This window comes from Pseudomonas sp. NBRC 111133, from assembly GCF_001320605.1.
Lineage (GTDB): Bacteria > Pseudomonadota > Gammaproteobacteria > Pseudomonadales > Pseudomonadaceae > Aquipseudomonas > Aquipseudomonas monteilii.
On sequence record NZ_BCBJ01000062.1, the window covers coordinates 115343 to 170635 of the forward strand.

A 55293-nucleotide genomic window follows, 5' to 3' on the forward strand; every position below is an offset into this window, starting at 1 on the left:
CAACCCCGATGTGCAGCCGGGCGTTAACGTACCGGTCGGGCCAGGTACCGAAGTGATCGCGGCCGAGGGCAAGATCGTCACCGCCGGCGGCGTGGACTCGCATATCCATTTCATCTGCCCGCAGCAGGTGGACGAGGCGCTGAACAGTGGCGTCACCACCTTCATCGGCGGCGGCACCGGGCCGGCCACCGGCACCAATGCCACCACCTGCACGCCCGGCCCCTGGTACCTGGCGCGCATGCTGCAGGCCGCCGACAGCCTGCCGATCAACATCGGTTTGCTGGGCAAGGGCAATGCCTCGCGGCCTGAAGCGCTGCGTGAGCAGATTGCGGCTGGTGCGGTGGGCCTCAAGCTGCATGAGGACTGGGGCTCGACGCCGGCCGCCATCGACTGTTGCCTGGGCGTGGCCGAGGAAATGGACATCCAGGTGGCGATCCACACCGACACACTCAACGAATCCGGTTGCATCGAAGACACCTTGGCGGCCATCGGCGACCGCACCATCCATACCTTCCACACCGAAGGTGCCGGCGGTGGCCATGCGCCGGACATCATCCGCGCGGCGGGGCAGGCCAACGTGTTGCCTTCCTCGACCAACCCGACCCTACCGTACACGGTCAACACCGTCGACGAGCACCTGGACATGCTGATGGTCTGCCACCACCTTGACCCAAGCATTGCCGAGGACGTGGCCTTTGCCGAATCACGCATCCGCCGCGAAACCATCGCAGCCGAGGACATTCTCCACGACATGGGCGCCTTTGCCATGACGTCGTCCGACTCCCAGGCCATGGGCCGGGTCGGGGAAGTGGTATTGCGTACCTGGCAGGTCGCGCACCAGATGAAGCTTCGCCGTGGGCCTCTGGCGCCCGACACCGCCTACAGCGATAACTTCCGGGTCAAGCGCTACATCGCCAAGTACACCATCAACCCGGCACTCACCCATGGCATCGGCCACGAAGTGGGGTCGGTGGAGGCGGGCAAGCTGGCCGACCTGGTGCTGTGGTCGCCGGCGTTCTTCGCGGTCAAGCCGGCGCTGGTGATCAAGGGTGGAATGATCGTCACCGCACCCATGGGCGATATCAACGGCTCCATCCCCACGCCGCAGCCGGTGCACTACCGGCCCATGTTCGGCGCTCTGGGCGCGGCGCGGCATGCCACGCGCATGACCTTCCTGCCCCAGGCGGCCATGGACCGCGGCCTGGCAGAGGAGCTGAACCTGCGCAGCCTGATAGGCGTGGTCAACGGCTGCCGCCGCGTGCGCAAGCCGGACATGGTCCACAACACCTTGCAGCCGCTGATCGAGGTCGATGCGCAAACCTACCAGGTGCGTGCCGATGGCGAGCTGCTGGTCTGCGAGCCGGCCAGCGAGTTGCCGCTGGCCCAGCGTTATTTCCTGTTTTGAAGGAGTACCAATGATTGTCTTGACCCGCCGCATCACCGAGCCCGGCACGCTCACCGAAACCGGCACTGTCACCCTGGATGTGGACAGCCGTATCAAGAGCCGCCTGCGCGTGACCCTGGACGATGGCCGCGAAGCCGGCCTGATGCTCGAACGCGGCCACCTGCTACGCGGGGGAGAGTTGCTTGCCGATGCCGATGGCAGCCAGCTGATTCGCGTGCTGGCGGCACCCGAAACGGTGTCGACGGTGCGCTGTGCCGACCCGCACCTGTTGGCCCGTGCGGCCTATCACCTGGGGAACCGCCACGTGCCCCTGCAGATCGAGCCTGGCCTGCTGCGTTTTCAGCACGACCATGTGCTGGACGACATGCTGTGTGGTCTGGGCCTGACGGTGGAGGCTGAACAGGCGCCGTTCGAGCCCGAAGCGGGCGCCTACCAGAGCGCGCCGCATGGCCACAGCCATGCCCACGGCAACGATCACCCGTTCGTTCGCCTGCCTGCCCATTCCTGAACTGCCCTGGAGCAACCCATGAAAAAGACCTTCGCCCTGTTTCTACTGATGCTGGCGCTGCCGGCTTTCGCTCACCCTGGGCATGACAGCAATCCGTTGCACGATGGCCTGCTGCACCCGCTGACGGGCCTTGACCACCTGCTGATGCTGTTGGGCACTGGCGTACTCGCTGCACTGACCCGACGTAGCCTGATGCTGCCCTTGGCAACCCTGGCGGCGATGTTTGGCGGGGCAGTCTTTGGCCACTTGTTCGGTGACGTGCTGGGCATGGAAACCCTGATTGCCGTGTCGCTGCTGGTGGCCGCCGGGGCGGTGCTGCTACCGAGCCGGCAGTTGCTGCTGGCCATGGCCATGCCGGTGTTTGCCCTGTTCCACGGCTGGGCCCATGGCGTGGAAGCCACGCCAAGCGCGTTCTGGCAGTTCAGCGCCGGCTTTGTCACGGTCAGCGGCTTGCTGTTGGCGGTGGGCTTCGCCGTCGGGTGCCTGCTGCGCCGGCACAGTGGCCTGCAGAAAGCCTTCGGTGGTGGCCTGCTGGCCGGTGCCGCGCTGGTGCTGGCCGGTTGATGGACAGCGACCTGGCGTTGCTGCGCCTGTTGCAGCTGGCCAGCCCCGGCCTGCCGGTGGGCGGCTTTACGTATTCGCAAGGCCTGGAGTGGGCGGTCGAGGCGGGCTGGGTGAAAGGCGTGGACGGCTTCGCTGCCTGGCAGCGCGAGCAGGTCGAAGACACCTTGGCGTGCCTGGACTGGCCGGTGCTGGCGCGCCTGTATCACGCGTGTCAGGCCCAGGACGCCGAGGCCTTCAGCCACTGGAGCCGCTTCTTGCTGGCCAACCGCGAAACCGCCGAGCTGCGCCTGGAAGAGCAGCAGCGTGGTGCGGCCTTGGCGCGGCTGCTCGACGGCTGGCAACTGGGCCAGTCACCCGCATGGCGTGCCAGCCTTGAACTGACCCAGTTGGGCGGTATGGCCTGGTTGGCTGCGCACTGGGGCATTCCACTGCGTCAGCTGGCCCTGGGCCATGGCTTTGCCTGGCTCGAAGGCGCGGTCATGGCCGGGGTCAAGCTGGTGCCGTTCGGCCAGCAGGCGGCCCAGACCTTGCTGCGCGACCTGGGCACCGAATTGCCCGCTGCACTTGACCAGGCCCTGGCGCTGGCCGATGACCAGCTCGGTGGCGGCCTGCCATTGCTGGCCATTGCCTCATCGCGTCACGAAACCCAATACACCCGTTTGTTCCGTTCCTGAGGACTGCCTTCATGCAAAGCTATCAACAACCCCTGCGCGTCGGTGTCGGCGGCCCGGTCGGCTCTGGCAAGACCGCACTGCTGGAAGCGCTGTGCAAGGCCATGCGCGATCACTACCAGATCGCTGTGGTTACCAATGACATCTACACCAAGGAAGACCAGCGCATCCTCACCGAAGCCGGCGCCCTGGAGCCGGAGCGCATCGTGGGCGTGGAAACCGGCGGTTGCCCGCACACGGCCATCCGCGAAGACGCCTCGATGAACCTGGCCGCCGTTGAGGCGCTGGCGCGCAAGTTCGGTAACCTTGAGGTCATTTTCGTGGAAAGCGGCGGTGACAACCTCAGCGCCACGTTCAGCCCGGAGCTGGCCGACCTGACGATCTATGTGATCGACGTGGCTGAGGGCGAGAAGATTCCGCGCAAGGGCGGCCCGGGTATTACCAAGTCGGACTTCCTGGTGATCAACAAGACTGATCTGGCGCCCTATGTGGGGGCTTCGCTGGAAGTGATGGAGCGCGACACCCAGCGCATGCGCCCGCAGCGGCCGTGGACGTTCAGCAACCTGAAGAAGGGCGAGGGGTTGCAGGCGGTGATCGACTTTATCGTCGAACGCGGGATGCTGGGCGTGCGCGGCTGACTAAACGCGTCCCTTGTGGGAGCGGGCGTGCCCGCGAAGCAGGCGACTCGGTGCCTGGCACCGGCTTTGCCGGTGTTCGCGGGCACGCCCGCTTCCACAGGAGTGTGTGGTGCCTTGGAGCTTAGGTGTGGCAGCAGTGGGGCTTTTCTGGCTGCCCTTCATACCGGTCATGGTGCCGCACCCAGTCCATGGTCCCGCCTTCGTTGCGCCCCAGTGGCGCAATGTCCAGGAAGTTGTAGGTGTTGACCAGGATGTCCAGCCCACGGGCATAGGTCGAGTAGGTGTGGTAAACGCTGCCGTCCGCTTCACGGTAGAACGCGCTCAGGCCAGGCAACTCGCTTTCACTGCCGTCATACGGCTCATAGTTGTACTGCCGTTCTCCCTCGCTGCCCACACTGACGCCAAAGTCCTCGTTGAAACCACTGCCCTGTGACGAGTACCACGGGAACTGCCAGCCCATGCGGCGGCGAAACGCCTGAAATTCGGCATAGGGGGCCCGCGACACCGCCACCAGCGACACGTCGTGGTGCGCCAGGTGCAGGTTGGCGCCGTCAAAGTGGTCGGCCAGGAACGAACAGCCGGTGCAGCCTTCACTCCAGCCTTCGGCGAACATGAAGTGATAAAGCAGTAGCTGGCTGCGGCCTGCGAACAGGTCAGCCAGGCTCAGTTCGCCGTCCGGCCCCTGGAAGCGATAGCCTTGCTCGACCTTGACCCAGGGCAGGGCGCGCCGCGCTGCGGACAGCGCGTCGCGGTGGTGGGTAAAGGCCTTTTCGTGCAGCCAAAGTTGCCGGCGTGCTGCCAGCCACTGGCTACGGGAAACCACCGGGTGCCTGCTTTCGCTTGTGCTCATGGTGCTGTCTCCACACTGGGGATTCACACACTAGTCGAGCACGCGTTTGCCGATTCGACAGGCACTGGTAGCCGGGCGATGAGTGGTTATCCGCTTAGCCCGAATGGGCAATGTGGCCCTCGGTCAGTTCATCTGCGGCGTCAGCCTCTCCGGGCAGCGCGGTGATCACGCTGAAGTCGCTGACTTCCACCTTACCGCCGCCATACCCCAGCAAATGGAAGGAAAACGCTTTGCGTTCGGTCGGGTTGTCGAAGCTGAACTCCATCTCCAGCGGTTCGTCGGCGGTGACCTTCACCTCGGCAGGCAGGCCCAGTGGCACATCCTGCTCCAGTTGCTTGGCCTTGAGCTGGATGTAGGCGACACGCTTGGGGTCCAGCGAGCGCACCTTCACCCGCACGCGGGTGTGCGAGCCTTCCGGCATTTCAAGGTACTGGGCGCCGATCAGGTTATCGGCCCAGTCATCGTGAATGCGCTTGCGCAGCTTGATCGGCGAAGGGCCGCCGAACTGGTAACGCAGGTTAAGCGGGGTTTGCAGCAGGGACTGGTCGAGTACCCCGGCCAAAGCGCCGATCTGCTGGCCGAGCAGGCTGTCGCCCGGGCCCAGATAGCGGGCCTGGTCGGCAATGAAGCCCTCGCTGGCGTAACGCCGGCAGCGCTGCTGGAAGTCACATTCGGTGAAGACGCCCTGGCCGTTGTGATAGCGCAGCATGCCATTGGTGTAGGAAATCATTTCGCGGCCGGTATCGTAGTCGCGGTACAGCGAGCGACCACCAAGCGCTATTGGAATGGGCAGTGCAAAGTAGTCGAGCACGGAGGTGGCCAGGTCGATATGGCCGTACGTGCCGCGCTTGATGTGGGGCAGTTGCGCCTGCTCCGGCGCCAGGGTGAGGTTGAAGCCCCAGGACGAGGCCAGGCGCACACCGTCGATGCCGTGGGATTCGTCGGAGGTCACCACCACCAACGTGTCCTTCAGCACGCCCTGGCGTTCCAGGTTATCGAGAAACGCCCCCAGTGCATCGTCCAGGTAAGCCACGGCAGCCTGTTTGGGCGTGTCATAGCGTTCCAGGTAATCGGCGGGTGCCGAATACGGCTGGTGCGTGCCCACGGTAAGCAGGGTCAGCATCCAGGGTTTGTCCTGCTTTTGCAGCTGGCCGACGTAATCCAGGGCACCTTCGAAGAAGGCCCGGTCATCCTTGCCCCAAGGGAAATCCAGGTAGTTCTTGTTGCGGAACCACTCGAGGCCGTGCACCGAATCGAAGCCGATGTGCGGCATGATGCGGTCCTTGGCCATGAAGCGCAGGCCGGCCCCTTGCAGGTAATGGGTGGTAAAGCCGGCCTGGCGCAGTTGCGCCGGCAGGCAGGCCTGGTTGCGTTCGTTCTGGGTTAGCAGCTCGACGCCCTTGGGCGTGCCATTGGCCAGTTTGTCGTAGTCACCACACAGCATCGCGTACAGGCCGCGGATGGTCTGGTGGGTGTGCAGCACGTAGTCCGGGGTGTTCATGCCGCGCTCGGCCCACTGGCTGACCTTGGGCATCAGGTCTTCGTCGAAGCGGCTGTGCAGGGCCTGGCGATTGGGCCGCAGGTAGGCCCCGGGGATACCTTCCACCGTGATGACCAGCAGGTTGCGAGCACTGCCTGGCCCGGCCAGTAGGCGCTGGCCATGCAGGTCGGATTGCGTCAGGCCGCTGCTGGCCAGCGGCGTGAACGTTTGCGTGCGGCCCATCCAGCCCTCGGCCTTGCGCTCCAGGGTGCCCACCCCGGCAGACATCAGTTGGTGGGTGAGGTTGTATTGCCGCCATTGATCGGCGTCGCTGGGGACCAGCTGCTGGCTGCCCCAGTGGGTAGCGAACAGCAGCGCGGGAATGGCCCAGGCCTTGCGCGGCAGCGGCGGGCTGCGCCGGGTGCGGCCACGCCAAGCGGTGGCCAGCCAGGCCAGCAGGCCTGCGCCCATTACCCAGGGCAGCCAGGCATGGGCTAGGCCGCCGCCGGTAGAGTTCTCCATGAATTGCGGGTCGACGAGGTACGTCAGGTCGGCGCTGGTGGGCAACCGGCCCACCGCGCTCACGAGTTCGGCCGAGGCCACCCACAGGGCAGCCCAGGCCAGCAGCACGGGCAGGGCCAGCCACCATGGCCGACGGTGCAGCAGCAAGACCAGCAGGCTGCCGAGGGCGAGGTCGGACAGGTAACCGAGCGGGTTGGACCAACCCAGCATGGCGCGCGTACCCAGTGGGATCACCAGCACCAGGGCTGCCAAGGCGGCAAGCCGGGTACGTGGGTGGTCGGACAGGTTCTTCACAAAAACTTCCCTTTTGCCATTAAATCGTCATGCATCTGTGCTGGATGATAACAGGCCGGGGAAGGGAAAGCGGTTCGCTACAAGGCTGGTAACCAAAAGCCTGGCACGCTTGCGCGGGCCAGGCTGAGGGCAAGTATCAGAAGTAGTAGGGGAATTTCAGGCTGAAGGAAAAGTCAGGCGCATCATCGGTCAGACCAATGGACAGGTTAGGTACGATGGTGAGGTTGTTGGTGGCAGCGAAGGTCAGGCCGACGTTGAAGTTGGCCGCGTTGTAGTCACTGTTGGAGATGGACTGCCAGTCACCGCCATCGGGTTTGATCTTGCTTTTGCGGGCGAACTGGTCAGACACCGAGAACGACATACTCATCTTTTCGTTCAGGGCAAAGGCGATACCGCCACCAATCTGCCAGGAGTCGCCGAGTTTCACGTCACCGGGCACCTTGCTGTTGACCTGTGGGCTGATATCGCTGAACGAGTCCTGCATATTGTAGGTGTACGACAGGCTGCCGAACAGCACGGCTGGGTCGAAGGTCTTGACCAGGGAGATGCCAGGCGTGATCGACCACACACCGTTGCCGGTTGGCAGGCTGTCCGGTACCGACAGGTTGCTGTTGCCGTCGACCTCGCGCAGCTTGATGCCATACGGGTCCTTGCCGGTCGGTGCCTTGACCCGCAGGGTGGCGACGGCGTCTGGCCAGGTTTCGTCCTCGTCGATGAACTTATAGGCCACACCCACGTTGATATCGCCAATTTCAGGGTCGCGGGTAACGGTGGCATCCGAGGTACTGGCCCCGGCGCCACCGGCGCCGCCAGAAGAGTAGGTGGACTCGCGGTAGACCACGGGTACGTTGATGTCGAACTGCCAGCGCTGCGCCAGGTTGTAGCGCGCGGTCATGTCCAGGGTCCAGTTGTCGGCCTTGATGCGGTCGAGGTTGATACTGCCGAGGAAGATCGAGTCCAGCGCCAGAAAGCCATTGAGCGTGAGCGCCCGGGTATCGTAATGGGTGTAGGTAACACCTGTTTCGAAGCTGAACTTGCCGCCGCCAAAGAAGCCGCTGGCCTCGTCATACAGGTTGGACACGCTCTGCGCCGGTTCCGAATCGGCCGTCAGCGCCTGGCCGTAGGAGCTGCCTGTAGTGCCTGGTGCGCCAGACGCAACGGTCTGCGCCCCCTTGACCCCCTCGGCGGGGGACTTGACCAGGCGTTTGGGTGGCGCCGCCGCAGGGGCCTCCTCGACCTGGCGCACGCGCTGCTCAAGCACCATCAGCGCCTGTTGCTGCGCCTCGTAACGGCGCTTGAGTTCTATCAGTTCCTGTTTCAGCGCTTCGACCTGCGGGTCGGCGGCTGCGTAGAGTGCGGTGGGTGCCAGGGTAGTCAAGCAAACAAAAGCGCGAAGCGTAAAAGATCGGTACATGGAGTTGCCGTCCCTTCCAACTACTTTTGATGAGACAGAGCGTAGATCAGTATCCGAAGGTACGTAGACCTTTGAGCTGGTCAAGGCTGCCGTTCAGCGACGCAGCGGTCGGTACGCTCTCGCGCATGACAACGTTCAATGAGGTGACGTTGCTGACCAGGTTGCCGTTACCGAGCAGCGTCGAGTTCTGCATCAGGCCGCCTTGGGCCAGGCGCTGAACGCTGCTGCCCTGGTTGTTGCTGGCGTTGATGTTGAGCTGCACGCCCACGCCGCTGGATGACACGCTGAGCGAGCCGGCGCCATTTTCGCCGACCAGGGTCTGGCCGGCAGCGAGCACCTGGCCTTGCTGTTGCACGGCGGGGGCCTTGTTGGCCTTGGTGACGTTGATATCGACGTTGTTGTAGGCCGTGTTGTTGTCACCGGCAGCCCGCACCACCTGGGTGACGCCTTCGGTAGTGGAAAGGCCGTTGCCGCCGGTCACCACGCCGGTGCCCGCAGCAGAAGCGTTGCTCGACGCCGCACCTGTGCCTTTTTCATCAATCATCGAGACATAGAACTGGGGCTTGATGGTCGATTGCTGGACCTGCAGCGTGGAGGTCGCCCCGATCACGTCCCCTTTGGCATTTTGCCAGGTGCTGGACATGACAATGCCGAAACTCACGATGCGCCCCGGCATCACATAGCGGCCACGCAGGTTGGCCAGCTCCTGGTCCTTCAGTTCGATGGGTTTCAACGGCTCGGCGTGGCTTGGCAGGCTGGCGGCCAGGCAGGCCATGGCCAGCCACAATGAAGTCTTCATGAAATGCTCCCTGGAGCTTCATGCTCCTTGTCATTAGAACAGTCGTTAGAAGAAGTCGCTTTTGATGAAGCCGAAGTCCAGTAGCTCGGTGTCCTTCACTGGGGTGAAGTTGTTCACCCGGCCCTTGGCGGTCAGCGGCAGGGGTGGGTCGAGCAGGACGTTGTTCTTGTCGTAACCCTGGCCGATCACGGCGAAGATGATGCCGTTCCAACCTTTGAGGAAGTCGTCGACTTTGTAACGCCGATGGCCCAGTACCGGGTCGCCGACATACACCCAGCCTTTGTCGACCTTCTGCATGACCACGAAGTGCTTGTAGCCGCGCACATCCATCAGCACCACGACCGGGATGCGCACGCTGTGCAGAGTGTCGGGCGCTACCCGGTAGCCGCGGGCGCGCATGCCCAAGCTTTCCACGTAGCGCTTCATGTCTAGCATCGAAAAGCCTTGCGTGCGCACCAGGTCCTGGTCGGCGTGGGCCAGCATGCCTTCGATGATCTGGTGTTCGTCCACATCCAGCCAGTAGGCCTGGCGCAGGATGGTCGCCAGTGCGGCGGCGCCGCAGCTGAAATCGGTTTTCTGTTGTACCAGGTCAGCGAACTTGCGCTCACGCACACTCTGGATGGGCTTGAATACCACGGCACCGCCCGGCAGGACGGACAGCGGCATTTGTGCAGCTTCGCTCACGCTGGCCAGGCACAGCAAAAACGCCAAGGCGATAATGCGCATGATCGGATGCCTTCCGGTGGGTGTTGAAGAAAGGCCCCCCGAAGGGGGCCTCAAGCGCAGCGTTTAGAACGAGGTGTTGGAAATGGCCAGCGAGTTGCTCTGCTGGTTGCCCACACCGGCTGCCACGTTCACGCCCAGGTTGCCGCTGCCACCGTTGACCGAACCGCTAAGGGTTGCAGTATTGGTAACAGGGTTGGCCCAGCCGGTCGGGGTCAGCACTTGGAAGGACACGGTATTGCTCAAGTCGTAAGCGCTGCTTTCGCTGTAGCTCTTCGAAACGTCGTTCGAGGATTGTTTCGATTTCTCGCCAGACTTTTCAAACGCCGAAGCCGAAGCATTCTCGTACGAAGAGTCGTGAGACTTGGTGTACGAAGAGTCTTTGGACTTGTCGTAAGACGATTCGCGCGACTTGTCGTAGCTGGAGTCGAAGGCTTTCTCGAACGACTTGTCGTACGCACTTTCGCGCGACTTGTCGACCGATACGTCCAACGATGCATTGAGCGAACCATCGAAGGTGCTGGAGCGGGTGCGTTCGCGGCGGCCATCATCGGTGGTGAAGGTGCGCGTAGCATTGGCTGCGGCATCCAGCGAAGCGTTCAGGCTGGCGCTGCTCGACGAGCTGTTGCTGCCGCTGGCAGAGCCACTGGCATTCCAGCCGTTGGAGCCGCTTGCCGACATGCTGCTGGAGCCACTGGCGTTGCTGGATTTCGAGCCGCTGGAGTTCCAGCCGCTAGAGCCGCTGGAGCTGGCACTTTGCGAACCGGCCACGCTGAAGCTCGACGACGAGCTGCGGTCGTCGGTCGAGTTGAACGTACCATCACGCGAGCTCGAGCCACTGGCCGAGGTGGTGATGGTGATCGTGTCGACGCGGTAAGTGCGGTCAGCACTGTTGTTCACGACCAGGCCTGGCCCGTCCTGTTGGGCAGAAGCCGTGGCAGTGGCGTTACCCAGAGGCGCACCGGTGTTGGCGATGGCCATGGTGTTTTTCTGTTGGTTGAGGTCGCCACCGGCGATGTTAATGCCGATGTTGCCCTCAGCCCCGCTGGCCGAGCCGCTCATCACAGCAGACGACTGGGTCGAATAGTTGTCGACCCGGTTGTTGTCGCTGGATTGCACGACATCGGCAGTGGCACTGGCCATGCCGAACACGAAGCTGTTGTCCAGGCTCGACTCGGAACCGGCGTTGGCAATGGCTGCGGCGTTATCCTGCTGGTTGCCGTTACCGGCTGCCACGTTGATACCGACGTTGCCACTGGAGCCTTCGCCCGACTGGCTCATCTCGGCTTCGTTTATAGTGCCCTGGTTGCTGATACGGTTATTGGTGCTGGTTTGGGTATCCCAGGCATTGGCCGTTGCATACACAGGGATTTTGGTTGGAGGAGGCGTGTGCTGACCATTGTTATGGTGGCCGTTGTGGTGGTCATTGCGTCGATCGTTTTGCCCAGCTTGTACAGCAACAGCCATGACCGCAGCAATTGCGAACACCAGAGGCTTGATTGCCATCGAGGGTTTCATGGTGATTCTCCGTACTCTATGTTGGTTAAGTGTCGTTCTTAACTGAAAGGGTCAATCCGCGACCCGGATGCTCAAGGTGTTAGCCATTCGGTTTCCCACCCCGGCACTCTGGTTCAACTGGATCACCCCGCGGCTACCGGTGAAGGCCTGGTCACTGGTGGTGACCTGGCGATGGCCTGTCGGGGTGTCAGTTGGACCGGAGTTGTTGAGCAGCGCCACGTTCTGTTGCATGAGGACGCTGTCGTCGATGCTTTGCGGTTGAGCACTGAGGGTTATGCTCAGGGCATTGGCTTGCTGGGTATTGGCGCCGGCGCTCTGGTTGACGCCCAGCGCACCACTGCCGTTGCTGAACGCGTTGCCTTGAATGGTCGAGCGGGCGTCCATTGTCGGGTCGGCGGGTGTGTTCAGCCGTTGCCGGATCTGCGTGCTGGCATTCGCTTCGGGCCCGACGGCGATGGCCCGCGCATTGGCCTGTTGCTGTTTGTCGCCGGCAGCCTGGTTAACGGAGAGGTTGCCCTGATAGCGGCTGCCGGAGCTGTCGATGTTGGCATTGTCGATGACGGGAACCAGGGAATCGGCGAGGCCTGGGGTGCTGCACAGGGTGGCCAGAATCAGCAGCATGTGCTTCATGTCACTTGCCCCCGCCGGTCAGAATCTGCAATGGCGCGAGGCCGCGTTGCACACTTGAGTTGACCATGTTGGAGATGCCGTTACCCGCGCCCCCCGTGCCACGGCCGCCTGACAGGTTGGGCAATTGGTGCTGGTTACCGAGGTTGCCCCCTAGGTTATTGGTCTGCTGGGTAATCATGTTGCTGATGCCGGCGCCACTGCTGATGCTGGCGAAATCGCCATCGCTCAGCTCGTTGGTTTGCTTGAGCACGTGGGCAGAAGGGTTGGCGTTGACCGTGGTCGGGCTCGGGTCAGGGATCAAGGGCGGGATCGTCGCGTTGCGCACCTGCACGTCGCGCTTGATGATGATGATGCCTTTGTCTGCGTGGGCCGTGAGGCTCAATGCCCCCAGTACACAACCCGCCACCAACAGGTGATAGAGGCGTTTGTCACTCTTCCTCACGACGGCATCCCCTTCTCTGAGCGCTGGCCTTGTTCAGCGATGCGAAGGACAGAGCAGATGGTGTGCCGCTTTTGAGAACCGTATTCAGATCAGACAGTTAGGACAAGAGGCTGACAAACTGCGGCGTATTCTGTCTCAGCGGTGAAACAGCCAGCCGTGGGCGTTGCTGGCCAAGCCAGCTGTTGCCTTGATTGGAAGGGTTTTTGCAGGAGTGTTTCACGGGCTTGACACTGCCCCCGAGACGGGGGGAAGCCCCGCAAATTCGGGGGCTTCGCCCCACTGGAGTGTGTCAGTAGGTTAACACTCGGTCGGGCAGGATGGCGCATCGCTATCAAGCAGCGTAGCAACGGCTTGCAAGGCCAGAAACTGGCGTTGCGGCCAATTGCCCTCAAGTATCTGGTGCGCCTGATTATGCTGCTGCAGCCAGGCAAGGCTGTCGTCGAAAAAGCGCTGGCGGTCGTTGATGTCGGGTTGGCTGCGCTGGCCATCGGCAACCCATTCCACCCCTTGCGGGCTCAGCAGCAGGTGCAGGTCGTAGTGCCGTTCAAGCAAGGCTTGTTCCAGCCAGGCCGGGCAGTCATCGAACAAGGCGCGGCTCCAGAGCATGTTGCTGAGCAGGTGAGTGTCGAGGATCAGCAGCGGTGGCGCCTGTTCGCGCGCCCGGTCCTCCCAGGCCAGCTGGCCGTGGGCGATGGCAGGGATATCGGCATAGCAGGTATCGCGGCACTCCTGGTCGATGAAGTGGCGCACGTACTCGGCCACCACCACACCGCCGAAATGCGCCTGGATCACACCGCTGAGCCAGCTCTTGCCGCTGGATTCGGGGCCGCACAGCACCACGACCTTCATGGCGTGTTGCGTGCTCATGGTTGCGCCAACGCCGGGTCGCGGCGCCATTCCAGCCAGCCGCGCACGGCAATCAGGGTGAGTACGGCAAAGAAGCCCGCCGTGAAGTACAGCTGCTGGTGCAGGTAAAGGCCTACGTAGACGATGTCTACTGCCACCCACAGCGGCCAGCATTGCAGGCGCTTCTGGGCCATCCACAGTTGCGCCACCAGGCTGAAACCTGTCAGGGTGGCGTCGAGCCAGGGCAGGGCGGCATCGGTCCAGTTGGCCATGGCCGAACCCAGGGCTGCGCTCAGGAATACCCCGGCAGCCAGGCCGGCACACAACGCAGGGCCTTGCAGCCGCGATACCTGGCGGGCGTCTTCGGTGCGGCCGGGCCGTTTCCATTGCCACCAGCCGTACAGTTGCAGAATCGCGTAGGCCAGTTGCAGCAGCATGCCCGAGTACAGCTTTACCTCGTAGAACAGCCAGCCATAGATCAGCACCATGACCAGGCCGATCGGCCAGCACCAGGCGTTTTGTTTGACCGTGAGCCAGACAGCGGTGACGCCGAGGACGGCGGCGATGAGTTCAAGGCCGGACATCGGCGATCCTTGGGGAGACTATCGGGGAAGGGCGCGATTGTAGCGGGTCGGCCAGGGAAGGTGTAGGGCGCAGTAGGTGGGGATGCATAGGCTCTGTGTGGGAGCGGGCATGCCCACTCCCACAAAAGAGGCCGGCGCTACACTCGGAACTGCCGCAGCAACTGTTCCAGCTCTTTGCTCAACTGCCCCAATGCCACCCCGGCATCGCTGGACTGGCGCGCCGCATCGGCCGTCTGCTGGGACAGCCCGGCGGTATCCAGCACATTGCGGTTGATTTCCTCGACCACATGCGACTGCTGCAAGGTGGCGCTGGCAATGGAGGCATTCAGCGCGGTCAGGTTGGTCAGTGCTTGGTTGATGGCATCCAGGCTGGCGCCGGCTTCGCGGGCCTGCTCGACGGTTTGGCGCGAGGCTTCGCTGCTGGTGTCGATGGCTTTGACCGCTGCGTCCGACTGGCTTTGCAGGTGTTCGATCATGGTATGGATCTCGGCCGTCGATTGTGCCGTGCGCTGGGCCAGCAGGCGAACTTCGTCGGCGACCACGGCAAAGCCACGGCCTTGTTCCCCGGCCCGCGCCGCTTCGATGGCCGCATTCAACGCCAGCAGGTTGGTCTGCTCGGCGATGGAGCGGATGACATCGAGCACTCCGCCGATGCGCGTGCTGTGGCCGGCCAGGTCGCGAATCACCTGCACGGCCTGGTCGATGGTCAGCGACAACCGGTCGATCTGCGCCAGGCTGCCATGAATTGCTTGCTGGCCATGGGTTACCTGCTGCTGCGCGGTGCGCATTTCCCCGACGGCCTGTTCGGCGGTCTTGGCTACGTCCTGCACGGCATAGGTCACCTCATTCACAGCGGTGGCTACCTGGTCCATCTGTAGCGATTGTTGGGCGCTGTGCTGCTGTGCGGCGCCTGCATTGTCGCCGACGTGCCCGGCGGACTGGGCCAGCGCGTGGGCTGCCCCTTGCAGCTGGCCGACCACACCCTGCAGCTTGCCGTTGAAACGGTTGAAGTGCTCGCCCAGGTGGGTGATTTCGTCACGGCCGTGGGTGTCCAGGCGCCGGGTCAGGTCGCTTTCGCCGCTGGCGATATTGCCCATGGCCTGCACAGCCTCTTGCAAGGGGCGGGCAATGCTGCGCGCAATCAGCAGGACCACCAGTGCCATCAGCAGGGCAATGCCCACGCCCACCAGCGAGGCATCGCGCAACTGGCGGGCGAATTCGGCCTGCACGTCATCGACGTACACGCCCGAACCGATAATCCAGCCCCAGGGTTTGAACAGCTGTATATAGGAGGTCTTGGCGACCGGCTCGCTGGCACCAGGTTTGGGCCAGCGGTAGTTGACCGGCCCTGCATCCTGCTGGCGGGCCAGGGCGACCATTTCGTTGAACACGGCAAAGCCGTCGGGGTCGCGGATGGCAGAAAGGTCCTGGCCATCGAGCTTGGGGTTGGCCGGATGCATGATCATCTTTGGCCCCAGGTCGTTGATCCAGAAGTAGTCATCGTGGTCGTAGCGCAACGCACGTACCACCTGCAGTGCCTGTTGCTGGGCAGCTTCGCGGCTGAGCGTACCGGCCGCCTCCAGCCCTTGGTAATAGGCCAGCACGCCCGCGGCGGTCTGCACCACATGGCGGGTTTTTTCCGCTTTGGCCTGGTAAAGGTCACCGTGGATCTGGCGCAGCATGAGCAGGCCAAGCACCACCAGCATGGCCACCGCCACCACAAGGATCAGCCACAGGCGCCGGCTGATCGACATCGATCTCAACGTGTTCATCCAGGAGCTCCCGCATTGTTCTTTTTATTGAGGTGCATCCAAGCATGCTTTGCGACAGGTCCCCACCCGACTAATGGCTAAGTGCTATCTTTGAAACAGTCTGCAGCAGGTCGCGTAAAGCGATTGCAAAGGCGCTCTGCTAGGATTTCGGCCGCGTAAGATGAAACCTTTAGCGGGCGTGAACTTTTCTACTGGCGTTGCGCCCAACAGTCGCTGTAAAACAGCCGGGCCGCGTGCGGCAAATTCAAGCAAATCAAGAACAAGGGGCCCGCAGCAAGCGGCGCTCCATCCGGGGGAATGATGGATTTTTGGACTGCCTTTCAGGCAATCATCTTAGGCGTGGTCGAAGGGCTGACGGAGTTTCTGCCGATCTCCAGTACCGGGCACCAGATCATCGTCGCCGACCTGATAGGTTTTGGCGGTGAGCGGGCCATGGCATTCAACATCATCATTCAGCTGGCAGCGATCCTGGCGGTGGTGTGGGAGTTTCGTGGCAAAATTTTCGAAGTGGTGTTTGGCCTGGCCAGCCAGCCCAAGGCGCGGCGTTTCACCGGTAACCTGCTGTTGGCGTTCATGCCGGCGGTGGTGCTGGGCGTGCTGTTCGCCGACCTGATTCACGAATACCTGTTCAACCCGATCACCGTGGCGGCGGCATTGGTGGTGGGTGGCATCATCATGCTCTGGGCCGAGCGCCGCGAACACCGCGTGCAGGTGGACCATGTGGACGACATGCGCTGGAGCCATGCGCTGAAGATCGGCTTCATCCAGTGCCTGGCAATGATTCCGGGCACTTCCCGCTCGGGCTCGACCATCATTGGCGGCCTGCTGTTCGGGTTGTCGCGCAAGGCCGCGACCGAATTTTCGTTCTTTCTGGCGATGCCGACCATGGTCGGCGCGGCGGTGTATTCGGGTTACAAATACCGTGACCTGTTCCAGCCCGGTGACTTGCCGGTATTTGCCGTTGGTTTCGTGACGTCGTTCATTTTCGCCATGATCGCCGTGCGGGCGTTGCTCAAGTTCATTGCCAACCACAGCTACGCGGCGTTTGCCTGGTATCGCATTGTGTTCGGCCTGCTGATTCTGGCGACTTGGCAGTTCGGCTGGGTTGACTGGTCGACAGCGCATGGCTGAGGTGTTGCGCGGGCAACGGGCGGAGGGCGTACGCAATATGCGCCTCAAACTGCTGCTGTTGGGGGGGCTGTGCCTGTTGCCCGGGCTGGGCGCTGCGCGCATGGCCTGGAACGACCAGGCCTGGTGGCTGCTGGCGCTGTACCCGGCGATGAGCCTGATCAGCCTGTTGCTGTATTGGCAGGATAAGCAACAGGCGCGTACCCAGGCCTGGCGTACGCCCGAGAAAGTGCTGCATGCCAGTGAGCTGTTGGGTGGCTGGCCGGGGGCACTGGTGGCGCAGCAGGTATTTCGGCACAAGACACGCAAGCTGTCTTACCAGCTGGTGTTCTGGGGGATTGTGCTGGTACACCAGGTGTTCTGGGCGGACTGGCTGTTTTTTGAGGGGCGTTATCTGCCCTTAACTTGATTATTGCCTGTACCGGCCTCTTAGCGGGCACGCCCGCGAAGAGGCCGGTACAGGAAACTACATCACCAACCCCACCTGCAATCGCTTCGGCAAGCGCCGGACCACCAACTGGTGCGAGCGCTGCAGCAAATCTCTAAGCTCATCACGTCCCATGGGATAGGGCTGCGCCATGCTGATCCATTTTGCTCGCGCCAGATACGGCGCAGGTCGTACCCCTGGGCGGTCGCAGTAGCCGAGAAACAGTTCATCGGCCACTTTGAACGACAAACCCGCACCGGCCAGGTCGAGCACGGCGAACATCTTGTTGCCAGCCACTGAAAACACCCGAATGCCACCCCATTTGTAGTCTTCCCGCGCACCCGGCAGGCTCAGGCAAAACGCTGCCACTTCGGCTTCGCTCATTTTCCTTTCAGACATACCGTTCTCCACAGGCCTCGAATGATGCTGCCAGGTGATCGATCCATACCCGCACTGCAGGCAGTACACCCCGCCGGTGGGGGTATACCGCTTGCAGGTAGCCACCCGGTAGCGACCAGTCTGGCAGCAGGCGCACCAGTTCGCCGCGCTCCAGTTCTTCCTCGCAAAACATGCTGGGCAGGGCAGTGAAGCCGAGGCCGGCTCGTACAGCAGCATTACGTACTACGAAATCATCAATGGCCAAGCGCGGTTCCAGAGCGATTTCCTGCTGCTTGCCATGAGGGCCGAACAAGCGAAAGTGTACCAACCGGTCTGCTTCGGCGGCGCCCAGCACGGGAAGTGACGCCAGCTCGGCAGGTTCACGAATGTGATCGGCGAACCCGGGCGCAGCTACCAGTTGCATTTGCGCCTGGCGAAGGCGGCGGGTGACCAGCGCCGGGTCTTCATCGCCCAGGTCACGCACGCGCAGTGCCACGTCGATGCCTTCGGAAATCAGGTCGACCCGGCGGTTGAGCAGCACCATGTCCAGTTGCACCAGCGGGTACTGCTCAAGAAAACGGCTGATCACATCTGGCAGGAATGCGTGTGCCAGCGCCACCGGGCAAGACACCCGCAAGCGCCCGCGCGGTTCACTGCTCATGCTGGCGACGGCTTCATCGGCCGCTTCGGCTTCCAGCAGCATGGCCTGGCAATGATGCAGGTAGCGTTCACCTACTGCGGTGAGCTTGAGCTGCCGCGTGGTGCGTTGCAGCAGGCGCGTGCCAAGGCGCTCTTCCAGCTCGGCGATACGCCGCGACAGGCGCGACTTGGGGATACCCAGCTGGCGCCCGGCTGCGGCGAATCCACCGGCTTCGACGACGCGCGCGAAGTAAAAGAGGTCGTTAAGGTCTTGCATGGGCCTGTCTCACTGTTCCACCTGTGGGACAAACTAACGCATTTTTGCCTCCTTATCAGCCATTGCGCACCCCGGTAGGATTCTCCCCATCGTGATCGCCCACTGGCGCGGTCTTCAATCACAGGAGAGTCCCATGAAACTGTTGCACATCGATTCGAGCATCCTGGGCGACAATTCCGCTTCCCGCCAGCTAAGCCGTGAAGTGGTCGAGGCCTGGAAAGCCGCCGATCCAAGCGTGGAAGTGGTTTACCGTGACCTGGCCGCTGACGCCATCGCCCACTTTTCTGCTGCCACCTTGGTAGCAGCTGGCACCCCTGAAGACATGCGTGATGCTGCCCAGGCTTTTGAAGCCAGGCTCAGTGCTGAAACCCTGGAAGAATTCCTGGCTGCTGATGCTGTAGTCATTGGTGCGCCGATGTACAACTTCACGGTACCGACCCAACTCAAGGCCTGGATCGACCGCGTGGCCGTTGCCGGCAAAACGTTCCGCTACACCGAAGCCGGCCCGGAAGGCCTGTGCGGCAACAAGAAAGTGGTGCTGGTTTCCACTGCCGGTGGCCTGCACGCTGGCCAGCCGACAGGCGCCGGGCATGAGGACTTCCTGAAAGTGTTCCTGGGCTTCATCGGTGTCACCGACCTGGAGATCGTCCGCGCCCATGGCCTGGCCTATGGCCCGGAACACCGTAGCCAGGCGATTGACGCCGCCCAGGCTCAGATTGCCAACGAGCTGTTTGCAGCTGCCTGAACCTTTGTAGCAGGCCGTTTCAGGCAACCGGTATGGCGGGATCAGCCGCTTCCAAAGCCGCTGTACGATCTGCCGCTGGCGGGTAGATCCACACGGAGTTGATCTGCGATTTCAACACCTTGGCCTCGACCTTGGCGGTCGCGCTCGCCGGTAATCTGTTCGGTGAGCGGGTTGGCCTTGAAACCTACTGTCCAGACCACCGTACTGGCAAGGTAGGCCCTATCGAGGGTCAGCAGTGTTACCAAGGCCTGCGGGAGTGCTTCAAAATGTTGGCGGCGTGATCACCCAGATCACCACGGCATCCACTTCGCCGGGGTTGCCATAGCGATGGGGTTCCTGGCTGGAAAAGCTGAAACTGTCGCCTTCACCCAGCTGGAAATGCCGCTCGCCCACCCAAAGCTCGAAGCTGCCGCTGAGGAGGTAGCCGGCTTCTTCGCCCTCATGGCTGTAGCTTTGCTGGCTGTAGGTGCCCGGGGGGAAGCGTGAGTGCAGGATTTCCAGCTGGCGGTTGGGTTGGGGGGTGAGCAACTGATCGACAATGCCATCTTCGTAATGCACGCTCAGGCGGCTGTTGCGTCGTACCACGTAACCTTGGTCTTCGGGGGCGGTGCTGGCTTCGCTGGCAAAGAACCACTGGATGGTCACGCCCAGGCTGCGGGCGATGTTGAACAACGCGGGGATCGACGGATAGGAGAGGTTGCGCTCCAGCTGGCTGATGTAACCGGCAGTCAGTTCACTGTGTGCAGCCAACTCCGCCAGGGTCATGCCACGGCGCTTGCGCAGGCCGCGGATGCGGGTGCCCAGGAACTGCGGCGCGGCGCCCCCGGCTTCACTGGCGGGGGGCTGGGGAAGTTGGCTCATGTAGGTCGGTCCATCGTAAAAGCCGCAGTATGTACAGCCTCAGAGCGACCAGGCAACCGTCAGGCCGTCGTGAATCGCTTCTTCGGCGGTGCGTGGCGCCAGGCAGTCGCCAACACGCCGAACTTCCACCAGGCCGGCCAGCTCGCTGGCCAGCCTGTCTTCAGGCTGATGGCCCAGGCACAGCACCAGGGTGTCGATACCCTCGAAGATCATCGGCTCGCCACTGGCAGTGTGCTGCAAGTACACCGTGTTGTCGTCGCTGCCATACAGGCGCGCGTACGGGGTGATGGGGATGCCCAGGCGATGCAACTCGCCGGCCAGTTGATCGCGCACGTACAGCGGCAGGCTTTCGCCGCAATGGGTACCGTTAACCGCCAGCTGCACGTGATGCCCCTCGCGCACCAGGCGTTCGGCGATGCCCGGGCCGATCCAGTCGCTGCGCCAGTCGATGACCAGCACCGAGCGCCCCGGCTTCACTTCATTGCGCAGCACCTGCCAGGCGTCCACCACTTGCAAGTCGCCAGTGCGTTCGAACGCTGGCCAGTAAGGAGTGGCACCGGTGGCGGCAATGACCAGGTCGGGGCGCTCGCGCTCGACCAAGGCGCGGTCGACCCGGGTGTTGCGCACGACTTCCACGCCGGCCAGGGCCATTTCCCGCTGCAGGTTGGTGCTGGCCCCTCCGAACTCGGCGCGGCGCGGTAGCAACTGGGCCAGCAGCACCTGGCCGCCGAGTTGGGGGCCAGCCTCGTACAGTGTTACCTGGTGCCCTCGGGCAGCGGCCACGGCGGCGGCCTTCATGCCAGATGGCCCACCGCCGGCCACGAGGATGCGCTTGGGTGTGACCGTGGGCGTCAGTTGCCCGTACTGCAGTTCTCGACCGGTTTCGGGGCGCTGGATGCAGGAGATGGCCAGGCCACGGTGGAAGTGGCCGATGCACGCTTGGTTGCAGGCGATGCAGGCGCGTACATCTTCGACCTGGCCGCGTTCGGTTTTGTTCGGCATCAACGGGTCGCAGATCAAGGCACGGGTCATGCCGCAGACATCGGCCTGGCCGCGGGCCAGAATCAGTTCGGCATCCTGGGGCTGGTTGATGCGCCCGGTCACGAACAGCGGGATAGCCAGCTGTTGCTTGAAGGCAGCGGCCTCGCGTGCCAGGTAGGCGGGCTCAATGGCCATGGGCGGCACGATATGCACGGCGCCACCCAGTGACGCTGAGGTACCGGCGACGATGTGCAGGTAGTCGAGTTGGCCCTGCAAGGCAATTGCGGCGGCCAGTGACTCGTCCTCGCTCAGGCCTTGGCTGTCACGTTCGTCGGCGCTGATGCGCAGGCCGATGATGAACTGCTCATCGGTGGCGGCGCGCACGGCGGCCAGCACTTCACGCAGGAACCTCAGGCGTTGTTCCAGTTCGCCGTTGTAGCCGTCGCTGCGCAGGTTCACCCGTGGGTTGAGGAACTGCGCGGGCAGATAGCCATGGCTGGCCACCACCTCGACACCATCCAGCCCGGCCTGCTGCAGGCGGCGGGCGGCGCTGGCGTAGCCCTGGACGATTTCATCGATCATCGCCTGGTCCAGCGCGCGGGGCATGACGCGGAAGCGTTCGTTGGGCACCGAAGACGCCGAGTACGCCACCGCCAACAGGCCGTCTGCCGACTCCATGATCTCCCGCCCGGGGTGAAACAGCTGCGAGAGCACCACAGTACCGTGCGCATGGCAGGCTTCGGCCAGCTGGCGGTAGCCGTCGATGCAGGCATCGTCGGTGGCCATCAGCACATGCGAGGTGTAGCGGGCGCTGTCATGCACTCCGGCAACTTGCAGCACGATCAGGCCGACGCCCCCGGCGGCGCGGTCGCGCTGGTAGGCGATCAGTTTGTCATTCACCAGATTGTCGGTAGGCAGGCAGGTGTCATGTCCGGTGGACATGATGCGGTTCTTTAGGCGTTTGCCGCGGATCTGCAAGGGTTCGAACAGGTGAGGGAAGGCGGTCTGCATACAGGCGGCTCCAGTGCGGTGTTGTTCTTGTTTTGTTTATTAAAGTGTAGCCTTAGTAAAAAAATAACGTTTTTATTTACTGATACGCAACGGGGTTTTGTTCACCCTCACGGCGGGCGTGAGCTCACAAATGAGCGCCTTGACTGGAAACGCCTGGGCCATGCCGCCGAACTGATCCTGATGGAGCCGGGCAGGGGCTTGAGGCAGGGGGAGCTGGCGGACCCGGATGCACTGCAATTGGCATGGGCGGCGCTGTTGCGGATGCTGGAAAAGACGGCGCCTGGCTTTCGGGATTGAACGGATGCAGTAACAGTCACTGTTGCGCAACCCTTGGCCACAACTGTGCTGGTCGCAGCCAAAGGAATAGTCTTATGCTGTAACGAAATATGTCTAGACAAGCCTGAAGAAGGAACCCGCAATGCCGCTCAAGGACCTGCTCATCGCCCTGGTGGTGATTGTCGCCTGGGGAGTCAACTTCGTGGTCATCAAGGTTGGCCTCGATGGCTTGCCGCCGATGTTGCTGGGGGCATTGCGCTTCTTGTTGGTGGCGTTTCCGGCCATCTTGCTGGTCAGGCGGCCCAAACTGCCGTGGCGCTGGCTGATCGCCTACGGGGCCACCATTTCGCTGGGCCAGTTCGCCTTTCTGTTCCAGGCCATGTACAGCGGCATGCCGCCAGGGCTGGCCTCGTTGATTTTGCAGTCACAAGCGTTCTTCACCCTCGGTTTCGCGGCGTTGTTCCTGGGTGAGCGGCTGCGCCTGGCCAGCGTGCTGGGGCTGTTGGTGGCGGCCAGCGGCTTGGCATTGATCGGCAGCGAAGACGGCGGCCATGTGCCCATGCTGGCGCTGGTGCTGACCCTGTGCGGCGGTGCCATGTGGGGCCTGGGTAACATCATCACGCGACGGTTTGGTTCGGTTGACCTGGTGGCACTGGTGATCTGGGGCGGCCTGATCCCGCCGTTGCCGTTCCTGGCGTTGTCCTGGTGGCTGGAAGGGCCTGAGCGCATTGGCCATGCGCTGGCCAACATCAGCTGGAGCTCGGTGCTGGCGTTGGCGTACCTGGCCTTTGTCGCCACCATGCTTGGCTACAGTTTGTGGAGCAAGCTGTTGTCACGCCATCCGGCTGGCAAGGTGGCACCTTTTTCGCTGCTGGTGCCGGTGATCGGCCTGAGTTCGTCGGCATTGCTGCTGGGCGAACGGCTGACCGCAACCCAAGGCTGGGGGGCATTGCTGGTCATGGCCGGGTTGCTGGTGAACGTGTTTGGCGCGCGGCTTGGCCAGCGCTTGCGCGCGGCCAACGCGTAAAGCGGCCCTATCTGCCGGACTGCGCTCTGTTAGAATCGGCCTCTTTTGCCAGGCCAGCGGAGCGCACCCATGATCATTTCCACCACCAGCCAGCTCGAAGGCCGCCCGATTGCCGAATACCTGGGCGTGGTCAGCTCCGAATCGGTGCAGGGCATCAACTTCGTGCGCGATTTCTTTGCACGCTTTCGTGATGTTTTCGGCGGCCGTTCGCAAACCCTGGAGAGCGCGCTGCGCGAGGCGCGCGAGCAGGCCACCGAAGAACTCAAGGCTCGGGCACGCCAGTTGCAAGCCGATGCAGTAGTGGGTGTGGATTTCGAGATCAGTATGCCGTCGGTACAGGGCGGTATGGTCGTGGTATTTGCCACCGGTACGGCAGTGCGCTTGAAGTAGAGCGGGTTGCCACTGGTCGGCTGCCGGAATCTTGTCCGGTCGGTCCGCAAATGACCAGCTAGTCTCATTCTCACAGGCCGCGTTTCCTGGGCAGCTCTTCTGGTTGCCGACGCGACCGCCACTGGAGGGAGACAGGGCATGAGCGAATCCTTTTTCGAAGACCTGAATGACGCGTTCCCGATCAACAGCCAGGTGCGTTGCGGTCAGGCGGCCTTTCGCCTGGGCTTCGCCCACATGACGCTGGATGATTCCGAACAGCTCCAGCCTGCACACCTGCAGCGCAGCAAAAAAGGCCGCTTCATGCCGCGGGTTCCGCTGAAGAAGTGATCCCGCCCCCGTACATGATCCCGCTGAATGGCGGGGTTTTTATTGCGCTTTGTTGACCCGCCTCATGGCATTGCCGGGTAGCACTCGCCGGCTGGCCGAGGTTGTGGTTTTCTGGCGGGGCATTCCAGTAACGGAGGATTGAATGCTCATGCGAGTCAGGGAACAGACCTATTGGCAGTGGGCCGACGCCCAACTGCACAGCCGCAGCCACGATGAAGCCCTCAGTGACGGCACCACGCTGGATGTGCAGGTGCGCCTGTCGCGCCTGGGGGCCACTCAGCTGTTTTTGGGGTTGTACGCTGGAGATGGGCGCGCACTGTTGGAGGAGTACTACCCGACACGGCCGGGCGAGACCATGACCCGCGCCTTGGTATGGGGTGTCGACCGCGCCAGGGCGATGGCAACCGGTGCCTTGCCCTTGCCAGAAACCTGCAGCCAGCGGCGCCAGGCATGAAAAAGCCCGGCCAAAGAGGGCCGGGCTCAGGTAAAGGCGGGAACCCTCAATTGAGCGGTTCGATCACCTTGACTGCCTGCTGCTCACGGGCAGCGGGCCATTCTTGTTGCAGGGTCTGCAGCACGCGGCCAACGAACTCGGTGTCTGCGGCGGCCTTCTTGCCAACGTAGCCCTGGCCACGGCGGTAGACCTTGAAGCGTGCACGCATGCTGGGCAGGTGCTCTTCAAATTCATCTTCGACGGTGTTCGGTGGCAGGCGGTCGAGGCGCACTTCACCGGTTTGGCTGACCCACAGCAGGTGGTCGTCAAGGCTGTCTTTGCGCACGGCGAACAGCTGGGCCAATTGGTCGATAGTCGGATTGTTGTTCAAGTTCATCATAAAGCCCCCATTACCCATTCGTAGGTGATTTTCACAGTTGGCGCTACCACGGTGTAGCGCACTACCAAGGCTGCTACAGCAGCATCGCAACAGGGGCTTTCTCACGCTGCCTTTTGGACAGTTTCCCTCTCCACGGACGGCCTGCGTTACCGCGCAGGCCGTCTGGAACACCCTTGCCACCGCTCCCGATCGGGGAGACGGCTTCATCATGCACAAGGGCGATGAACGGCGTCAACCATTTTGTAGTGAATATTTTCTGGCACTACATTTCTGTCGTTTTGTTTGACAATCGCTGCTCGTACTAAAGGCTGGACAGTATCTCGAAGGCGGCGCGCACCCGCGCTTCGTTCGGGTAGTTTCGGTTGGCCAGTAACACGATCGCCAGCTGTTCGGAAGGCACGAACGCGGCGTAGGCACCAAAACCGTTGGTTGAACCGGTCTTGTTGTACCAGGCAGCCGGCTGGGCGGGCAGGGCCGGTTGCAAGCGTGTGGTTGCTTGGGGTTCACGGATCAGCCGCGGGCTGTTGCCATCGACCAGTGTGGCCAGGGTTGCCGGGTAGGCGTAGCGTTCCCACCCCAGGCCCTGCGTCATGGCGCCGACCTGGAAGTAGCCTTGCTGGGTGATGTCGATGGCTTTCACCAGTGCCGGTGGCAAGCCTTCAGGCTGCATCTGCAGGCGCACGTAACGCAGCAAGTCGCTGGCACTGGTCTTGATGCCGTAGGCTTCGTCGGCGTACGGGCCGGGGCCGACGCGCACCGGTTTTCCGGCGGCATCGTACCCTTGGGCATAAAGGCCCTGGGCGCTGGCCGGGATGTGCAGGTAGGTGTTCTCCAGGCCCATTTTCGGCAGCAGGCCTTCGGTCATCAGTGTGGCAAACGGCTGGTGCTGCGCGCGGGCGGCAAGGTCACCAAACAAGCCAAGGCTAGGATTGGAATAGCAGCGTTGCGTACCGGGCTTGGCGTGGGGCTGCCAGTGTCGGAAGAAATCGACGACCTGCTGCGACGTCTGCACCGCATCCGGGAACTGCAAGGGCAGGCAGTCGGCACTGTAGGCGCCCAGTTCCAGCACCGTGGCGTCGCCGATGGGCGTGCCGGCCAGCGCCGGGTGGTAGCGTTTGGCCGGCGCGGTGAGGTCCAGCTGGCCCTCGGCACTGGCCAGTGCCGCCAGGGTGGCGGTGTAGGTCTTGCTCAGCGAACCGATCTCGAACAGCGTGTCACGGCTCACCGGCACGTTGTCGGCCTTGCTGGCCACGCCGTAGCTGAAGTAGTGCGCGTGGTCGCGGGCGTAGATGGCCACGGCCATGCCGCTGATGCCTTGCGCCTGCATCAGTGGGCGGATGATACGGTCTACCTTGGCTTGCAGCTGGTCATCGGCCTGGGCGCCAGCATGGCCCAAGGTGAGGGTAATGGCGGCAGCAAGCGCGGCCAGGCGGGAGAGGGGCATGGTGGGGTCCTTTTGTGGCGCGTGTCCGTTGAGCGATACCGGTGGGGGTTCCGGCGTTAGCGGCGAAAAGCCGCAGACCTTATCGTTTGCCCTTGCACAATGACAAGATGGACACAGTGATGAAGTATTTGCGCATGTTATTCGACAATTTCACCCTGGCCTTGCTCGGGGTGGTGCTGATTGCCACCGTGCTGCCTTGCTCAGGGGATGGCGCAGTGTATTTCGGCTGGCTGACCAACCTGGCCATCGGCCTGCTGTTCTTCCTGCACGGCGCCAAGCTGTCGCGCGAGGCGATCATTGCCGGTGCCGGGCACTGGCGCCTGCACCTGCTGGTGTTCTCCTGCACGTTCGTGCTGTTCCCGCTGCTGGGCCTGGCCTTCAAGCCGCTGTTCGTGCCGCTGGTGGGCAATGAACTGTACCTGGGCGTGCTCTACCTGTGTGCCTTGCCGGCTACCGTGCAGTCGGCCATCGCGTTCACTTCGCTGGCCCGTGGCAATGTGCCGGCGGCCATTTGCAGTGCTGCCGCATCCAGCCTGCTGGGCATCTTCCTTACCCCGTTGCTGGTGATGCTGCTGCTGGGCGCCAGTGGCGACACCGGCTCCGGCCTGGATGCCGTGCTGAAGATCACCTTGCAACTGCTGGTGCCGTTCGTGGCGGGGCAGATTGCGCGACGCTGGATCGGCGCCTGGGTCAAGCGCAATGCTCGTTGGCTCAAGGTGGTGGATCAGGGCTCGATCCTGCTGGTGGTGTACACCGCCTTCAGCGAGGCAGTTGTCACCGGGCTGTGGCACATGGTATCGCCGCAGCACCTGGCCGGGTTGTTCGCCGTGTGCGGGATTTTGCTGGCGGTAGTGCTGTTTGGCACGCGTCTGCTTGGCAAGGTGCTGGGCTTTGGCCTGGAAGACCGTATCACCATCCTGTTCGCCGGCTCCAAGAAGAGCCTGGCGACCGGCGTGCCGATGGCCCAGGTGTTGTTCGTGGGCAGCGGCATTGGTGCGATGATCTTGCCGCTGATGCTGTTCCATCAGATCCAGCTGATGGTCTGCGCGGTGTTGGCGCAGCGTTATGCCAGCCGAGAGCAAGTGGCAGAAGAGGCATCGGTGGCGTCCTGAAAAACCAAGCGCAGCGGGCGTGCCCACAGCGTCGCGCACCGCTGCTGCTATCTGGCCTGGCCCGAGCCGCGTTCGCGCAGTGCCTTGCCCACCTCGGCCTCGATCTTGTAGGCCGGTCCCTCCAGGTCGTCGTAGTTGCGCGTATAGCGCCGGGCGAATTCCTCTACCCCCAATTCCTGATATTGCTGCACATGCTTGAGCTCATGCGCCCACAGGGCCACGTTGTTCTCGGCATCGTCGGCCCGCCGGAAGATGATCGTGTCGATCAGCGTCACAGCGTTCACATCAGGGTTCTGCAACACTGCATTGGCCGCGCTCATTTGCTGTTCGTCACCCACCCGGAAGCGCGCTGCGTCAAGCACGGCAAAGTTGTACCAGGGTTCGAGTTGCGCCCGGATATGCAGCGGGATCGGCTCGACGCCGTTGGCGGTGGCATCATCCCTGGCCTGGCGCAAGGCGAACGTCAGGCTGGAGGACGCCATGACCTCCACATCCTTGAGAATCTGGCCGGCCTGACCCGGGTCTATCGGCGCACAAAAACACCCCATCAGGCACACCTGGTATTGCCCGGGTGGGCACGCTTGTTCGGCAAGCGCGGGCAGCGCCAGTGTGAGGCCCAGCAGCAGGCTAATCCGCTTCATGCAGGGCCTTTTCGACAAACTGGCGGCTTGCGTCCAGCACCTGCGACTGCACACCCTCAGTGGCCAGCATGCGCCCGACCATCAACGCACCGACGCATTGGCTGATGAGCACCCAGGCCAGTTGATCATCCTCCAGTGTTGCACGCCAGGCCTGGTGAAGGCTGACCAGCCAGTGCTCGGCCTCTTCGCGCACGGGCGCGGCGGCCCGGGCGATTTCCACACCCAGCGGCGGCAGCGGGCAGCCACCCTCGGCATTGTGCAGGTGGGCCAGGCTCAGGTACTGCTGTAAGCAACGGCCCAGCCGCTCGCGGCTTGCGCCCGAACTGGTCAGGCGTGCCAGTGGGCTGTTGCACAGCTCCTGGCGTACCACTTCGGTGAACAGGTCATCTTTGGACGGGAAGTGGTTGTAGAAGGCGCCGCCGGTCAGGCCAATCGCTTTCATCAGCCCGGCCACGCCGGTGCTGGAAAAACCTCCCCGCTTGGCCAGCGCGCCGCTGCTGGCCAACAGCCGTTCGCGGGTTTGCTGTTTGTGTTCATTGGAGTAGCGCATTCACATGCCTCTGCCGGCGGGCTTGACGATGACCGCGATCTTAACATAGCGTTCGTTTACTAAACGATCATTCACCAATGGAAGCAGGCATGGCAGAACAACAAAAAGTAGTGCTGGTGATTGGTGCGGGCGACGCCACTGGGGGTGAGATTGCCAAGCGCTTTGCCCGCGAGGGTTATGTCGCTTGCGTGACCCGGCGCCAGGCCGAAAAACTGCAACCGCTGCTGGAGGAAATACGCGCTGCCGGTGGCCAGGCCCATGGGTTTGGTTCTGATGCGCGCAAGGAGGATGAAGTGGCCGCGCTGGTGGAGACTATCGAACGTGATATTGGCCCTATCGAGGCGTTTGTCTTCAATATCGGTGCCAATGTTCCCTGCAGCATCCTTGAAGAAAGCCCGCGCAAGTACTTCAAGATCTGGGAAATGGCCTGCTTTGCCGGTTTTCTCACGGCTCAAGCAGTTGCCCGGCGCATGGTCCAACGTGAGCGTGGCACCCTTCTGTTCACTGGCGCCACCGCTGGCACGCGTGGTGCAGCCGGGTTCGCCGCTTTTGCCGGGGCCAAGCATGGCTTGCGTGCCCTGGCCCAGAGCATGGCGCGCGAGCTGGGGCCACGGAATATTCATGTCGCGCATGTGGTGGTAGACGGGGCCATCGACACGGCCTTCATCCGTGACAGCTTCCCCGAGCGTTACGCCCTCAAGGACCAGGATGGCATTCTCGACCCCGCGCACATCGCCGACAGCTACTGGTTCTTGCACGCCCAGCCGCGAGACGCCTGGACATTCGAACTGGACCTGCGCCCCTGGATGGAACGTTGGTAAGCCCCTCTCACCCAGCAAGGACCGAAACCCATGCACAACACTGTCGATTTCTATTTTGACCTGGGCAGCCCGGCCAGCTACCTGGCCTGGACGCAACTGCCGGGCCTGTGCGCTCGCCAGGGGGCCACACTGCGCTACCGGCCAATGCTGCTGGGAGGGGTGTTTCAAGCGACTGGCAATGCTTCGCCGGCCATGATCCCGGCCAAGGGCCGCTATATGTTCACCGACCTGGCGCGCTTTGCCGCACGTTATGGCGTGCCGTTCGGCATGCCGCCGGGGTTCCCGGTCAATACGCTGAGCTTGATGCGCGGCGTTATGGGCACCCAGCTGCATTCACCGGAGCGGTTCGAGCCATTGCTGTCGGCGCTGTTCAATGGGCTGTGGGCGCAGCGGCGTAACCTGGGCGACAGCGCCGTTCTGGATGAAGCACTGACAGCGGCAGGCTTCGATCCACAGGCTTTTCACGCACTGACGGCTGACGGTGACGTGAAGGCGGCGCTCAAGCAGGCGACCGAGGCGGCTGTGGCGCGTGGGGTGTTTGGTGCGCCGACCTGTTTTGTGGGTGAGGCGATGTTCTTTGGGCAGGACCGCCTGGACTTTGTCGAGGAAGCGCTGTTGCACACAACGTGAAAGCTGCCGCTATCACTGTGGGGGCGGGCAAGCCCCCACACATCGAACAGTCAGAAGTTCGCCGGAGTGTTGGCGCTGATGATCTCGGCCTCGTCCGGGCCAATGTTCTTGAAACTGTGCGGCAGGGTAGTGGGAATGTAGTAGCCATCGCCCGAGTTGAGGACGCTGACCTGGCCATCGACCCACAGCTCCACGGTGCCGCGAGTGACCAGGCCACATTCTTCGCCCTCGGCATGCACGATCGGCTCGCCCGAGTCGGCGCCGGGGGCATACAGTTCACGCAGCATGCGCATCTGTCGGCCTTCGACACTGGCACCGACCAGCAACATGCGCAGACCGTTACGGCCCAGGTCGGGCTGTTCGCCACCCCGGAACACGTAGCGCTCTTCACGCACCGGCTCGTCGAAACTGAAAAACTCCGCCAGGCTCATGGGAATGCCTTCAAGCAGTTTTTTCAGGGAGCTGACCGAAGGGCTGACGCGATTCTGCTCGATCTGCGAGATCGTCGAATTGGTCAGCCCGCTGCGACGGGCCAGTTCCCGTTGGGAGAGGTTGTTGCGTTCACGCACCAGTTTGAGTCGCGTCCCCGTGTCCATAGCCGCCTTGTAATCAGAGGTGTCAATAATAATGAGCGATGCGCATTAAAACACACTCTGCGCGCTTGCGCGCTGTGCTTGTCAAAGCCGCTGTTCACGCGGTATTGGCCACAACCCGACCAGCAACAACAGCACGGCCACGGCCAGGAATGGCAAGCGCGGATCGAGGGCATACACCAAGGTACCTGCCAGTGGCCCGAACACGGCGCCCATGCCTTGTGCCGCGCCAATGGAGCCGGCTGTAGCGCCTTGTTCAGACGCCTGCATGGCATTGGCCGCCAGCGCTGAGAACGACGGGAAGACAAAGCCCATGCCGGCTGCCGCGACGAAGTAGCACGCCCATAGCCAAGGTGCGGTAGCCGCGAGCGAGCCGCAGGCAAAGCCGATGGCCGAAAGCGTGGCGCCTACCCGGATCATCTTCAGCGGTGGCCATTCCAGCTTGCGCAGCAGTATCTGCGACAGCATCAGTGCCACGCCCACGGTAGTCAGCGCGATGCCGGCGGCCTGGGCCGCTTCTGCCGGGCCCAGGTGCAGGCGGTCGAGGGCGAAGAAACCGACGACGATCTGCGACACGGTGACACTGAGCATGGCGCTGAACGCCACCAGCAAGGGCCGACGCAGGCGTGGGTCGCCCAGCCGCACCGGGCTGGGGGCGTGGCTGTGGGGCAGTGCCTGCGGCTTGAGGGTGAACAGCAGCACAAGGAAGGCGCTGGCCGGCAGCAGCGACATGATATGGAATGGCAGGCTCAGACTATGCCGCGCCAGTAGCGCAGCCAGCGCTGGCCCCACCACCAGGCCGACAGCGTTGGCCGCCCCTAGCGAGGCCATGGCGCGCGCGCGTCGCTGTGGCTCGACATGGTCGGCAATCAGTGCGTTGCAGCCCACCGGGATGGCGGCATAGAAAGCGCCGATACAGCCGCGCGCGACCATCAGGCCGAAGAAGGCCAGGGTCGCCCCCGGCATGAAGCGCAGTGCGCCTTCGACGAACAGGCACAACAGCCAGTACGCCAGGGTGAACCCGGCAGTGCCCAGCAACAGAATGCGCCGGCGGCCCAGGCGGTCTGAAGCCCGGCCCCAGGGCCGGGCCAGCAGCACCCAGACCACGCCGGCCACCGTTACGGCGGCGCCGGCCTGCCAGGTGGCCATGCCGAGTTGGCGGGCGATCGGGCCGATCAGGGCGACGAAGGCCATCATCGACATGGTACAGGCCATGTTGGCCAGCAGCAGTGGGCGTAAGTCCAGCGTGCTGGCAGGTAGAAGGGTTGCAGAGTCCTTTGCGACGTTCATGGGCAGTCCAGGTAGTGCGGCAAGTGAAAGCCGGCCATATTAAGGATAATTATCGTTTATCGAGCCCCTGGGCTGCTGCCGGTCAGTCGTTGCGACGCAGGGGGCCAGGCCACATGCTACGCAACACGCCGTCGCGGCGCACCCATGCGTGCATCAAAGCCGCCGCCACATGCACCAGCACCGTGGCGAACAGCAGGTAGCCGGCCCAGCCATGGGCCTGACGCAGCACGGCATACAACTGCAGGTTGTGCGGAGCGATGGCGGGCAAGCCCAGCGGGCGAGGGTATCCGCCGGCCGACAGCATGGCCCAGCCCAGCAACGGCATGGCCAGCATCAGGGCATAGAGCAACAGGTGCGAGGCCCCGGCGGCCCAGCGCTGCAGTGTCGGCAGCGCCGGCGGCAGCGGCGGGTGAGGCACGGCCAGGCGTACAGCGATGCGCAGCACGACCAGTACCAACAGGGCCAGGCCGGTGGCCTTGTGCAGGCTGACCAGCACGGGGTGGCGCGGCGACAGGTCGGCGACCATGCTTACGCCGATGAACAACATGGCCAGGATCAGCACGGCCATCAACCAGTGCAGCAAACGGGCGAACGGGTGGAAGGCTTCGGGTCTCATGGCTGGGCTCCGATGCTGAGCGATTCACGGCTGCGGCGATTGAACGATTCCGAATAGGCGGCGGAGCGGGCGGCGAGAATCGGGTCGCCTGACGCCTCGATGCCGTGCGGCAGAATCAGCGGGTCAAAGTTGAGGTCGCGGCAGGCCCCTTGTTCCGGAGCGTCGACCTGCTCCAGCACCAGGGTGCCGGCGTCTACGCTGCGCCGCTCGGTGGGCCAGGGGCGGGCAGGATCGTCCACTGCATCGCCCGGGTCGGCCAGCACCAGGCGCAGCGTCCAGCGCAGCGGGCCTTGGGCCAAGCGTTGCTGCAGGTCGTGTTGCAGGAACTGCTTGTCATCTACTTGGGCGGGCAACGCGGCAAACGCGGCTTGTGGCTCTAGCTGCCAGCGCACCGGGTGGGCCACCCCGGCTGCGTCGATCAGGCGGAAGGCATTGATGCTGTGGTATTGCGTGCTGGCGAAGCTGTCGCTGGGCTTGTAGCTGGCCGCCCATTGGCGAAATGCCGCGCTTTGCGGGTGGGCAGCGAAGAACGCCTGCAGCCTGGCGGGGTCTGGCTTGTGGGTGGTTGGGTCTGGTGCGCCCGCCAGTACTTGCTCGTAGAACTCTTGTGGGGTGCTGACCGCCAGCACTGGCGGGTTGTTCATGCCGGTGCGCCAGACCTGGCCGTCGTCGGTGCTCAGCTGGATCGCCAGGCTGCGTACCGGAATGCCGGTGTCCGGGGCAAACGGGTTGGCACCGCCGATGGCGAAACGGCCGATCACCGGTACCCGCGACTGGCTGAATGCTCGCGCCGTGGACAGCTTGGCGGCCTGCCCGCTGGCCTGGAAGTAGCCGCTGACGCACAGGCCTTTGGCGTGGTTCTTGCGATAGCCCGGGTAATGCCCGGCCTGGGCTTCGAAGGTGTCGATGATGCGCTGCGGCGTCAGCCGGCTTTCGCCGAGCCAGCCGGCGGCATAGGCAAAGCCGGCGCCTGCGGCCAGCATCACGGCGCCGATGGCAGCCAAGCGCAACGCTTTGGCCGGGCCGTGCAAGGGTGAGTTCATGGTCATCGTCCGGTTGGGGAATGTGCCGGTACGACGGCTCAGGGAAAAACTTATTCCCTCGGCGGGAATAGAATTTGCCGCCAGGCGTCTGCCTTTTACACTGACAACTCCAAAGGCCGGGACTTTGCCATGCACGATCTGGACGACCGCCAGTGGCGCGAGCTGCTGACCCGCCTGCGCCGCTTTGCCGTGTGGCTGACCCGCGAGCCGGGCAGCGCCGACGACCTGGTGCAGGCCACGGTCGAGCGGGCCCTGAGCCGGCGTGACCAGCAACGCGATGCTGATGCGCTGCGCGCCTGGCTGTTCACCATTCTTTATCGGCAGTTTCTCGACGGTAAACGCCGCGAGCGCCTGCATGCGCGCTGGTTGTCCTGGTTTGGCCGCGCCGAGCGCGACGACGAGCCGGTTGGCGACAACCTCGAAGCCATCGTCCTGGCCCAGGCCGACCTGCAGGCGTTCGCCCGGCTGTCGGCAGAGCAGCGCGCCCTGTTGCTGCTGGTCAGCATCGAAGGTTTGAGTTACAAGGAGGCTGCCCAGGCCTTGGGCATTCCCATCGGCACTGTGATGTCGCGCCTGTCGCGCGCGCGCAATGCCTTGCGCGAACTGACCGAGGGCAACCCGCAGCCCCCGGCCTTGCGGAGACTGAAATGACGCGCCTGATCCCCAGCGAAGACGAATTGCACGCTTACGTCGATGAGCGCCTTGGGCCTGTGCGCCGGGCCGAGGTGCAGGCCTGGCTGGTGGCCAACCCACAGGCTGCGGAGCGGGTAGAGGGCTGGCGTGCCGATGGCCGCCGGCTGCGTACCGCGTTGGCCGGGTTTGGCGAAATGCCCGGGGCCGCGCAGCTGGACCTTGGGCAGTTACGGCGGCAATTGCGTCAGCGTCGTCAGCGGCGCTGGGCGACGGCGGCGGTGGTTATGCTGGCGTTGGGAGTGGGAGGGCTGGGCGGCTGGCAAGTGCGCGATGCCACGCTGGCGCGGGTCGACCTGCCCATGGCCGATGCCGTCCAGGCGCACCGCTTGTTTGCCGACAGTCAGGCGCTGGATATCCAGGCCAGCGACCCGGGGCAGTTGCGCGACTGGCTGGGTCGACATTTCAATCGCGTGGGGCAATTGCCGGATTTGGCGGGCTATGGTTTCAAACCAGTAGGCGCTCGCTTGCTCAGCAACGAGCAGGGGCCGGCGGCCCTGCTGGTGTTTGAAGATGGCAAAGGCCAGCGCATCAGCCTGTTCCTGCGCTCACCGGGCGAGCTTTATCGGCGCATGCCGGACGGGCAGCGGGTCGATGGTCAGCTGGAGGCAAGGTATTGGTCGCATGGGGCTTACAACTTTGCCCTGGTCAGCGCGGCGGACGATGTGCGCGGGGCGAGGGTGGGGGAGGCGTTGCGGCTGGGTTTGTGAAGATCAGCTTCGCCGTCAAAATTGCCGGGGCCGCACAGCGGCCCCAGTGCAGCCTTTTAGGTCAGTTCAACTCCAGCCAGATCGGTGCATGGTCCGACGGCTTTTCCATCCCGCGCAGTTCATAGTCCACACCCGCCGCTTTGATCCGTGGCACCAGTTGCTGCGAGGCCATGATCAGGTCGATGCGCAGCCCACGCTTGGGATCGTCCTCGAAACCACGGCTGCGGTAGTCGAACCAGCTGAAGCGGTCGGAAACATCCGGGTAAAGGTGACGGAAGCTGTCGACCAGCCCCCAGCCTTTCAACCGCTCCATCCACTCACGCTCTTCCGGCAGGAAGCTGCACTTGCCGGTCTTCAGCCAGCGCTTGGCGTTGTCCGGGCCGATACCGATATCGCAGTCCTGCGGCGAAATGTTCATGTCGCCCATCACCAGCAGCGGCTGGTCGTTACGGAACTTGTTCTCCAGCAGTGCCTGCAGGTCGCTGTAGAAGCGCTGCTTGGCCGGGAACTTGGTGGGGTGGTCGCGGCTTTCGCCTTGGGGGAAATAGCCATTCATGATGGTGATCGGGTTGCCATCGGCATCGGCGAAGGTGCCCCAGATAAAGCGGCGCTGGGCGTCTTCTTCATCGGTTGCAAAGCCTTTGTGCACGCTAAGCGGTGCCTGGCGCGACAGCAGGGCCACGCCGTAGTGGCCTTTCTGGCCGTGGTAGTGCACGTGGTAACCCAATGCCTGCACGTCGGCCAGCGGGAACTGATCGTCGCTGACCTTGGTTTCCTGCAGGCCGATCACGTCCGGCTGGTGCTTTTCTATCAGCGCCGCCAGCTGGTGCGGGCGGGCCCGCAGGCCGTTGATGTTGAAACAGACGATCTTCATGGAAAGATAATCCCGGTAAAAGGCGCGATGCTAGCCGACATCGCTCGTCATCACCAGCGTGGCGGCCAGGCGAACCTGCTGCTAACGTGCTGTTGGGGGTGAACGAAGCGCGCTGGGGCACCTCCAAGGCACCGTACGCCCATTCCAGGAGGTCTGCCCGCAATGCCCGATACCAACGCCGCCCCGGCCCGTGTCTGCCTGCTTGATGATGGTTACAGCCGCGAGGCGCGTTCGCTGCTGTATAACGCCTACCGCCATGAACCCACCTTTGCCTATATTTTCGAGGCCCAGCGCCCAGGGTATGAGCGGCGCCTGCGGGTGATGGTGCGCGAATGGGTGCGCCAGCATTTCTACCTGCAGTTGCCTGCCATCGGCCTGCTGGTGGAGGACCGCCTGATCGCCCTAGCACTGATCGTGCCGCCGCTGCGCCGACTGGGCGTGGCCGACAGCTGGGCCTGGCGCCTGCGCATGATCCTGGGTACGGGCCCGCGCTGCACGCGGCGCTACATGGACTACCAGGCCGCACTGGCTACCTGCCTGCCCACCGACCAAGTGCATGTACTGCCGTTGCTGGGCGTACACCCGCAGTTTCAGGGTAAGCACTACGGTGAGCAATTGTTACAAGCGGTGCACGACTGGTGCGCGGACGACCCTGGTACCCAGGGTGTGGTGCTGGACACCGGAAACGAGCATTACCTGGCCTTTTACCAGCGTCAGGGTTATGAGGAAATTGGCGAAGTGGCTGTAGGCCCCATCCGGGAAAGGGTGTTCTTCCATCCGAATCCGGTCTCTTCAAATTCCGCTTTTGCCTGAACAGGCTGCCAGGCGCCTCCCTTGAGCGCCTGGCTCTGGTAGCATTCACCGCATGACGTATTCAGGAAGATTGACCTGGGGCCTGGTTTTCTGGGCCGCCAGTTTCGCAGCATGGGGCCAGAGCGAGTTGCTGGTGAAGGTAAAACCGGCCAACAAGGCGCTCAAGGCCAATGTCGAAGGCTATATAGGCACTTTGGGTGACCGCGATGAAGAAGCGCTTTTGCGCTTCAGTCGCGGGGCAGAGGAGCAGGCGCGCAAAGCCGCGCAGGCACTTGGCTACTATCAGGCGCAAATCGATACCGAGGTCAAGCCCGCCAGTGACGCTGACCACTCCCCGCAACTGATCATCCGCATTAACCCCGGCGAGCCGATTCGCTTGCGTAACGTGACCGTGCGCATCGACGGCCCGGCCAGCGAAATGAAGGCCTTCCGCGTTCCCGACAGCAAGGCATTGCGTGCTGGGGAACAACTTAACCATGGCCATTACGAGGATGCCAAACGCCTGATCCAGAACCAGGCATCACGCTACGGCTTCTTCAGCGGCCGCTTTACCCGCCAGCGCCTGGCGGTCGACCCGCAAGCCGGCGTGGCCGATATCGAACTGGTCTACCAAAGTGGCCCGCGTTATCGCCTGGGTGCCGTCACCTTCGGTGGCGACACGCCACTGGACGACGACCTGCTGCACCGCATGGTGTCGTTCAAACCGGGCACTCCCTACGATTCTGAACTGATCGCCGAACTGAACAATGACTTGCAGTCGAGCGGCTATTTTGAAGGTGTGCGCGTGGATGCAGCACCCACCGCCGCGGTGGGCGAAGAAGTCCCTGTGGATGTGCGCCTGGAAACCCGCAAACCTCGCACCATGGGCCTGGGCTTGGGCTTCTCGACCGACGTCGGGCCACGCGGCAAGGCCAACTGGACTCGCCACTGGGTTAACCCACAGGGCCACAGCTACGGCTGGGAAACCGAGCTGTCGGCGCCGCGGCAGAACGTTGGCCTGTGGTACGACATTCCCCTCGACCCGCCGCTGACCGACAAGCTGCGCTTCGCCGGTGGCTACCAGAACGAGGAACTTGCCGGTACCGACACCCTCAGCAAACTGTTGACGGTCGGCCCCGAGTGGCACAGCAAGCTGCCCAGTGGCTGGCAGCGGGTGATATCGCTCAAGTACCAGCGCGAGGAATATCGCCTGGGTGACGACTCTGGGTTGAGCAACTTGCTCATGCCGGGCGTCAGCTATTCCTTCCTGCGCAGTGACAACCGTATCGACCCGCATAACGGCTACCGCCTGCAGTTCGATGTACAGGGGGCCAAGGAAGGGCTGGTTTCCGACACCAACCTGTTGCATGGCAACGTGCTGCTCAAGGGCCTGACCACGCTCGGCCACAACCACCGCTTGCTCGGCCGCGTACAGTTCGGCGGCAGTGCAACCAATGGCTTCAAGAACAACATCCCGCCGTCGCTGCGCTTCTTCGCCGGTGGTGACCAGAGCGTGCGTGGCTACGACTACCAGACCCTGTCGCCCAAGAACAGCGACGGTGACCGTATCGGCGGGCGCTACCTGGTGGCCGGCAGTGTCGAGTACCAGTATTCGCTGACCGAGAAGTGGCGGCTTGCAACGTTCGTCGACCAAGGCAACTCGTTCAACAACCTGGAGCTGCCCAGCCTCAAGACCGGGGTGGGCTTTGGTGTGCGCTGGGTGTCGCCGGTCGGGCCGCTGCGCCTGGACCTGGCCAAGGCGCTGGATGACGAAGGGGGCATTCGCCTGCACTTTTCCATGGGGCCTGAGCTTTGAAACGTGTGACCAAATACATTCTGCTGGGTCTGTTCGGGGTCGTCGTGAGCCTGGGTCTGGCACTGGGCCTGCTGGTGGGCACCGAGGCAGGCAGCCGCTGGGCGCTGGGCAAGGTGCCCGGGCTTGAAGTAACTGATTTTCAGGGGCGCCTGGCGGGCAGTTGGCAGGCCAGCAGGCTGCGCTGGGCCGATGGTGGCAGCACAGTAGAGGTGCAGGCACCGCTGCTGGCCTGGTCGCCAGCGTGCCTGATGCGTTCCGCCCTGTGCATTGACCAGTTGCAGGCGCAGCGCATCGACATGGCCTTCGCACCCAGTGCCGAACCGGCCGACAGCGGCCCGCTGCAGCTGCCCGCGTTGCGCTTGCCGTTGGCCATCGAACTGGGTGAGGTCAAGGTCGGCCAACTGCGGCTGGACGGCAGTGAGCTGCTGGGCGACTTGCAACTGGCGGCACACTGGACCAGCACCGGCATGCGCATCGACAGCCTGCGCCTGCAGCGCGATGACCTGAAACTGACCCTGCAGGGTGACCTGCAGCCCGAGGGTGACTGGCCGCTGCAACTGCAGGCACAGCTGCAGTTACCGGCAGTAGAGGGCAAATCCTGGCAGCTGGCGCTGACCGCCACGGGTGATTTGCAGAAGACCCTTAAGCTGGCAGGCACCAGCAGCGGTTACCTCGACGCCACGTTGAACGGGCAGTTGCAGGCGTTGGCCGAGCACCTGCCCGCAACCTTGCAGATCCGTTCCGAGGCATTCAAACCGGCGGGCGCGTTGCCTGACACTTTGCAGTTGAACCAGCTCAAGCTCGATGCCAAAGGCGACTTGCTCAAGGGTTATCAGCTGTCGGGTACGGCCAGCCTGCCGGCTGAACAGTCGCCGATCGCCTTGGCCTTGTCCGGCCTGGTCGACAGTAAAGGCGCCAGGCTCGATGCGCTTGACCTGACCGCCAGCGACACCCAACGGCTCAAGCTGCAAGCCACGGCCGACTGGCAGCAAGGCCTGAGCGCCGATGCGCAACTGGACTGGCAGGACTTCCCGTGGTTGCGCCTGTATCCATTGGAGACGCCGCCCCAGGTTACCCTCAAGGCCTTCAATACCCAGGTGCATTATCGCGATGGCAACTATCAGGGTACCTTCAAGGGCGACCTTGACGGCCCAGCGGGTGCATTCAGTTTGGCCAGCCCGTTCGAAGGCGACCTAAGCCAGGTGAAGCTGCCGCAGTTGGCGCTGACCGCCGGCCAGGGCAAGGCCGCCGGCAGTGTCGCTGTGCGCTTTGCCGACACGCTGGCCTGGGATGTCGACTTGCAGCTTTCGGCGCTCGACCCTGCCTATTGGCTGGCGGAACTGCCGGGCACGCTGGCAGGGCCGCTGCGCAGCAAAGGCGAGCTGAAAGGCGAGGCGCTCGCCCTTGACGCGCAACTTGACCTGAAAGGCCGTCTGCGTGGCCAGCCGGCAGTGCTCAAGGCTGAGGCGCAGGGGGCAGGGCAGAGCTGGACGCTCGGCGCACTGGCTATCCAGCTGGGTGACAACCGCATCAACGGCAGTGGCAGCCTGCAGCAGCGCCTGGCCGGGCGTATCGACCTCGATTTGCCGCGCCTGGGCCAGTTGTGGCCGAGGCTGCAAGGCCAGGTCAAGGGCCGGCTGGACCTCGCCGGCACCTTGCAGGCCCCGCAAGGTACGCTGACCTTGCAGGGCCAGCGGTTGGCCCAGGCCGAAAACCGCCTGCAGCAGCTGGGCCTGGAGGCCCGGCTGGACAACGCCCAGCGCGGTGTAATCGAACTCAAGGCCACAGGCATCCAGCTTGGCGACACCGCCTTGGGCACACTGCAGGCCAACGGCAAAGGTGACATTCGCCAGCAAGCCTTGACCCTGGCGCTGGACGGCCCGCAACTGAAGCTCGACCTTGGGCTGGATGGCCAGTTGAGCAAGGGTGACTGGCGAGGGCGCCTGGCCAGTGGGCGTATTCAGGCCGGTGGCCAGGATTGGCAGTTGCAGGCGCCGGCACGGCTTCAGCGCCTGGCCAGTGGGCAGTTGGATTTCGGTGCCCATTGCTGGCGCTCCGGCCAGGCCAGCCTGTGTGGTGATGACCAGCGCCTGGCCCCCGAGCCGCGTCTGCGCTACCACCTCAAGCAGTTCCCGCTGGACAGCTTGGCCCAATGGCTGCCGAAGGACTTCGCCTGGCAAGGCCTGCTCAATGCTGATATTAACCTGGACATCCCGGCCAGTGGCCCCAAGGGTACGGTCGTGGTCGATGCCAGTGGCGGCACCCTGCGTGTGAAAGACAAGGACCGCTGGATCGACTTCCCTTACCAGGCCCTGCGCCTGGACAGCACACTGGCCCCGCGGCGCATCGATACGCGCCTGGCGTTTCGCGGCGAGCGCCTGGGTGAGTTGAGCGTCACGGCCCGGCTCGACCCGTTGGGCAAAAACAAACCGTTGTCGGGTGATTTCCGCCTGGCCGGGCTGGACCTGTCGGTAGCCCGTCCGTTCGTGCCGATGGTCGAGCGGCTGGCCGGGCAGCTCAATGGCAGTGGCCGGCTTTCCGGTACGTTGCTGGCGCCGCAGGTCAACGGCAACCTGATGCTCAGTGGCGGCGAAGTCAGCGGCGCCGAACTGCCGGCCAGCCTTCAGGACCTGTCATTGCAAGCGCTGATTGCCGGCGAGCACGTGCAGCTTAACGGCAACTGGCGCAGTGGCGAGGCAGGGCGTGGCCAGTTGAGCGGGAACCTCACCTGGGGCCAGGCACTGGGCATGGACGTGCGCTTGCAAGGCCAGCAACTGCCGGTCACGGTCGAGCCTTATGCCACGCTGGAAGTTGCCCCGGACCTGACCCTGCGCCTGATCGACGACAAGCTGGCGGTTACCGGCAAGGTACAGGTGCCCAAGGGCAAGATCACTGTTCGCGAGTTGCCCCCGTCCACCGTCAAAGTGTCGGATGACACGGTCATCGTGGGCCACCAGACAGAAGAGGGCAAACCGCCCATGGCGATGGCCATGGACATTGACGTCGAAGTGGGCCGCGACAAGCTGTCGTTCAGCGGCTTTGGCCTCACCGCCAACCTGCTTGGCCATGTACACATCGGCGATAACCTCGACACCCGTGGTGAACTGAGCCTGGCAGACGGACGCTACCGTGCCTACGGCCAGCGCTTGACCATCCGCCGGGCGCGGTTGCTGTTCGCCGGCCCGATTGACCAGCCGTATCTGGATATCGAAGCCATCCGCAAGGTTGACGATGTAATCGCCGGTATCCGCCTGAGCGGCAGTGCCGAGCAGCCGACCACCAAAGTGTTCTCGGAACCGGCCATGAGCCAAGAGCAAGCGTTGTCGTACCTGGTGTTGGGGCGCCCGTTGGGCACGTCCGGTGAAGACAACAACATGCTCGCCGAAGCGGCCTTGGGCCTGGGCTTGGCCGGTAGCGCCGGCATTACCGGCAGCCTGGCTTCAAGCCTTGGGATTGACGATTTCCAGCTGGATACCGAGGGTTCTGGCAACACAACCAGCGTGGTCGCCAGCGGCAACCTGACCGAGAAGTTGAGCCTGCGTTACGGCGTAGGCGTGTTCGAGCCTGCCAACACCATTGCGTTGCGCTACAAACTGAGCAAAAAAGTGTACCTGGAAGCCGCCAGCGGGTTGGCCAGTTCTTTGGACATCTTCTACAAACGCGACTTCTGAAGGGGGACGGGGCGGTCGTCAGCGGACGGTGGCTGCCTCGATGAATTCATTGGTGTCGGGCGAGGGCGGGGCATCGGGAACACGTACCGGGACAATCAGGCTGGTGTATTCCTCGATCAGTCGGTTCAGGGCCTCGGGTGGTTCGCTGGCCTGGAACTGCATGCGTATCTGCACTTCGTCAGGGTCACGGCTGTCACCCTGACGGCCCTGGCCGCCGATGGTGACCTTGAAGCTGGCGGCCTTGTTCTCGCCCGCCGTCAGCAGGGCCTGCTGCGCTTCAGTGCCTTTGACCCGCACCGACAAGTCGACCTGCATACGCTCCAGGGCCAGGCCTTTGGGCGACACCAAAGCGAACAGGGGAACGCGCATGATGTGCTGGCCGTCCATCGCCACTTCGACCATCTTGGCCTTCATGGGAGCGCCCAACGCCTCGGTGTCGCACTCGAAAAACTGGTCGAACAGGTTGATGTACTGCTGTGCAATCAAACTGTTGGTGGCGCTGGCGGCTTCTTGCAGGCCACGGGTGATTTCGCGCAGGTCGATGGAGGTCATGGGGGCGGGGGGCTTTTGCAACGATTCGACTCCTCAAGCCAGGTGATGCCCCTCCCGTTGCGGGCAGGAGGGGTTGATGGGGGCACTCAAACGTCTCACGGCGCCGGTGGGCCTTCCGGTTTTGGCCCTTTCAGGGTATCGGCCTGAGAAATCTCGTCCGGGCTTTGCAGTTCAGCGGTTCTGACAACGGTTGGCTTGGTCGCGGCGTCCGTCAGGAACTCGATCACCCTCATCATTGCTTCGGGCGGCTCCTGGCGCTTCAGGGTGGTGTTGAAGGCATAGCGGGCGCGTGTATCCGTCTTGCGGGTTTGCGTGGACTTGTGGCTGACGCTGCCTTTCACGTTCAGCTTGAACGGCCCCCAGCCCAGTGAGCCGGTCGCTTCTGCGTTCATGTCCTTGCTGGATGTATCCTCCGACATCTGGTTGATCACCAGTTCGAACTCTACATTGCCCTCTTCGATCGAGATATTCGGGTGCGTAATGGCAGCCAGCAGCGGCACTTTCATGGTCTTGCTGACCACGCCTTTGTATTCGCCCTGTTCGTCGACGATGGTTTCGTCGTAGTCGAACTGGATGGCGACTGCCTTGCCATCCTGGACGCACACCTGCATCAGGAAGTCGGCGTACGATTTGCTGGCGGTTACCTGCGCCTGGACCATGGCCTGCAGGGGGCCGGCGATCATGCGGTCCATCGGCAGGGCGTTGATGACCGAGCCAATAAGGCTGTTGTCTATCGACATATCGGGATGCTCTTTCTCGTGGGGTAAGGAAGCCGCCAGTGGCGGCAATGGTGCAGTGGCGTCAGCGAGCGCAAGGCTCCTGGCGCCGAATGTTGCCGATCTGGCGCAGGCTCAGGCCGTATTTGTTGGCCAACAGGCTGCGGGACAGGCCGTTGGCGCTTTCCTTCTGGATCTGCTGGTTGCGCAGCTGGCGCAGGAAGTGGTCAGCCTTGGGGATCTCCAGGGCGACCCCGGCAAAGCGCTTGATCAACGCATCGAGCGCATCGGTCGGCAGCACGTCGGCAAGCTTGGTACGCTCGCGGTGCTTGGGGATGTACTTGGGCCTGCCACCAAAGGCGCAGGTCAGCTGGTAGGCGTTTTCGATGCCGATGCAGTCGATCAGGGCCTGTAGCGAGTGGGGCAGTTGGCTGATATCGATCTGGCTCAAGTCTGGCGTTTGCATATGGCGCTCCTTCGGGATGGGTGGGATGTGCGACCCGATCACCCGCGGCGTTATGTCGAAGGTGTGAGCAAATTCTGTGCGACTGCCAAGGCGCGTCGCTAGGCGGCATATGGGTTGGGAGTTGTAGCTTCGGTGAACAGGTTTTGCAGGCAGCGATATCCGGTGCTGTAGGAAATGGCATCGACATTTGGCGGGGACTGGTGATTTCTCATCTGATCACGCCGATTGTTGCGGATGTGTCCGGTAACCTTCACTCGCACGGATAGCTGTTCAGCAAGCTGGCGCTGCTCAGGTAGGCTTGAGGGGTGGCGCGCATGTCCTGGGGCAATGTGCGCCAGTCAACCAGCAGGCACAGCGCATGCAGGGGCTGGCCGTTGCGCTGGCCGATGACCTGGCCCGCAAAGTGGCGGCGGTACAGGGCCTGGGTCTGGCGCTGAGCCTGTACCTGATCGGCCTGGGTCAGGGTTTGCCGGGCCAGGTCGGGTAGCCGGGCCGCCGGCACACTGAAATGGACTGGCGCCGCATTGGCCTGCAGGTACCCGGCCTGGCGCACGCGTTGCCACAGTTGTTGCCATTGGCTGCTGCCGGCATGGGCGGCCAGCTCGCGCCCCAGTTCGAGCAGGTGCTCGGCGGGTGTTTGCCGGGTGTCCAGTGCATGAAGGGAAAAGGGGGTCAGAAACAGCGAAGTGAACAGCAGGGGTTTGTACATGGTAACTCCGGCTTGGGTGCTTGGGAGCCTCATGCTTTCAGGCTGACCCCGCCCCACCCAGCAGGAAATGCAGCGCCGGGGGCGGTGGCCGTTGTATCATGGCCGCGGCTCGTTGCGAGCCTTTTGCCCCTGATGTTGCAAGGAACCTTCGATGACACACGTGCAGCGCCTGAAATATTCCCTTTTGATCATCCTGGTTGTACTGGGTCTGATGCTGGGCCTGTCCCACCTGCAGAAGCAGGGAACGATCAGTGAGCAGACCTTCCAGATGCTGGCCATTGCCATTGCGGTGGTGGTCGTGGTGATCAATGGCATCCTGCGGCGCAAGGTCAAGCCCTGACCTGTGCGGGCCGGCCAGGTCTGGCCGGCCATACGCTCAGCGCAGCGGTGTTTGCTCCAGCACGGCGCGGGCCTGAGGGTTCAGGCTGTAGCACTTGTCGCTGCCCAGCTGAATGACGCCTTCGGCGCACAGGCGCTTGAGCACTTCGCGCACGCTGAGAAACGACAGCGGGATGTCCAGCTGTTCCAGTTGGGCGTGCACACCGCGCACGCCAATGCTGCGGCCGTTGCGGTCTGCGGCGTGCAAGGCGTCGATCACCTTGAGGCGAATCAGGCTGGTACGCAGGCCAAAGGTGCGCAGCAGTTCGCGGATCTGTTCGTTGCCGGTGCGTTCCTCGGCAAAAATGCCCTGTCCCTTGGGCGCTTTGCCTGGGACGCGCCCAGCCTGGATCGAGGGTTGCGGGTTGTGCATGTGAATGCTCCTTTTCGTGGACGAACCCGAAATGTGGTTGCCTCACTTACTAGGACGAATGAGAACGCAAAAACTGCAACCCACTCGTGAAAAAAATGCCGCTTTCTCATCAAGACGTTCCACCGCCTTGTAATACGTAAAATTTTCATCTGGCCATTCGTCTGATCGGGATGACCCCCGAACCCGAGGAGTGCCCGTGTTTCCACTTTCCCGTCCCATGACTTGCGCTGGCCTGGCCGCCGCGCTGGTGGCCTTCAGCGTTACCGTTCAGGCGCAGCCCAACCTTGATGCCAGTGCGCAGATCCGACGTACCAGTTACGGGGTGCCGCATATCGTGGCCAAGGATGAGCGTGGTCTGGGCTATGGTGTCGGCTACGCCTATGCGCAGGACAACTTGTGCCTGCTGGCCAACGAGGTGCTGACCGTGAGCGGCGAGCGGTCACGCCATTTCGGTGCCAAAGGCAAGACCCTGGAACAGCGTGACAACCTGGCCAGTGACCTGTTCTTCACCTGGCTCAACAGCCCGGCGGCGGTCAGTGCGTACTTGCAGGCGCAGCCCGCACCGGTGAAAGCGCTGCTGGAGGGCTATGCCACCGGCTACAACCGGGCGTTGGCTGAGCGTCGCAGGCAAGGCTTGCCTGCCGAGTGCGGCAATGGCGAGTGGGTGCGGCCCATCAGTAGCGAGGACCTGGTCAAACTGACCCGTCGGCTGCTGGCCGAAGGCGGTGTCGGGCAGTTCGTCGAGGCGGTGGCGGGGGCGCAACCTCCTGCACAGACCAGCCAGCAGGCACCGGCTGGCTTCGGTACCGCACTGGCGAGGCAAGAGCGCTTTGCCACGGAGCGCGGCAGCAACGCGGTGGCCGTAGGCGCGCAGCGTTCGGCCAATGGCCGTGGCTTGCTGTTGGCCAACCCGCACTTCCCGTGGATGGGCGGCATGCGCTTTTACCAGATGCAGCTGACCATCCCCGGCCAGCTTGATGTCATGGGCGCCGCATTGCCCGGCCTGCCGGTGGTCAACATCGGGTTCAACCGGCACCTGGCCTGGACGCACACCGTCGATACGTCAAATCACTTCACCTTGTACCGTTTGCAGCTCGATCCCAAAGACCCGACCCGCTACCTGCTCGATGGCAAGTCGCTGCCACTGGTGAGGCAAACCGTCAGTGTTGCGGTCAAGGCCGAAGATGGCAGCGTGAGCCAGGTGGAACGGCAGGTCTACAGCTCGCAATTCGGCCCGGTGGTGCAGTGGCCTGGGCGCCTGGATTGGGATGCGCAGGCGGCCTACAGCTTGCGTGATGCCAACCTGGACAACACCCGGGTGCTGCAGCAGTGGTACCAGATCAACCGTGCCGACAGCCTGGCCGCGTTGAAAGGCTCGGTCGAGCAACTGCAAGGCATCCCATGGGTCAATACCCTGGCGGTGGACCAAGGCGGGCGTGCGTTGTATCTGAACCAGTCGGTGGTGCCCTACGTGGATCAGCCACTGCTGGACGCCTGCAGTAACCCGAAGGGGCAGGGGCGCCTGGTGGTGCTGGATGGTTCGCGCAGCGCATGCCAGTGGAAGGTCGATGCGCAGGCCGCGCAACCGGGTATTTTTCCGGCGCGACTGCTGCCGAGCCTTGAGCGCGAGGACTTCGTGCAGAACTCCAACGACCCGGCCTGGATGGCCAACCCGGCCCAGCCGCTGACCGGTTATTCACCGTTGGTCAGCCGCAATGACCAGCCGTTGGGCATGCGTGGGCGCTTTGCCCTGCAACGTCTGCAGGGCACGGCAAAGCTGGGCGTGGATGACCTGCAGCGCATGGTGACCGACGACGAGGTTTACCTGGCCAGCCTGGTGCTGCCAGATCTGCTGCAGTGGTGCAAGGGCGCAGGCGTGGATGTGCAAGCCGTCTGCAGCAGCCTGGCGGCCTGGAATGGCAAGGCTGACCTGGACAGCGGCATTGGCCTGGTGCACTTCCAGAACCTGTTCAATGCCCTGGCCGAACACCCGGAAAGCTGGCGGGTGGCCTTTAACCCGGCCGATCCGCAGCACACCCCGCGAGGCTTGGCAGTAGAGCAAGCGGCCGTGAGCAAGCTGGTGCACGAGGCTGCGCTGGCTTCGCTCAAGCAGGTGAATGAAAGCGGCGTGGCGGGTAAGGCGCGTTGGGGGCAGGTACAGTAGGCGCTCGATGGCACGCCGGTGCCGGGTGGCCCGCAGGCGCTGGGCGTGTATAACGCGATGTACAGTGTGCCGCACGGGCAGGGCAAGCGGCTGGTGGTGAGTGGTACCAGCTACCTGCAACTGGTCAGCTTTACCGACAAGGGGCCAGAGGCTCGTGGGTTGCTGGCGTTTTCCCAGTCAAGCGAAGCAGCTTCGGCGCATGCCAGTGACCAGACCAAGGCGTTCGCCGCTAAGCAGCTGGCGGTGATTCCGTTTACCGAAGCGCAGATCAAGGCTGACCCAGAGTATCGGGAAGTGGTGATCAGTGAGCGGGACAAGGGGGCCGTGGTTCAGCAGTAAGGCATGCCGGCCTCTTCGCGGGTAAACCCGCTCCTACAGGATTTACGCGTCCGTTGTAGGAGCGGGTTTACCCGCGAAGAGGCCGGCCCGGGCAACCCTGCACCCTCAGGAAAACTCGAAAGGCGCCAGCTGAAACCCTTGCTCATCCACCTGCAAGGCCCAGCCCCGGCGGTCCCAGTCTCCCAGCACGATACGCCGTGCCGGCTGTCCATCGACCACCAGCTTGTGTATCGCCGGTCGGTGGGTATGGCCATGCACCAGCGTGCGCACGCCATGTTCCGCCATCACCTTGGGTACTTCCTCCGGCGTGACGTCGACAATCTCGGTAGACTTCATCCGCGTTTGCGTGCGGCTTTCGTTGCGCAGCTTGCGCGCCAGCTTGTAGCGGGCCGACAGCGGCAGGTGACGCAAGATCCACAAACTCAGCGGATTGCGCAGTAACCGGCGCATCTTCATGTAGCCAAGGTCGCGGGTGCACAGGGTGTCGCCATGCATCAGCAGCACCTGTTCGCCGCCCAGCTCGATCACGCTGGGGTCACTCAACAGCGTGCAGCCAGCAGCGTCGCAAAAGGCCTGGCCAATCAGGAAGTCGCGGTTGCCGTGCATCAGGTAGATGGCCGTTCCGCTGTCACTCAGCCGGCGCATGGCCTGGCAGATCGACTGCTGGAAGGGCGTCATGGCATCGTCGCCAATCCACGCTTCGAAAAAATCACCCAGGATGTACAGCGCCTTGGCGTGGCGGGCGCGGCCATCGAGCAGATCAAGAAACGCCCGGGAAATATCCGGGCGTTCTTCTTGCAAATGCAGATCGGAGATCAGCAGGATCACTCAATGATCTCGGCTTTCTCGATGATCACGTCGTCTTTCGGAACGTCCTGGTGGCCAGCTTTGGAGCCGGTGGCGACCTTTTCGATGGCGTCGACGATTTCACGGCCTTCGATCACTTCGCCGAACACGGCGTAGCCCCAGCCCTGCACGTTCTTGCCGCTGTGGTTGAGGAAGTCGTTGTCGGACGAGTTGATGAAGAACTGCGCCGAGGCGGAGTGCGGCTCCATGGTACGTGCCATGGCAATGCTGTACTTTTTGTTCTTCAGGCCGTTGTCGGCTTCGTTCTGGATGGTGGCGCGGGTTTTCTTCTGGCTCATGTTGGCATCGAAGCCGCCACCCTGGATCATGAAGCCCTTGATCACGCGGTGGAACACGGTGCCATTGTAGTGGCCGTCCTTGACGTACTGAACGAAGTTTTCGGTGGTTTGCGGCGCTTTCTCGGCGTCCAGTTGCAGGACGATGTCGCCGTGGTTGGTGCTCAGTTTGACTTTGGACATGCTGAAACTCGCTTCTTCAAGGCAATCAGAAATTAGGGTGCGCAGGGCGCGTGTTATTACCTGACGCAGGATCAGGTGATCGCGACACATGGCGCGCACTGGCCATTTTGCCAGGCTGCGGCAAAAAGCCGTGATAAATCACGCCAGTTTGTCCGGGCCCGACTGTCAGCAGCTTGACTGCTTCGGCTATGATAGGCCCTTTGATTCAATCGGCCTACCCAGGCCGGACACGTGCATTCAAGGATCCTATGAGCAAGCCCACTGCCGACAACGCGCCCAACGCCGCTGCCAAAGGCGCCCCCGCTGTCCCTGCGAACTTCCTGCGGCCGATCATCCAGGCCGACCTGGACTCGGGCAAGCACAGCAGCATCGTCACCCGTTTCCCGCCGGAGCCTAACGGCTACCTGCACATCGGCCACGCCAAGTCGATTTGCGTCAACTTCGGCCTGGCCAAGGAATTCGGCGGCGTCTGCCACCTGCGCTTCGACGACACCAACCCGGCCAAGGAAGACCAGGAGTACATCGACGCCATCCAGAGCGATGTGAAGTGGCTGGGCTTCGATTGGGCGGGCGACGTGCGCTACGCCTCCGACTACTTCGACCAGTTGCACGACTGGGCAGTCGAACTGATCAAGCAGGGCAAGGCTTATGTTTGCGACCTTACCCCCGAGCAAGCCAAGGAATACCGTGGCAACCTCAAGGAGCCGGGCAAGAACAGCCCGTTCCGCGAGCGCAGCGTGGAAGACAACCTCGACCTGTTCGCCCGCATGAAGGCTGGCGAGTTCAAGGACGGCGAGCGCGTGCTGCGGGCCAAGATCGACATGGCTTCGCCAAACATGAACCTGCGCGACCCGATCCTGTACCGCATTCGCCATGCCCACCACCACCAGACCGGTGATAAGTGGTGCATCTACCCCAACTACGACTTTACCCACGGCCAGTCGGATGCCATCGAGGGCATTACCCACTCGATCTGCACCCTGGAGTTCGAAGGGCATCGTCCGCTGTACGACTGGTTCCTCGACAACCTGCCGGTGCCGGCGCACCCGCGTCAGTACGAGTTCAGCCGCCTGAACCTGAACTACACCATCACGTCCAAGCGCAAGCTGAAGCAGCTGGTTGACGAGAAGCACGTCCAAGCCTGGGACGACCCGCGCATGTCGACCCTGTCCGGCTTCCGTCGCCGTGGCTACACCCCGGCTTCGATCCGCAACTTCTGCGAAATGATCGGCACCAACCGCTCCGACGGCGTGGTCGACATGTCGATGCTCGAATTCAGCATCCGTGACGACCTCGACCGCACCGCGCCGCGTGCCATGTGCGTGCTGCGCCCGCTGAAAGTGGTCATCACCAACTACCCGGAAGGCCAGGTCGAGCAGCTTGAGCTGCCGCGCCACCCGAAAGAAGACATGGGCGTGCGCGTGCTGCCGTTCTCCCGTGAGCTGTACATCGACCGGGACGACTTCATGGAAGCGCCGCCAAAGGGCTACAAGCGCCTGGAACCGGCCGGTGAGGTGCGCCTGCGCGGCAGCTACGTGATCCGCGCCGACGAGGCCATCAAGGACGCCGACGGCAACATCGTCGAGCTGCGCTGCTCGTACGACCCGGACACACTGGGCAAAAACCCTGAAGGCCGCAAGGTCAAGGGCGTGATCCACTGGGTACCGGCCGAAGGCAGCATCGAGTGCGAAGTACGCCTGTACGACCGTCTGTTCCGCTCGCCGAACCCGGAAAAGACCGAGGAGGGCGGCAGCTTCCTGGACAACATCAACCCGGATTCGCTGCAAGTGCTCAGCCGCTGCCGTGCCGAGCCGTCGCTGGCCCAGGCCCAGCCTGAGGACCGCTTCCAGTTCGAGCGCGAAGGCTACTTCTGTGCCGACCTGAAAGACAGCCAGCCGGGCCGCCCGGTGTTCAACCGCACTGTCACCCTGCGTGACTCCTGGGGCAGCTGAGGAAACGCCGTGCTTACCATCTACAACACCCTGAGCAAAGCGAAGGAAACCTTCAAGCCGCTGGATGGCAACAAGGTGCGCATGTACGTGTGCGGCATGACCGTGTACGACTACTGCCACCTGGGCCATGGCCGCAGTATGGTGGCATTCGACCTGGTCACCCGCTGGCTGCGCAAGAGCGGCTACGACCTGACCTACGTGCGCAACATCACCGACATCGATGACAAGATCATCAACCGGGCCAACGAGAACGGCGAAACCTTCGACGCCTTGACCGCCCGCATGATCGATGCGATGCACGAAGACGAGCGCCGCCTGAACATCCTGCCGCCAGACCAGGAACCGCGTGCCACCGACCACATCGCCGGCATGCACGCGATGATCCAGACCCTGATCGACAAGGGTTACGCGTACGCCCCGGGCAATGGTGACGTGTACTACCGCGTCGGCAAGTTCGTCGGTTACGGAAAACTGTCGCGCAAGAAGATCGAAGACCTGCGCATCGGCGCGCGCATCGAGGTCGACGAAGCCAAGCAAGACCCGCTGGACTTCGTGCTGTGGAAGGGCGTGAAGCCGGGCGAGCCGAGCTGGGAGTCGCCATGGGGCCCGGGCCGTCCGGGCTGGCACATCGAGTGCTCGGTGATGTCCACGTGCTGCCTGGGCGAGAGCTTCGACATCCACGGCGGTGGCAGCGACCTGGAGTTCCCGCACCACGAGAACGAGATTGCCCAGAGCGAAGCGGCCACTGGCAAGCAGTACGCCAATGCCTGGATGCACTGCGGCATGATCCGTATCAATGGCGAGAAGATGTCCAAGTCGTTGAACAACTTCTTCACCATCCGTGACGTGCTGGAAAAGTACCACCCGGAAGTGGTGCGTTACCTGCTGGTGGCCAGCCACTACCGCAGCGCGATCAACTACTCCGAAGACAGCCTGCGTGACGCCAAGGGCGCGTTGGAACGCTTCTACCACGCCCTGCGCGGCTTGCCACGCGTGGCAGCCAAGGGTGGCGAGGCGTTCGTCGAGCGCTTCAGTGTGGCGATGAACGACGACTTCGGTACCCCCGAAGCCTGCGCCGTGCTGTTTGACCTGGTGCGTGAGATCAATCGCCTGCGCGACAGCGACCCGGAGGCCGCTGCCGGCCTGGCGGGTCGTCTGCGTGAGCTGGGTGATGTGCTGGGTGTGCTGCAGCTGGAAGCCGATGACTTCCTGCGAGCGGGCGCCGAAGGCAAGGTCGATGCGGCCGAGGTTGAAAGCCTGATTCAGGCGCGCCTGCAGGCGCGTGCGGACAAGAACTGGGCCGAGTCGGACCGGATTCGCGACCAGTTGACCGCCATGGGTGTGGTGCTGGAAGACAGCAAGGGTACTACTACCTGGCGGCTGGCTGACTGATCGGCTCGATGATTGGGGCCGCAGAGCGGCCCCAATGGTTACTTGGCTAGCCCCGCCAGTGGGCAATGCAGCACCAACTTCGCCCCACCCAACTCGCTCTCCCCAATCTCCAGCCCGAACCCGTGCAGGTCGACGATCGCCGCAACGATCGACAACCCCAGCCCGAACCCGGCATGGCGATGGCCTTCATCGCTGCGATAGAACCGCTTCAACACCGCAGTACGCTCTTCCTCGGGGATACCCGGCCCACTGTCCTCGATGGCCAGTTGCAGGCGGTTGTCGTCCACTATCGCGCTAATCCCCACTTGCCCGCCTTCGGGCGTGAACTTGATAGCGTTGCCCACCAGATTGGCCAGTGCCTCGAACAGCAGTTCGCGGTCACCGTGCAGAGCCGGCAGCTGCGCGGGCTGGTGCAATTCCAGATGAATACCACCATCTTCGGCCAACGGCAGGTAAAAGTCGTGCAGTTCGACCAGCAAATCATGCGGGTCCAGCTGAACGAACCCGGCACGGCGCTGGCGGTCTTCCAGTTCGCTGATGCGCAACAACCCACGAAAACGTGCCATCAGGGTGTCGGTTTCGCCGATGGCCTGGTCCAGCGCCTCGGCTTGCGCAGAGTCCACATCGCTCTGCTGGCGAATGCGGTACAGCTGGGCGCGCAGGCGAGTCAGAGGGGTGCGCAGGTCATGGGCAATGTTGTCGCACACACCTTTCACCTCATGCATCAACCGCTCGATACGGTCGAGCATGGCATTGACGATGGCGGCCAGCATGTCCAGCTCGTCGCGCCTGGCCGACAAGGGCAGGCGGTGCGTCAGGTCACCCGCGACGATAAGCTCGGCCTGGGCCTGGATCGCGCGGATACGCTTTAACGGCCGGCGGCGCAACAGATACCAGCCTGCAAAGCCTGGGATCAGCGTCAAGGAGATACCCCAGAGCAGGGCATCGAGAATAATCCGGGTCACCACGAACAGTGAGCCGTTATCGCGGAACAGTACCAGCCAGCGGCCATCTTGCACTTTGATCGCCACCGCATCGCAGCTGTCGCGGGGCAGGTGTGGGTCGTCGGCATCCAGGCAACGTTTCAACTCATGGATCTTGCCGTCCAGCCTTAGTTCCGGGGGCAGGGCACGCACACTGCCGCCCATCGGGTTGAGCTGGGCGTCAAACAGGCCGTAGGCGTCGAAGCTGCGTTCTTCGAAGGCCTGGCTGGCGATCAGGGCGTCATCCAGCTGCTTGCCGCTCATGTGCGCGAACAGGTGCTGGCGTTGCAGCATGGAGTGGCGGGTGAGTTTGTTCAGGTAGCTGGATACCTCGAAATACAGCACCCCCATGAGGATGCTGCTCCAGGCCACGAACAGAAAGCTGTACAGCGCCAGCAGGCGGCTGGTCGAAGAGCTCCAGCCTTTAGACGGGTTCAGCAATGGCATAGCCGGAGCCCCGTACCGTACGGATCAGCGGCGACTGGCCGGGGGAGTCGATTTTCTTGCGCAGGCGGCCGATGTGCACGTCGATCAGGTTGGTGCCCGGGTCGAAGTGGTAGCCCCAGACTTCCTCGAAAATCATCATCCGCGTGATCACCTGGCCGCTGTGGCGCATCAGGTACTCCAGCAGCTTGTACTCGGTGGGCAACAGGTTGAGGGTGTTGTCTCCACGGCGCGCCTCGTGGCTGATCAGGTCCAGCTGCAGGTCGGCGACCTGCAGGCGGGTCTGGGTCATGGGCACGCTGTTGCGGCGCAGCAATACCTCGACCCGCGCAGCCATCTCGTCGGAGGCGAACGGCTTGGTCAGGTAGTCGTCACCGCCGGCACGCAGGCCGCGTACCCGCTCATCGACGTCGGAGAGGGCACTGATCATCAGGATCGGGGTGGCGATCTTGAGGCTGCGCAGGGTGGTCACGATGGTCAGGCCGTCGACCTCGGGCAGCATGCGGTCGAGGGTGATCAGGTCGTAGCCGCCGGCAATGGCTTTGGCCAGGCCTTCACGGCCATTGTCGGCCCAATCCACGTCCAGGCCGTGGCTGGTAAGTTCGGCGACGATTTCCTGGCCGGTGACGGCGTCGTCTTCGATGGTCAGTACGCGAGGCATGCTGGTTCCTGGGCATCTAATAGAGATTTGATTGTGCCAAAGAATAGACAACCGGCGATTTAAGAAAAATTCATCTAGCGTGCGCCGATACCCTCGGCATGCATGATCTGCGCAATGATCGGCACCGGCGTCATCAGGTGCGAGCGCATCATGGCGCTGGCGCGCTTGGCGTCGCGGGCGAGAATCACCTCCACCAGTGCCGCATGCTCCTGGCGCTTGAGCTCCAGCGCCTGTTCGGAAAACACCGTCTGCGTCAGCCACAGGTGGCGATAACGCTCGGCCTGGTCGAACAGGTAGGTGCGCGCCTGCAGCAGGTGTTTGGAACCGCAGCCCGAGGCAATGGCGGTATGAAACGCCTTGTGCCGTTCGTCCCACACATCCAGGCGCTGTTCGCGGGTTTTTACTTCCACGACCTTAGCCAGTGTATGGGAGTGGGCCAGGACTGACGCCTCCCAGGCGTCATCACCGCGCTCGATGGCCAAGGCAATGATCATCGCCTCCAGGTTGGCGCGCGCATCGTAGATGTCGTTCATCTCGTCCAGCGACATGGGCGCCACCCGGTAGCCTTTCTGGCTGATGGCGTTGA

Annotated in this window: 57 protein-coding genes and 2 pseudogenes (2 of these 59 only partly in view); 25 read left to right on the forward strand and 34 right to left on the reverse strand. The window is 63.1% G+C overall.

Annotated features, from left to right (window positions below):
• The 5 genes in view from ureC to ureG are tightly spaced (at most 18 nt apart) and all read left to right on the forward strand, a layout consistent with a single transcriptional unit that may run on beyond the window.
• Positions 1-1405, forward strand: the 3' portion of a protein-coding gene (gene ureC / locus APH36_RS13090) for an urease subunit alpha (RefSeq protein ID WP_060498966.1). Its footprint begins 299 nt before the window's first position; the window shows 1405 of its 1704 coding nt (coding positions 300-1704); its start codon lies beyond the left edge, outside the window; its stop codon occupies positions 1403-1405.
• A gap of 10 nt (positions 1406-1415) precedes the next feature.
• On the forward strand, positions 1416-1913 hold the full coding sequence (gene ureE / locus APH36_RS13095) for an urease accessory protein UreE (RefSeq protein WP_060498967.1): 498 nt from the start codon (positions 1416-1418) through the stop codon (positions 1911-1913).
• A gap of 18 nt (positions 1914-1931) precedes the next feature.
• A complete protein-coding gene (locus APH36_RS13100) occupies positions 1932-2477 on the forward strand; it encodes a HupE/UreJ family protein (RefSeq protein ID WP_060498968.1) in 546 nt (181 codons plus the stop codon).
• The gene (locus APH36_RS13105; RefSeq protein WP_060498969.1) at positions 2477-3151 is read left to right on the forward strand and encodes an urease accessory protein UreF; all 675 of its coding nucleotides are present in this window, start codon (positions 2477-2479) and stop codon (positions 3149-3151) included. The genes APH36_RS13100 and APH36_RS13105 overlap by 1 nt, the downstream gene beginning before the upstream one ends.
• An 11-nt stretch (positions 3152-3162) precedes the next feature.
• Positions 3163-3786 carry an urease accessory protein UreG gene (ureG, locus tag APH36_RS13110; protein ID WP_010953755.1) on the forward strand — a complete coding sequence of 208 codons (624 nt, stop codon included), beginning with the start codon at positions 3163-3165 and terminating at the stop codon, positions 3784-3786.
• A 121-nt stretch (positions 3787-3907) separates the two neighbouring features.
• Here the strand turns inward: ureG and APH36_RS13115 are convergent, their stop codons facing one another.
• From APH36_RS13115 to mcpP, 11 genes are all read right to left on the reverse strand, one after another.
• Positions 3908-4636, reverse strand: coding sequence for a thioredoxin family protein (locus APH36_RS13115; RefSeq protein WP_060498970.1), 729 nt, complete (start codon positions 4634-4636; stop codon positions 3908-3910).
• Between the two features lie 94 nt (positions 4637-4730).
• On the reverse strand, positions 4731-6932 hold the full coding sequence (locus APH36_RS13120; protein ID WP_060498971.1) for an LTA synthase family protein: 2202 nt from the start codon (positions 6930-6932) through the stop codon (positions 4731-4733).
• A gap of 136 nt (positions 6933-7068) precedes the next feature.
• Positions 7069-8346, reverse strand: a complete 1278-nt coding sequence (locus tag APH36_RS13125) for a hypothetical protein (RefSeq protein WP_060498972.1) — start codon at positions 8344-8346, stop codon at positions 7069-7071.
• A gap of 46 nt (positions 8347-8392) precedes the next feature.
• Positions 8393-9145 carry a hypothetical protein gene (locus APH36_RS13130; protein ID WP_060498973.1) on the reverse strand — a complete coding sequence of 251 codons (753 nt, stop codon included), beginning with the start codon at positions 9143-9145 and terminating at the stop codon, positions 8393-8395.
• Positions 9146-9190: 45 nt separating this feature from the next.
• Positions 9191-9871, reverse strand: a complete 681-nt coding sequence (locus tag APH36_RS13135; protein ID WP_060498974.1) for a C39 family peptidase — start codon at positions 9869-9871, stop codon at positions 9191-9193.
• Between the two features lie 63 nt (positions 9872-9934).
• The gene (locus tag APH36_RS13140; protein WP_060498975.1) at positions 9935-11386 is read right to left on the reverse strand and encodes a hypothetical protein; all 1452 of its coding nucleotides are present in this window, start codon (positions 11384-11386) and stop codon (positions 9935-9937) included.
• Between the two features lie 51 nt (positions 11387-11437).
• Positions 11438-12016, reverse strand: a complete 579-nt coding sequence (locus APH36_RS13145) for a hypothetical protein (protein ID WP_060498976.1) — start codon at positions 12014-12016, stop codon at positions 11438-11440.
• A 1-nt stretch (position 12017) separates the two neighbouring features.
• Positions 12018-12458: a hypothetical protein gene (locus tag APH36_RS13150; protein ID WP_060498977.1), complete on the reverse strand. Its 441-nt coding sequence runs from the start codon at positions 12456-12458 to the stop codon at positions 12018-12020.
• Between the two features lie 297 nt (positions 12459-12755).
• Complete coding sequence (locus APH36_RS13155) at positions 12756-13325, reverse strand: AAA family ATPase (protein WP_060498978.1); 570 nt, start codon at positions 13323-13325, stop codon at positions 12756-12758.
• Positions 13322-13888 (reverse strand): nicotinamide riboside transporter PnuC, encoded by a 567-nt coding sequence (gene pnuC / locus APH36_RS13160; protein ID WP_060498979.1) that lies wholly within the window; start codon positions 13886-13888, stop codon positions 13322-13324. The genes APH36_RS13155 and pnuC overlap by 4 nt, the downstream gene beginning before the upstream one ends.
• 137 nt (positions 13889-14025) lie before the next feature.
• A complete protein-coding gene (mcpP, locus tag APH36_RS13165; protein WP_060498980.1) occupies positions 14026-15660 on the reverse strand; it encodes a methyl-accepting chemotaxis protein McpP in 1635 nt (544 codons plus the stop codon).
• A 300-nt stretch (positions 15661-15960) separates the two neighbouring features.
• Between mcpP and APH36_RS13170 the strand changes: the two genes are divergently transcribed.
• A complete protein-coding gene (locus APH36_RS13170; RefSeq protein WP_060499048.1) occupies positions 15961-16791 on the forward strand; it encodes an undecaprenyl-diphosphate phosphatase in 831 nt (276 codons plus the stop codon).
• On the forward strand, positions 16784-17197 hold the full coding sequence (locus tag APH36_RS13175) for a DUF1294 domain-containing protein (protein ID WP_060498981.1): 414 nt from the start codon (positions 16784-16786) through the stop codon (positions 17195-17197). Before APH36_RS13170 ends, APH36_RS13175 begins: the two co-directional genes overlap by 8 nt.
• 57 nt (positions 17198-17254) lie before the next feature.
• On the opposite strand, the gene APH36_RS13180 is transcribed toward APH36_RS13175, so the two are convergent.
• Positions 17255-17614 (reverse strand): MmcQ/YjbR family DNA-binding protein, encoded by a 360-nt coding sequence (locus tag APH36_RS13180; protein ID WP_060498982.1) that lies wholly within the window; start codon positions 17612-17614, stop codon positions 17255-17257.
• On the reverse strand, positions 17607-18509 hold the full coding sequence (locus tag APH36_RS13185; protein WP_060498983.1) for a LysR substrate-binding domain-containing protein: 903 nt from the start codon (positions 18507-18509) through the stop codon (positions 17607-17609). Before APH36_RS13185 ends, APH36_RS13180 begins: the two co-directional genes overlap by 8 nt.
• Positions 18510-18642: 133 nt before the next feature.
• Between APH36_RS13185 and APH36_RS13190 the strand changes: the two genes are divergently transcribed.
• Positions 18643-19254 carry an FMN-dependent NADH-azoreductase gene (locus APH36_RS13190; RefSeq protein ID WP_060498984.1) on the forward strand — a complete coding sequence of 204 codons (612 nt, stop codon included), beginning with the start codon at positions 18643-18645 and terminating at the stop codon, positions 19252-19254.
• Positions 19255-19515: 261 nt separating this feature from the next.
• Here the strand turns inward: APH36_RS13190 and APH36_RS13200 are convergent, their stop codons facing one another.
• A complete protein-coding gene (locus APH36_RS13200) occupies positions 19516-20115 on the reverse strand; it encodes a helix-turn-helix domain-containing protein (RefSeq protein WP_060498986.1) in 600 nt (199 codons plus the stop codon).
• 39 nt (positions 20116-20154) lie between these two features.
• A complete protein-coding gene (locus tag APH36_RS13205; RefSeq protein ID WP_060498987.1) occupies positions 20155-22107 on the reverse strand; it encodes an FAD-dependent oxidoreductase in 1953 nt (650 codons plus the stop codon).
• Between the two features lie 186 nt (positions 22108-22293).
• On the opposite strand from APH36_RS13205, the pseudogene APH36_RS31665 reads away from it, so the two are divergent.
• From APH36_RS31665 to APH36_RS13230, 5 genes and pseudogenes are all read left to right on the forward strand, one after another.
• Positions 22294-22404 (forward strand): annotated as a pseudogene (locus APH36_RS31665) (class II aldolase/adducin family protein); the annotation flags it as partial.
• A gap of 121 nt (positions 22405-22525) precedes the next feature.
• Positions 22526-23410 carry an O-acetylserine/cysteine exporter gene (locus tag APH36_RS13215; RefSeq protein WP_019099052.1) on the forward strand — a complete coding sequence of 295 codons (885 nt, stop codon included), beginning with the start codon at positions 22526-22528 and terminating at the stop codon, positions 23408-23410.
• A 69-nt stretch (positions 23411-23479) separates the two neighbouring features.
• Complete coding sequence (locus APH36_RS13220; RefSeq protein ID WP_060498989.1) at positions 23480-23800, forward strand: YbjQ family protein; 321 nt, start codon at positions 23480-23482, stop codon at positions 23798-23800.
• A 138-nt stretch (positions 23801-23938) separates the two neighbouring features.
• Positions 23939-24127, forward strand: coding sequence for a hypothetical protein (locus APH36_RS13225; protein WP_003253897.1), 189 nt, complete (start codon positions 23939-23941; stop codon positions 24125-24127).
• Between the two features lie 142 nt (positions 24128-24269).
• Positions 24270-24581: a hypothetical protein gene (locus tag APH36_RS13230; RefSeq protein WP_060498990.1), complete on the forward strand. Its 312-nt coding sequence runs from the start codon at positions 24270-24272 to the stop codon at positions 24579-24581.
• Between the two features lie 46 nt (positions 24582-24627).
• On the opposite strand, the gene APH36_RS13235 is transcribed toward APH36_RS13230, so the two are convergent.
• Together APH36_RS13235 and ampC are read right to left on the reverse strand one after the other, a co-directional pair.
• The gene (locus APH36_RS13235; RefSeq protein ID WP_003253895.1) at positions 24628-24960 is read right to left on the reverse strand and encodes a hypothetical protein; all 333 of its coding nucleotides are present in this window, start codon (positions 24958-24960) and stop codon (positions 24628-24630) included.
• Positions 24961-25261: 301 nt separating this feature from the next.
• Positions 25262-26404 carry a class C beta-lactamase gene (ampC, locus tag APH36_RS13240; protein WP_060498991.1) on the reverse strand — a complete coding sequence of 381 codons (1143 nt, stop codon included), beginning with the start codon at positions 26402-26404 and terminating at the stop codon, positions 25262-25264.
• Positions 26405-26523: 119 nt separating this feature from the next.
• Here ampC and APH36_RS13245 point away from each other — a divergent pair, with 119 nt between their 5' ends.
• Positions 26524-27516 (forward strand): bile acid:sodium symporter family protein, encoded by a 993-nt coding sequence (locus APH36_RS13245; protein WP_374754791.1) that lies wholly within the window; start codon positions 26524-26526, stop codon positions 27514-27516.
• 47 nt (positions 27517-27563) lie between these two features.
• Here the strand turns inward: APH36_RS13245 and APH36_RS13250 are convergent, their stop codons facing one another.
• The gene (locus APH36_RS13250; RefSeq protein WP_060498993.1) at positions 27564-28157 is read right to left on the reverse strand and encodes a DUF4157 domain-containing protein; all 594 of its coding nucleotides are present in this window, start codon (positions 28155-28157) and stop codon (positions 27564-27566) included.
• Positions 28144-28707 (reverse strand): TetR/AcrR family transcriptional regulator, encoded by a 564-nt coding sequence (locus tag APH36_RS13255; RefSeq protein WP_060498994.1) that lies wholly within the window; start codon positions 28705-28707, stop codon positions 28144-28146. Before APH36_RS13255 ends, APH36_RS13250 begins: the two co-directional genes overlap by 14 nt.
• 89 nt (positions 28708-28796) lie before the next feature.
• Between APH36_RS13255 and APH36_RS13260 the strand changes: the two genes are divergently transcribed.
• Both APH36_RS13260 and APH36_RS13265 read left to right on the forward strand, forming a co-directional pair.
• Positions 28797-29528: an SDR family oxidoreductase gene (locus APH36_RS13260; RefSeq protein ID WP_060498995.1), complete on the forward strand. Its 732-nt coding sequence runs from the start codon at positions 28797-28799 to the stop codon at positions 29526-29528.
• Positions 29529-29558: 30 nt separating this feature from the next.
• Entirely contained in the window at positions 29559-30158 is a 600-nt protein-coding gene (locus APH36_RS13265) for a 2-hydroxychromene-2-carboxylate isomerase (protein ID WP_060498996.1), read from the forward strand.
• 50 nt (positions 30159-30208) lie between these two features.
• Here the strand turns inward: APH36_RS13265 and APH36_RS13270 are convergent, their stop codons facing one another.
• From APH36_RS13270 to APH36_RS13285, 4 genes are all read right to left on the reverse strand, one after another.
• Complete coding sequence (locus APH36_RS13270) at positions 30209-30754, reverse strand: cupin domain-containing protein (RefSeq protein ID WP_003248033.1); 546 nt, start codon at positions 30752-30754, stop codon at positions 30209-30211.
• An 81-nt stretch (positions 30755-30835) separates the two neighbouring features.
• Positions 30836-32041 carry an MFS transporter gene (locus tag APH36_RS13275; RefSeq protein ID WP_060498997.1) on the reverse strand — a complete coding sequence of 402 codons (1206 nt, stop codon included), beginning with the start codon at positions 32039-32041 and terminating at the stop codon, positions 30836-30838.
• Positions 32042-32123: 82 nt separating this feature from the next.
• Positions 32124-32657: a cytochrome b gene (locus APH36_RS13280; protein ID WP_060498998.1), complete on the reverse strand. Its 534-nt coding sequence runs from the start codon at positions 32655-32657 to the stop codon at positions 32124-32126.
• A complete protein-coding gene (locus APH36_RS13285) occupies positions 32654-33706 on the reverse strand; it encodes a catalase family peroxidase (RefSeq protein ID WP_060498999.1) in 1053 nt (350 codons plus the stop codon). Before APH36_RS13285 ends, APH36_RS13280 begins: the two co-directional genes overlap by 4 nt.
• A gap of 123 nt (positions 33707-33829) precedes the next feature.
• Between APH36_RS13285 and APH36_RS13290 the strand changes: the two genes are divergently transcribed.
• Both APH36_RS13290 and APH36_RS13295 read left to right on the forward strand, forming a co-directional pair.
• On the forward strand, positions 33830-34351 hold the full coding sequence (locus APH36_RS13290; protein ID WP_060499000.1) for a sigma-70 family RNA polymerase sigma factor: 522 nt from the start codon (positions 33830-33832) through the stop codon (positions 34349-34351).
• Positions 34348-35100, forward strand: a complete 753-nt coding sequence (locus APH36_RS13295; RefSeq protein ID WP_060499001.1) for an anti-sigma factor — start codon at positions 34348-34350, stop codon at positions 35098-35100. Before APH36_RS13290 ends, APH36_RS13295 begins: the two co-directional genes overlap by 4 nt.
• A gap of 61 nt (positions 35101-35161) precedes the next feature.
• Here the strand turns inward: APH36_RS13295 and xthA are convergent, their stop codons facing one another.
• Complete coding sequence (xthA, locus tag APH36_RS13300; protein WP_060499002.1) at positions 35162-35974, reverse strand: exodeoxyribonuclease III; 813 nt, start codon at positions 35972-35974, stop codon at positions 35162-35164.
• A gap of 162 nt (positions 35975-36136) precedes the next feature.
• Between xthA and APH36_RS13305 the strand changes: the two genes are divergently transcribed.
• From APH36_RS13305 to APH36_RS13315, 3 genes are read left to right on the forward strand one after another with little or no spacing between them, the layout of a single operon-like run.
• The gene (locus APH36_RS13305; protein WP_019097051.1) at positions 36137-36787 is read left to right on the forward strand and encodes an N-acetyltransferase; all 651 of its coding nucleotides are present in this window, start codon (positions 36137-36139) and stop codon (positions 36785-36787) included.
• A 52-nt stretch (positions 36788-36839) separates the two neighbouring features.
• Positions 36840-38582, forward strand: coding sequence for an autotransporter assembly complex family protein (locus APH36_RS13310; RefSeq protein ID WP_060499003.1), 1743 nt, complete (start codon positions 36840-36842; stop codon positions 38580-38582).
• A complete protein-coding gene (locus APH36_RS13315) occupies positions 38579-42253 on the forward strand; it encodes a translocation/assembly module TamB domain-containing protein (RefSeq protein ID WP_060499004.1) in 3675 nt (1224 codons plus the stop codon). Before APH36_RS13310 ends, APH36_RS13315 begins: the two co-directional genes overlap by 4 nt.
• 18 nt (positions 42254-42271) lie before the next feature.
• On the opposite strand, the gene APH36_RS13320 is transcribed toward APH36_RS13315, so the two are convergent.
• The 4 genes from APH36_RS13320 to APH36_RS13335 form a co-directional block, all read right to left on the reverse strand.
• The gene (locus tag APH36_RS13320) at positions 42272-42826 is read right to left on the reverse strand and encodes a DUF2589 domain-containing protein (RefSeq protein ID WP_060499005.1); all 555 of its coding nucleotides are present in this window, start codon (positions 42824-42826) and stop codon (positions 42272-42274) included.
• Between the two features lie 74 nt (positions 42827-42900).
• Positions 42901-43545: a DUF2589 domain-containing protein gene (locus APH36_RS13325; protein ID WP_060499006.1), complete on the reverse strand. Its 645-nt coding sequence runs from the start codon at positions 43543-43545 to the stop codon at positions 42901-42903.
• A gap of 61 nt (positions 43546-43606) precedes the next feature.
• Positions 43607-43987, reverse strand: coding sequence for a Mor transcription activator family protein (locus APH36_RS13330; RefSeq protein ID WP_060499007.1), 381 nt, complete (start codon positions 43985-43987; stop codon positions 43607-43609).
• Positions 43988-44237: 250 nt separating this feature from the next.
• Entirely contained in the window at positions 44238-44696 is a 459-nt protein-coding gene (locus tag APH36_RS13335) for a hypothetical protein (protein ID WP_060499008.1), read from the reverse strand.
• Positions 44697-44847: 151 nt separating this feature from the next.
• Here APH36_RS13335 and APH36_RS13340 point away from each other — a divergent pair, with 151 nt between their 5' ends.
• Entirely contained in the window at positions 44848-45036 is a 189-nt protein-coding gene (locus APH36_RS13340; protein ID WP_003248064.1) for a hypothetical protein, read from the forward strand.
• Between the two features lie 36 nt (positions 45037-45072).
• Here APH36_RS13340 and APH36_RS13345 read toward each other — a convergent pair whose 3' ends face one another.
• Positions 45073-45447 (reverse strand): hypothetical protein, encoded by a 375-nt coding sequence (locus APH36_RS13345; RefSeq protein ID WP_060499009.1) that lies wholly within the window; start codon positions 45445-45447, stop codon positions 45073-45075.
• Between the two features lie 196 nt (positions 45448-45643).
• Between APH36_RS13345 and APH36_RS13350 the strand changes: the two are divergent.
• A pseudogene (locus APH36_RS13350) lies at positions 45644-47950 on the forward strand (acylase).
• 105 nt (positions 47951-48055) lie between these two features.
• On the opposite strand, the gene APH36_RS13355 reads toward APH36_RS13350, so the two are convergent.
• Both APH36_RS13355 and APH36_RS13360 read right to left on the reverse strand, forming a co-directional pair.
• A complete protein-coding gene (locus APH36_RS13355) occupies positions 48056-48778 on the reverse strand; it encodes a UDP-2,3-diacylglucosamine diphosphatase (protein ID WP_060499010.1) in 723 nt (240 codons plus the stop codon).
• A complete protein-coding gene (locus tag APH36_RS13360) occupies positions 48775-49275 on the reverse strand; it encodes a peptidylprolyl isomerase (RefSeq protein ID WP_060499011.1) in 501 nt (166 codons plus the stop codon). The genes APH36_RS13355 and APH36_RS13360 overlap by 4 nt, the downstream gene beginning before the upstream one ends.
• Before the next feature lie 248 nt (positions 49276-49523).
• On the opposite strand from APH36_RS13360, the gene APH36_RS13365 reads away from it, so the two are divergent.
• Together APH36_RS13365 and cysS are read left to right on the forward strand one after the other, a co-directional pair.
• Positions 49524-51227 (forward strand): glutamine--tRNA ligase/YqeY domain fusion protein, encoded by a 1704-nt coding sequence (locus APH36_RS13365; RefSeq protein ID WP_060499012.1) that lies wholly within the window; start codon positions 49524-49526, stop codon positions 51225-51227.
• A 9-nt stretch (positions 51228-51236) separates the two neighbouring features.
• Entirely contained in the window at positions 51237-52619 is a 1383-nt protein-coding gene (gene cysS, locus APH36_RS13370) for a cysteine--tRNA ligase (RefSeq protein WP_060499013.1), read from the forward strand.
• Positions 52620-52657: 38 nt separating this feature from the next.
• Here cysS and APH36_RS13375 read toward each other — a convergent pair whose 3' ends face one another.
• The 3 genes from APH36_RS13375 to csiR all read right to left on the reverse strand — a co-directional run.
• Positions 52658-54049, reverse strand: coding sequence for a HAMP domain-containing sensor histidine kinase (locus APH36_RS13375; protein ID WP_060499014.1), 1392 nt, complete (start codon positions 54047-54049; stop codon positions 52658-52660).
• Positions 54027-54707 carry a response regulator transcription factor gene (locus APH36_RS13380; protein ID WP_016714103.1) on the reverse strand — a complete coding sequence of 227 codons (681 nt, stop codon included), beginning with the start codon at positions 54705-54707 and terminating at the stop codon, positions 54027-54029. Before APH36_RS13380 ends, APH36_RS13375 begins: the two co-directional genes overlap by 23 nt.
• Positions 54708-54781: 74 nt before the next feature.
• Positions 54782-55293: the 3' portion of a DNA-binding transcriptional regulator CsiR gene (gene csiR / locus APH36_RS13385; protein ID WP_012272506.1), read on the reverse strand. The gene runs 184 nt beyond the window's last position; the window shows 512 of its 696 coding nt (coding positions 185-696); the start codon falls outside the window, past its right edge — the gene reads right to left on this strand; it ends in the stop codon at positions 54782-54784.

Coding starts and splice junctions, on each gene's coding strand:
- APH36_RS13230 (WP_060498990.1), top strand. CDS start 24,270: ATGCTCATGCGAGTCAGGGAACAGACCTATTGGCAGTGGGCCGACGCC.
- APH36_RS13330 (WP_060499007.1), bottom strand. CDS start 43,987: ATGCAAACGCCAGACTTGAGCCAGATCGATATCAGCCAACTGCCCCAC.
- APH36_RS13375 (WP_060499014.1), bottom strand. CDS start 54,049: ATGCCATTGCTGAACCCGTCTAAAGGCTGGAGCTCTTCGACCAGCCGC.
- APH36_RS13275 (WP_060498997.1), bottom strand. CDS start 32,041: ATGAACGTCGCAAAGGACTCTGCAACCCTTCTACCTGCCAGCACGCTG.
- APH36_RS13235 (WP_003253895.1), bottom strand. CDS start 24,960: ATGATGAACTTGAACAACAATCCGACTATCGACCAATTGGCCCAGCTG.
- APH36_RS13250 (WP_060498993.1), bottom strand. CDS start 28,157: ATGAAGCGGATTAGCCTGCTGCTGGGCCTCACACTGGCGCTGCCCGCG.
- APH36_RS13335 (WP_060499008.1), bottom strand. CDS start 44,696: ATGTACAAACCCCTGCTGTTCACTTCGCTGTTTCTGACCCCCTTTTCC.
- APH36_RS13305 (WP_019097051.1), top strand. CDS start 36,137: ATGCCCGATACCAACGCCGCCCCGGCCCGTGTCTGCCTGCTTGATGAT.
- APH36_RS13245 (WP_374754791.1), top strand. CDS start 26,524: ATGAAGTATTTGCGCATGTTATTCGACAATTTCACCCTGGCCTTGCTC.
- pnuC (WP_060498979.1), bottom strand. CDS start 13,888: ATGTCCGGCCTTGAACTCATCGCCGCCGTCCTCGGCGTCACCGCTGTC.
- APH36_RS13310 (WP_060499003.1), top strand. CDS start 36,840: ATGACGTATTCAGGAAGATTGACCTGGGGCCTGGTTTTCTGGGCCGCC.
- mcpP (WP_060498980.1), bottom strand. CDS start 15,660: ATGAACACGTTGAGATCGATGTCGATCAGCCGGCGCCTGTGGCTGATC.
- APH36_RS13325 (WP_060499006.1), bottom strand. CDS start 43,545: ATGTCGATAGACAACAGCCTTATTGGCTCGGTCATCAACGCCCTGCCG.
- APH36_RS13225 (WP_003253897.1), top strand. CDS start 23,939: ATGAGCGAATCCTTTTTCGAAGACCTGAATGACGCGTTCCCGATCAAC.
- APH36_RS13360 (WP_060499011.1), bottom strand. CDS start 49,275: ATGTCCAAAGTCAAACTGAGCACCAACCACGGCGACATCGTCCTGCAA.
- APH36_RS13185 (WP_060498983.1), bottom strand. CDS start 18,509: ATGCAAGACCTTAACGACCTCTTTTACTTCGCGCGCGTCGTCGAAGCC.
- xthA (WP_060499002.1), bottom strand. CDS start 35,974: ATGAAGATCGTCTGTTTCAACATCAACGGCCTGCGGGCCCGCCCGCAC.
- APH36_RS13365 (WP_060499012.1), top strand. CDS start 49,524: ATGAGCAAGCCCACTGCCGACAACGCGCCCAACGCCGCTGCCAAAGGC.
- APH36_RS13340 (WP_003248064.1), top strand. CDS start 44,848: ATGACACACGTGCAGCGCCTGAAATATTCCCTTTTGATCATCCTGGTT.
- APH36_RS13200 (WP_060498986.1), bottom strand. CDS start 20,115: ATGAGCCAACTTCCCCAGCCCCCCGCCAGTGAAGCCGGGGGCGCCGCG.
- APH36_RS13290 (WP_060499000.1), top strand. CDS start 33,830: ATGCACGATCTGGACGACCGCCAGTGGCGCGAGCTGCTGACCCGCCTG.
- APH36_RS13175 (WP_060498981.1), top strand. CDS start 16,784: ATGGCTGAGGTGTTGCGCGGGCAACGGGCGGAGGGCGTACGCAATATG.
- APH36_RS13260 (WP_060498995.1), top strand. CDS start 28,797: ATGGCAGAACAACAAAAAGTAGTGCTGGTGATTGGTGCGGGCGACGCC.
- APH36_RS13105 (WP_060498969.1), top strand. CDS start 2,477: ATGGACAGCGACCTGGCGTTGCTGCGCCTGTTGCAGCTGGCCAGCCCC.
- APH36_RS13345 (WP_060499009.1), bottom strand. CDS start 45,447: ATGCACAACCCGCAACCCTCGATCCAGGCTGGGCGCGTCCCAGGCAAA.
- ureG (WP_010953755.1), top strand. CDS start 3,163: ATGCAAAGCTATCAACAACCCCTGCGCGTCGGTGTCGGCGGCCCGGTC.
- APH36_RS13280 (WP_060498998.1), bottom strand. CDS start 32,657: ATGAGACCCGAAGCCTTCCACCCGTTCGCCCGTTTGCTGCACTGGTTG.
- APH36_RS13205 (WP_060498987.1), bottom strand. CDS start 22,107: ATGCAGACCGCCTTCCCTCACCTGTTCGAACCCTTGCAGATCCGCGGC.
- APH36_RS13130 (WP_060498973.1), bottom strand. CDS start 9,145: ATGAAGACTTCATTGTGGCTGGCCATGGCCTGCCTGGCCGCCAGCCTG.
- ampC (WP_060498991.1), bottom strand. CDS start 26,404: ATGCCCCTCTCCCGCCTGGCCGCGCTTGCTGCCGCCATTACCCTCACC.
- APH36_RS13180 (WP_060498982.1), bottom strand. CDS start 17,614: ATGTCTGAAAGGAAAATGAGCGAAGCCGAAGTGGCAGCGTTTTGCCTG.
- APH36_RS13285 (WP_060498999.1), bottom strand. CDS start 33,706: ATGACCATGAACTCACCCTTGCACGGCCCGGCCAAAGCGTTGCGCTTG.
- APH36_RS13145 (WP_060498976.1), bottom strand. CDS start 12,016: ATGAAGCACATGCTGCTGATTCTGGCCACCCTGTGCAGCACCCCAGGC.
- APH36_RS13190 (WP_060498984.1), top strand. CDS start 18,643: ATGAAACTGTTGCACATCGATTCGAGCATCCTGGGCGACAATTCCGCT.
- APH36_RS13270 (WP_003248033.1), bottom strand. CDS start 30,754: ATGGACACGGGGACGCGACTCAAACTGGTGCGTGAACGCAACAACCTC.
- APH36_RS13295 (WP_060499001.1), top strand. CDS start 34,348: ATGACGCGCCTGATCCCCAGCGAAGACGAATTGCACGCTTACGTCGAT.
- APH36_RS13265 (WP_060498996.1), top strand. CDS start 29,559: ATGCACAACACTGTCGATTTCTATTTTGACCTGGGCAGCCCGGCCAGC.
- APH36_RS13100 (WP_060498968.1), top strand. CDS start 1,932: ATGAAAAAGACCTTCGCCCTGTTTCTACTGATGCTGGCGCTGCCGGCT.
- APH36_RS13255 (WP_060498994.1), bottom strand. CDS start 28,707: ATGCGCTACTCCAATGAACACAAACAGCAAACCCGCGAACGGCTGTTG.
- APH36_RS13215 (WP_019099052.1), top strand. CDS start 22,526: ATGCCGCTCAAGGACCTGCTCATCGCCCTGGTGGTGATTGTCGCCTGG.
- APH36_RS13380 (WP_016714103.1), bottom strand. CDS start 54,707: ATGCCTCGCGTACTGACCATCGAAGACGACGCCGTCACCGGCCAGGAA.
- APH36_RS13155 (WP_060498978.1), bottom strand. CDS start 13,325: ATGAGCACGCAACACGCCATGAAGGTCGTGGTGCTGTGCGGCCCCGAA.
- APH36_RS13170 (WP_060499048.1), top strand. CDS start 15,961: ATGGATTTTTGGACTGCCTTTCAGGCAATCATCTTAGGCGTGGTCGAA.
- ureE (WP_060498967.1), top strand. CDS start 1,416: ATGATTGTCTTGACCCGCCGCATCACCGAGCCCGGCACGCTCACCGAA.
- APH36_RS13220 (WP_060498989.1), top strand. CDS start 23,480: ATGATCATTTCCACCACCAGCCAGCTCGAAGGCCGCCCGATTGCCGAA.
- APH36_RS13140 (WP_060498975.1), bottom strand. CDS start 11,386: ATGAAACCCTCGATGGCAATCAAGCCTCTGGTGTTCGCAATTGCTGCG.
- APH36_RS13115 (WP_060498970.1), bottom strand. CDS start 4,636: ATGAGCACAAGCGAAAGCAGGCACCCGGTGGTTTCCCGTAGCCAGTGG.
- APH36_RS13125 (WP_060498972.1), bottom strand. CDS start 8,346: ATGTACCGATCTTTTACGCTTCGCGCTTTTGTTTGCTTGACTACCCTG.
- APH36_RS13135 (WP_060498974.1), bottom strand. CDS start 9,871: ATGCGCATTATCGCCTTGGCGTTTTTGCTGTGCCTGGCCAGCGTGAGC.